Origin of the sequence: Frigoribacterium sp. VKM Ac-2836, assembly GCF_013248995.1 — a bacterium.
GTDB lineage: Bacteria > Actinomycetota > Actinomycetes > Actinomycetales > Microbacteriaceae > Frigoribacterium.
The window spans coordinates 453,046-510,716 of record NZ_JABRPK010000001.1; the positions used below are offsets into that span (position 1 = coordinate 453,046).

Annotated in this window: 48 protein-coding genes (2 of these 48 only partly in view); 26 read left to right on the forward strand and 22 right to left on the reverse strand. The window is 70.0% G+C overall.

Going from position 1 to position 57,671, the window contains the following annotated elements; all coding sequences use genetic code 11:
• The 3 genes in view from HRF36_RS02160 to rfbB are tightly spaced (each overlapping or abutting the next) and all read right to left on the reverse strand, a layout consistent with a single transcriptional unit that may run on beyond the window.
• Positions 1-450, reverse strand: the 5' portion of a protein-coding gene (locus tag HRF36_RS02160) for a glycosyltransferase family 1 protein (RefSeq protein WP_173205515.1). 690 nt of this gene lie to the left of the window's left edge; the window shows 450 of its 1,140 coding nt (coding positions 1-450); its start codon is at positions 448-450; its stop codon lies off the left edge, out of view.
• A complete protein-coding gene (rfbD, locus tag HRF36_RS02165; protein ID WP_173205518.1) occupies positions 425-1,315 on the reverse strand; it encodes a dTDP-4-dehydrorhamnose reductase in 891 nt (296 codons plus the stop codon). Before rfbD ends, HRF36_RS02160 begins: the two co-directional genes overlap by 26 nt.
• Complete coding sequence (rfbB, locus tag HRF36_RS02170) at positions 1,315-2,298, reverse strand: dTDP-glucose 4,6-dehydratase (RefSeq protein ID WP_173205521.1); 984 nt, start codon at positions 2,296-2,298, stop codon at positions 1,315-1,317. The genes rfbD and rfbB overlap by 1 nt, the downstream gene beginning before the upstream one ends.
• 133 nt (positions 2,299-2,431) lie before the next feature.
• Here rfbB and HRF36_RS02175 point away from each other — a divergent pair, with 133 nt between their 5' ends.
• Together HRF36_RS02175 and rfbA are read left to right on the forward strand one after the other, a co-directional pair.
• Complete coding sequence (locus tag HRF36_RS02175; RefSeq protein WP_173205524.1) at positions 2,432-3,043, forward strand: dTDP-4-dehydrorhamnose 3,5-epimerase; 612 nt, start codon at positions 2,432-2,434, stop codon at positions 3,041-3,043.
• Between the two features lies 1 nt (position 3,044).
• The gene (gene rfbA, locus HRF36_RS02180) at positions 3,045-3,908 is read left to right on the forward strand and encodes a glucose-1-phosphate thymidylyltransferase RfbA (RefSeq protein WP_173205527.1); all 864 of its coding nucleotides are present in this window, start codon (positions 3,045-3,047) and stop codon (positions 3,906-3,908) included.
• A gap of 48 nt (positions 3,909-3,956) precedes the next feature.
• Here rfbA and HRF36_RS02185 read toward each other — a convergent pair whose 3' ends face one another.
• The 4 genes from HRF36_RS02185 to HRF36_RS16200 form a co-directional block, all read right to left on the reverse strand.
• Entirely contained in the window at positions 3,957-4,619 is a 663-nt protein-coding gene (locus tag HRF36_RS02185) for a hypothetical protein (RefSeq protein WP_173205530.1), read from the reverse strand.
• Between the two features lie 290 nt (positions 4,620-4,909).
• Positions 4,910-6,028: a glycosyltransferase family 2 protein gene (locus tag HRF36_RS02190; protein ID WP_173205533.1), complete on the reverse strand. Its 1,119-nt coding sequence runs from the start codon at positions 6,026-6,028 to the stop codon at positions 4,910-4,912.
• 40 nt (positions 6,029-6,068) lie between these two features.
• Positions 6,069-6,938: a glycosyltransferase family 2 protein gene (locus HRF36_RS02195; RefSeq protein ID WP_173205536.1), complete on the reverse strand. Its 870-nt coding sequence runs from the start codon at positions 6,936-6,938 to the stop codon at positions 6,069-6,071.
• Between the two features lie 102 nt (positions 6,939-7,040).
• The gene (locus HRF36_RS16200; RefSeq protein ID WP_173205539.1) at positions 7,041-7,721 is read right to left on the reverse strand and encodes an acyl-ACP--UDP-N- acetylglucosamine O-acyltransferase; all 681 of its coding nucleotides are present in this window, start codon (positions 7,719-7,721) and stop codon (positions 7,041-7,043) included.
• 136 nt (positions 7,722-7,857) lie between these two features.
• Here HRF36_RS16200 and HRF36_RS02205 point away from each other — a divergent pair, with 136 nt between their 5' ends.
• From HRF36_RS02205 to HRF36_RS02225, 5 genes are read left to right on the forward strand one after another with little or no spacing between them, the layout of a single operon-like run.
• Positions 7,858-8,973 carry a DegT/DnrJ/EryC1/StrS aminotransferase family protein gene (locus HRF36_RS02205; protein ID WP_173205542.1) on the forward strand — a complete coding sequence of 372 codons (1,116 nt, stop codon included), beginning with the start codon at positions 7,858-7,860 and terminating at the stop codon, positions 8,971-8,973.
• Positions 8,970-9,929 (forward strand): Gfo/Idh/MocA family protein, encoded by a 960-nt coding sequence (locus HRF36_RS02210; protein ID WP_173205544.1) that lies wholly within the window; start codon positions 8,970-8,972, stop codon positions 9,927-9,929. Before HRF36_RS02205 ends, HRF36_RS02210 begins: the two co-directional genes overlap by 4 nt.
• Positions 9,930-9,931: 2 nt before the next feature.
• Entirely contained in the window at positions 9,932-10,408 is a 477-nt protein-coding gene (locus HRF36_RS02215) for a GtrA family protein (protein WP_173205548.1), read from the forward strand.
• On the forward strand, positions 10,408-11,382 hold the full coding sequence (locus HRF36_RS02220; protein WP_173205551.1) for a glycosyltransferase family 2 protein: 975 nt from the start codon (positions 10,408-10,410) through the stop codon (positions 11,380-11,382). Before HRF36_RS02215 ends, HRF36_RS02220 begins: the two co-directional genes overlap by 1 nt.
• Positions 11,379-12,959, forward strand: coding sequence for a DUF2142 domain-containing protein (locus HRF36_RS02225; RefSeq protein WP_173205554.1), 1,581 nt, complete (start codon positions 11,379-11,381; stop codon positions 12,957-12,959). Before HRF36_RS02220 ends, HRF36_RS02225 begins: the two co-directional genes overlap by 4 nt.
• Here the strand turns inward: HRF36_RS02225 and HRF36_RS02230 are convergent.
• The 4 genes from HRF36_RS02230 to HRF36_RS02245 form a co-directional block, all read right to left on the reverse strand.
• On the reverse strand, positions 12,946-14,073 hold the full coding sequence (locus HRF36_RS02230) for a glycosyltransferase family 1 protein (protein WP_254280985.1): 1,128 nt from the start codon (positions 14,071-14,073) through the stop codon (positions 12,946-12,948). The genes HRF36_RS02225 and HRF36_RS02230 overlap by 14 nt on opposite strands.
• A 26-nt stretch (positions 14,074-14,099) precedes the next feature.
• On the reverse strand, positions 14,100-15,341 hold the full coding sequence (locus HRF36_RS02235) for an ABC transporter ATP-binding protein (RefSeq protein ID WP_173205560.1): 1,242 nt from the start codon (positions 15,339-15,341) through the stop codon (positions 14,100-14,102).
• A gap of 19 nt (positions 15,342-15,360) precedes the next feature.
• Complete coding sequence (locus HRF36_RS02240) at positions 15,361-16,287, reverse strand: ABC transporter permease (protein ID WP_254280986.1); 927 nt, start codon at positions 16,285-16,287, stop codon at positions 15,361-15,363.
• Positions 16,288-16,365: 78 nt separating this feature from the next.
• Complete coding sequence (locus tag HRF36_RS02245; RefSeq protein WP_173205563.1) at positions 16,366-18,921, reverse strand: glycosyltransferase; 2,556 nt, start codon at positions 18,919-18,921, stop codon at positions 16,366-16,368.
• Between the two features lie 107 nt (positions 18,922-19,028).
• Here HRF36_RS02245 and HRF36_RS02250 point away from each other — a divergent pair, with 107 nt between their 5' ends.
• The 3 genes from HRF36_RS02250 (at position 19,029) to HRF36_RS02260 (ending at position 23,674) form a co-directional block, all read left to right on the forward strand.
• Positions 19,029-20,057 (forward strand): glycosyltransferase family 2 protein, encoded by a 1,029-nt coding sequence (locus HRF36_RS02250; protein ID WP_173205566.1) that lies wholly within the window; start codon positions 19,029-19,031, stop codon positions 20,055-20,057.
• A 171-nt stretch (positions 20,058-20,228) separates the two neighbouring features.
• Complete coding sequence (locus tag HRF36_RS02255) at positions 20,229-22,292, forward strand: hypothetical protein (RefSeq protein WP_173205569.1); 2,064 nt, start codon at positions 20,229-20,231, stop codon at positions 22,290-22,292.
• The gene (locus HRF36_RS02260) at positions 22,289-23,674 is read left to right on the forward strand and encodes a hypothetical protein (RefSeq protein ID WP_173205572.1); all 1,386 of its coding nucleotides are present in this window, start codon (positions 22,289-22,291) and stop codon (positions 23,672-23,674) included. Before HRF36_RS02255 ends, HRF36_RS02260 begins: the two co-directional genes overlap by 4 nt.
• Before the next feature lie 76 nt (positions 23,675-23,750).
• Here the strand turns inward: HRF36_RS02260 and HRF36_RS02265 are convergent, their stop codons facing one another.
• Positions 23,751-26,477 (reverse strand): GH25 family lysozyme, encoded by a 2,727-nt coding sequence (locus tag HRF36_RS02265; RefSeq protein WP_173205575.1) that lies wholly within the window; start codon positions 26,475-26,477, stop codon positions 23,751-23,753.
• Between the two features lie 261 nt (positions 26,478-26,738).
• Here HRF36_RS02265 and HRF36_RS02270 point away from each other — a divergent pair, with 261 nt between their 5' ends.
• Positions 26,739-27,527 (forward strand): polyprenol monophosphomannose synthase, encoded by a 789-nt coding sequence (locus HRF36_RS02270; RefSeq protein WP_173205577.1) that lies wholly within the window; start codon positions 26,739-26,741, stop codon positions 27,525-27,527.
• Between the two features lie 68 nt (positions 27,528-27,595).
• Here the strand turns inward: HRF36_RS02270 and HRF36_RS02275 are convergent, their stop codons facing one another.
• The 3 genes from HRF36_RS02275 to HRF36_RS02285 all read right to left on the reverse strand — a co-directional run bounded on the left by HRF36_RS02275 (position 27,596) and on the right by HRF36_RS02285 (position 31,499).
• The gene (locus HRF36_RS02275; RefSeq protein WP_173205580.1) at positions 27,596-28,921 is read right to left on the reverse strand and encodes an O-antigen ligase family protein; all 1,326 of its coding nucleotides are present in this window, start codon (positions 28,919-28,921) and stop codon (positions 27,596-27,598) included.
• Positions 28,918-30,237, reverse strand: a complete 1,320-nt coding sequence (locus HRF36_RS02280; RefSeq protein WP_173205583.1) for an O-antigen ligase — start codon at positions 30,235-30,237, stop codon at positions 28,918-28,920. Before HRF36_RS02280 ends, HRF36_RS02275 begins: the two co-directional genes overlap by 4 nt.
• 65 nt (positions 30,238-30,302) lie before the next feature.
• A complete protein-coding gene (locus HRF36_RS02285) occupies positions 30,303-31,499 on the reverse strand; it encodes an acyl-CoA dehydrogenase family protein (protein WP_173205586.1) in 1,197 nt (398 codons plus the stop codon).
• 155 nt (positions 31,500-31,654) lie between these two features.
• On the opposite strand from HRF36_RS02285, the gene manA reads away from it, so the two are divergent.
• The 5 genes from manA (at position 31,655) to HRF36_RS02310 (ending at position 38,787) form a co-directional block, all read left to right on the forward strand.
• Positions 31,655-32,821 (forward strand): mannose-6-phosphate isomerase, class I, encoded by a 1,167-nt coding sequence (manA, locus tag HRF36_RS02290; protein WP_173205589.1) that lies wholly within the window; start codon positions 31,655-31,657, stop codon positions 32,819-32,821.
• A gap of 76 nt (positions 32,822-32,897) precedes the next feature.
• Positions 32,898-33,857, forward strand: coding sequence for a UDP-glucose 4-epimerase GalE (gene galE / locus HRF36_RS02295; RefSeq protein WP_173205592.1), 960 nt, complete (start codon positions 32,898-32,900; stop codon positions 33,855-33,857).
• A gap of 185 nt (positions 33,858-34,042) precedes the next feature.
• On the forward strand, positions 34,043-34,378 hold the full coding sequence (locus HRF36_RS02300; RefSeq protein ID WP_173205595.1) for a WhiB family transcriptional regulator: 336 nt from the start codon (positions 34,043-34,045) through the stop codon (positions 34,376-34,378).
• Between the two features lie 169 nt (positions 34,379-34,547).
• On the forward strand, positions 34,548-37,379 hold the full coding sequence (locus HRF36_RS02305) for a glycosyltransferase (RefSeq protein WP_173205598.1): 2,832 nt from the start codon (positions 34,548-34,550) through the stop codon (positions 37,377-37,379).
• Positions 37,372-38,787 carry a DUF5719 family protein gene (locus tag HRF36_RS02310; protein WP_173205601.1) on the forward strand — a complete coding sequence of 472 codons (1,416 nt, stop codon included), beginning with the start codon at positions 37,372-37,374 and terminating at the stop codon, positions 38,785-38,787. The genes HRF36_RS02305 and HRF36_RS02310 overlap by 8 nt, the downstream gene beginning before the upstream one ends.
• A gap of 17 nt (positions 38,788-38,804) precedes the next feature.
• Here HRF36_RS02310 and HRF36_RS02315 read toward each other — a convergent pair whose 3' ends face one another.
• On the reverse strand, positions 38,805-39,254 hold the full coding sequence (locus HRF36_RS02315; RefSeq protein ID WP_173205604.1) for a metallopeptidase family protein: 450 nt from the start codon (positions 39,252-39,254) through the stop codon (positions 38,805-38,807).
• Between the two features lie 71 nt (positions 39,255-39,325).
• Here HRF36_RS02315 and HRF36_RS02320 point away from each other — a divergent pair, with 71 nt between their 5' ends.
• The 3 genes from HRF36_RS02320 (at position 39,326) to HRF36_RS15680 (ending at position 41,344) form a co-directional block, all read left to right on the forward strand.
• Positions 39,326-39,538 carry a DUF3499 family protein gene (locus HRF36_RS02320; RefSeq protein WP_054146594.1) on the forward strand — a complete coding sequence of 71 codons (213 nt, stop codon included), beginning with the start codon at positions 39,326-39,328 and terminating at the stop codon, positions 39,536-39,538.
• Positions 39,528-40,949, forward strand: coding sequence for a phosphomannomutase/phosphoglucomutase (locus HRF36_RS02325; RefSeq protein ID WP_173205607.1), 1,422 nt, complete (start codon positions 39,528-39,530; stop codon positions 40,947-40,949). The genes HRF36_RS02320 and HRF36_RS02325 overlap by 11 nt, the downstream gene beginning before the upstream one ends.
• Before the next feature lie 104 nt (positions 40,950-41,053).
• On the forward strand, positions 41,054-41,344 hold the full coding sequence (locus tag HRF36_RS15680) for a metal-sensitive transcriptional regulator (RefSeq protein WP_371740045.1): 291 nt from the start codon (positions 41,054-41,056) through the stop codon (positions 41,342-41,344).
• Positions 41,345-41,386: 42 nt separating this feature from the next.
• On the opposite strand, the gene HRF36_RS02335 is transcribed toward HRF36_RS15680, so the two are convergent.
• A complete protein-coding gene (locus HRF36_RS02335; protein WP_173205612.1) occupies positions 41,387-42,271 on the reverse strand; it encodes an RDD family protein in 885 nt (294 codons plus the stop codon).
• An 18-nt stretch (positions 42,272-42,289) separates the two neighbouring features.
• Here HRF36_RS02335 and HRF36_RS02340 point away from each other — a divergent pair, with 18 nt between their 5' ends.
• A complete protein-coding gene (locus HRF36_RS02340) occupies positions 42,290-43,285 on the forward strand; it encodes a stage II sporulation protein M (RefSeq protein WP_173205615.1) in 996 nt (331 codons plus the stop codon).
• Between the two features lie 16 nt (positions 43,286-43,301).
• On the opposite strand, the gene HRF36_RS02345 is transcribed toward HRF36_RS02340, so the two are convergent.
• The 5 genes from HRF36_RS02345 to HRF36_RS02365 form a co-directional block, all read right to left on the reverse strand.
• Positions 43,302-44,594 carry a DUF58 domain-containing protein gene (locus tag HRF36_RS02345; RefSeq protein WP_173205618.1) on the reverse strand — a complete coding sequence of 431 codons (1,293 nt, stop codon included), beginning with the start codon at positions 44,592-44,594 and terminating at the stop codon, positions 43,302-43,304.
• A 2-nt stretch (positions 44,595-44,596) separates the two neighbouring features.
• Positions 44,597-45,550, reverse strand: a complete 954-nt coding sequence (locus HRF36_RS02350; protein ID WP_173205620.1) for a MoxR family ATPase — start codon at positions 45,548-45,550, stop codon at positions 44,597-44,599.
• 70 nt (positions 45,551-45,620) lie between these two features.
• Complete coding sequence (locus HRF36_RS02355) at positions 45,621-46,805, reverse strand: DUF4350 domain-containing protein (RefSeq protein ID WP_173205623.1); 1,185 nt, start codon at positions 46,803-46,805, stop codon at positions 45,621-45,623.
• A complete protein-coding gene (locus HRF36_RS16205) occupies positions 46,802-47,440 on the reverse strand; it encodes a DUF4129 domain-containing protein (protein WP_173205626.1) in 639 nt (212 codons plus the stop codon). The genes HRF36_RS02355 and HRF36_RS16205 overlap by 4 nt, the downstream gene beginning before the upstream one ends.
• Positions 47,437-48,474 (reverse strand): hypothetical protein, encoded by a 1,038-nt coding sequence (locus HRF36_RS02365; protein ID WP_173205628.1) that lies wholly within the window; start codon positions 48,472-48,474, stop codon positions 47,437-47,439. The genes HRF36_RS16205 and HRF36_RS02365 overlap by 4 nt, the downstream gene beginning before the upstream one ends.
• Positions 48,475-48,800: 326 nt before the next feature.
• Here HRF36_RS02365 and mtrA point away from each other — a divergent pair, with 326 nt between their 5' ends.
• The 6 genes from mtrA to secA form a co-directional block, all read left to right on the forward strand.
• A complete protein-coding gene (gene mtrA / locus HRF36_RS02370; protein ID WP_173205631.1) occupies positions 48,801-49,481 on the forward strand; it encodes an MtrAB system response regulator MtrA in 681 nt (226 codons plus the stop codon).
• A 9-nt stretch (positions 49,482-49,490) separates the two neighbouring features.
• Positions 49,491-51,272, forward strand: a complete 1,782-nt coding sequence (mtrB, locus tag HRF36_RS02375; RefSeq protein WP_254280987.1) for an MtrAB system histidine kinase MtrB — start codon at positions 49,491-49,493, stop codon at positions 51,270-51,272.
• Positions 51,265-52,965: an LpqB family beta-propeller domain-containing protein gene (locus HRF36_RS02380; RefSeq protein ID WP_173205636.1), complete on the forward strand. Its 1,701-nt coding sequence runs from the start codon at positions 51,265-51,267 to the stop codon at positions 52,963-52,965. The genes mtrB and HRF36_RS02380 overlap by 8 nt, the downstream gene beginning before the upstream one ends.
• 103 nt (positions 52,966-53,068) lie before the next feature.
• Positions 53,069-53,806 carry a phosphoribosyltransferase family protein gene (locus HRF36_RS02385; RefSeq protein WP_173205639.1) on the forward strand — a complete coding sequence of 246 codons (738 nt, stop codon included), beginning with the start codon at positions 53,069-53,071 and terminating at the stop codon, positions 53,804-53,806.
• A 117-nt stretch (positions 53,807-53,923) separates the two neighbouring features.
• The gene (gene hpf / locus HRF36_RS02390; protein WP_173205642.1) at positions 53,924-54,628 is read left to right on the forward strand and encodes a ribosome hibernation-promoting factor, HPF/YfiA family; all 705 of its coding nucleotides are present in this window, start codon (positions 53,924-53,926) and stop codon (positions 54,626-54,628) included.
• A gap of 200 nt (positions 54,629-54,828) precedes the next feature.
• Positions 54,829-57,671, forward strand: the 5' portion of a protein-coding gene (gene secA, locus HRF36_RS02395; RefSeq protein WP_173205657.1) for a preprotein translocase subunit SecA. The gene runs 4 nt beyond the window's last position; 2,843 of the gene's 2,847 nt are visible here — the first part of the coding sequence; the start codon lies at positions 54,829-54,831; its stop codon lies beyond the right edge, outside the window.

Sequence of the window (57,671 nt, forward strand, 5' to 3'; positions counted from 1 at the left end):
GTCGGCGTGCTTGAAGGCCCGCTTGGTCATGGCCTTGTGCCAGCGGACACCCCGAGGGGTGAGGGTCTCGGGGTGGGTCCACGGCACCGTGTCGTGGATCGTGACGACGGTCTGCGTCCCCGGGTCGAGTGCCCGGTCGTGTCGGTAGAGCGGGGCGAAGAGGCTCGTCGCGTGGACCATGCCGCGGCCGGGTAGACCGAGGAGACCGCCTTGCCACGCCACCGCGAGTTCACGGCGGCCGAGGGGTGATTTGGCCACGTGGGAGAGACCGGGCAAAAGATCGGCCAACCGGTCGTAGTCGGTCTGGGGGTGGGCCGCCACGACCCCCTCGACCTCGCAGCCGCGGGGGGCGGTCTCGACGAGGGCTCGGGTCAGTTCTTCGGTGTATCGCCCGATGCCGCCCGGAATGGGAGCGAGGATCTGATCAACGACTACTCGCAGCGTGGTCATCGGTCTGCAACACTCCCCTGCTCGCGGCTTCGGCCAGCGCTTCTCTCCACGGACGCATGGGCTTCAGCCCGGCGCGTTCCCAGGCGTCGTGGCCGAGGACGCTGTAGCTGGGCCGCGGAGCGGGGCGCACGAACGCCGAGCTGTCCGTCGGCTCGACCCTAGCAGCGTCGAGTCCGGCCTCTTCGAAGACGGCCTGGGCGAACTCGAACCAGCTCGCACGGCCTGAATTCGTCCCGTGGTAGACCCCTGCGGGTGCGTCCGAGTCGAGCAGGGCGACGATCTGCGCCGCGAGGTCGGCCGTCCAGGTCGGCTGACCCAGTTGGTCGTCGACCACCTTGACCGTGTCGTGCGACGCCGCGAGCTTGACCATGGTCTTCGCGAAGTTTCCGCCGTGCGCTCCGTAGAGCCAGGCCGTGCGCACGATGTAGGTGCCCTCGGGGTTCGCGGTCAGAGCCAGCCTCTCGCCCGCTGCCTTCGTACGGCCGTAGGCGCTCACCGGGGCGACCGGGGCGTTTTCGGGGTAGGGCTCGGTCGCGACGCCGTCGAAGACGTAGTCGGTCGAGATCTGCACGAGCTTCGCCCCGACGGAGGCGGTGGCCTCGGCCAGCAGGCCTGCTGCGGTGCCGTTCACGGCCAGTGCGGCCTCTTCGTCGGTCTCGGCGGCGTCGACGGCCGTGTAGGCGGCGGAGTTGATGACGACGTCGTGCCCCTGGACCGCGGAGAAGACGGCGTCTCGATCGGTCACGTCGAGGTCGGCGCGGCCGAGAACGGTCACGTCACGCCCGAAGAGCGCTTCGAGCAGGTCGGTCCCGAGCATGCCCCGGGCGCCGGTGACGAGGTACTTGGTGTTCTGGGCGCCGGCCATCAGAGAGCAGCGCGCTCTTTGAGCGGCTGCCACCACTCGCGGTTGTCGCGGTACCACTGGACCACGTCGGCGAGTCCCTTCTCGAAGGGGACCTGGGGTTCGTAGCCGAGCTCGTCGCGGATCTTCGAGATGTCGACGGAATATCGCAGGTCGTGGCCCAGGCGGTCCTGGACGCGATCGACGTAGCTCCAGTCCTTGCCGGTGGCCTCGAGGAGCATCTCGGTGAGCTCTTTGTTGGTGAGTTCGGTGCCGCCGCCGATGTTGTAGATCTCTCCGGCGCGGCCGTTGACGAGGACCATGGCGATGCCGCGGGTGTGGTCGTCGACGTGCAGCCAGTCGCGGATGTTGTTCCCCTCGCCGTAGAGCGGGACGTGCACGTCGTCGATCAGGTTCGTCACGAAGAGCGGGATGACCTTCTCGGGGAAGTGGTACGGGCCGTAGTTGTTGCTGCAGCGCGTGATCGAGACGTTCAGCCCGTGGGTGCGGTGGTAGCTGCGGGCGAGCAGGTCACTGCCGGCCTTCGAGGCGGAGTAGGGCGAGTTCGGCTCGAGAGGGCGGTCCTCCGCCCACGAACCCTCGGCGATGGAGCCGTAGACCTCGTCGGTCGAGACGTGGACGAAGCGTTTCAGGTCGTTGCGCAGGGCGGCGTCGAGCAGCTGCTGGGTGCCGAGCACGTTGGTCTCGACGAAGATCGACGCGTCACGGACGGAGCGGTCGACGTGCGACTCGGCTGCGAAATGGACGACCGCGTCCACCTCGGGGAAGAGTCTGTCGAGCAGGGCGCCGTCGCGGATGTCGCCCTTGACGAAGGTGTAGCGGGGCGAGTCGGCCACGCTCGAAAGATTGGCCTCGTTGCCCGAGTAGGTCAGCGCGTCGAGGACGACGACCTCGGCCCCCTCGAGGCCCGGGTAGGAGTCTTCGAGCGTACGGCGGACGAAGTTGGAGCCGATGAAGCCGGCTCCGCCGGTGACGAGGATTTTCACAGTGGTCCCTTGGGGTCGATCGCAGGCGGTCGGTCCATGTTAGCGGAGGGCGCCTGCCGCCTCTGCTGACCCGAGGCGCGCCCCGTGGCCGCTCGGAGACGTGCGGAACCGGGCGGGCCGGTAGGATGCCCGGGTGCAGATCCGCGAACTGAAGATCCCAGACAGCTACGAGATCACGCCGAAGCAGTTCGGTGACGACCGGGGAGTGTTCCTCGAGTGGTACCGCTTCGACAAGCTCGCCGAGGTCGTCGGGCACTCGATCGACCTTCGCCAGGCGAACACGTCGGTGTCCAAGCGGGGCGTCGTCCGCGGCATCCACTTCGCCGACGTCCCTCTCGGCCAGGCCAAGTACGTCACCGCGACGCACGGCGCCGTGCTCGACTACGTGGTGGACATCCGCGTCGGGTCTCCGACCTACGGCCAGTGGGACACCGTCCTCCTCGACGACACCGACCGCCGTGCCATCTACATCGCCGAAGGGCTGGGGCACGCCTTCGTCGCCCTCACCGACGACGCGACCGTGAGCTATCTCGTGACCGACACCTTCAATGCCGAGCGCGAGCACGGCATCGACCCGCTGGATGCCCAGATCGGTCTCGTCTTCCCGTCCGAAGCAGGCGAGCCGCTCCTCTCGCCGAAGGACACCGAGGCCCCTTCGCTCGCCGAGGCGGCATCGGCAGGCCTCCTCCCCACGTGGGACGACATGCGGACGTACTACGCGTCCCTCGACGGAAAGGCGATCTGACGTGAAAGGCATCATCCTGGCCGGGGGTTCGGGCACCCGCCTCTGGCCCATCACCAAAGGCATCTCGAAGCAGCTCATGCCGATCTACGACAAGCCGATGGTCTACTACCCCTTGTCGACGTTGATGATGGCAGGCATCCGCGAGGTTCTGGTCATCACGACCCCCGAGTACAACGACCAGTTCCGGGCCCTGCTCGGCGACGGTTCGCATCTCGGAATGAGCATCGAGTACGCGGTCCAGCCGTCACCGGACGGCCTCGCGCAGGCTTTCATCATCGGCGAGGACTTCATCGGCGACGACTCGGTCGCGCTCGTCCTCGGAGACAACATCTTCCACGGCGTGGGACTGGGGTCGAACCTCAAGAAGAACGCTGACGTCCAGGGTGCGACCATCTTCGCCTACCACGTATCGGACCCCAAGGCCTACGGAGTGGTCGAGTTCGACGAGGCCTTCAAAGCGGTCTCCATCGAAGAGAAGCCTGCGGTGCCCAAAAGCAACTACGCCGTGCCGGGGCTCTACTTCTACGACAACCGCATCATCGAGATCGCCAAGACGATCGAGCCCAGCCCCCGTGGTGAGCTCGAGATCTCCACCGTCAACGAGCGCTACCTCGACGCCGGCGACCTCCAGGTCCAGGTGCTGGATCGTGGCACGGCCTGGCTCGACACCGGTACCTTCGAGTCGATGATGCAGGCGTCAGAGTACGTCCGCGTCATCGAGGACCGTCAAGGGCACAAGATCGGCTGCATCGAAGAGATCGCCTGGCGCAACGGCTGGATCGACGACGAGCACCTGGCCGACCTCGCAGCGCCCTTGGCCAAGAGCGGTTACGGCGTCTACCTGCAGAACCTGCTGGCCGTCTGACCGGCACCGGACCTCGCTGACCTCCTCGGTCGGGGAGGTCGCGGTGGGTCAGGCGCCTCGGATGCGGCCACGTCTCCAGCTCGGCCGGACACGCGGTGGGCCCCAGAGTGAGCCGCGTCTCTGCTGCCGCTGCTCGTGGAAGAACTCGTCCTTGAGGGGCTTCAGTCCGTGGTACTGGTTGAGCTCTTCGGACACGAGCTCGATGTGCGTCGACGCCTTGACGACTCGCCAGGATTTCTGGTGTGCCGCGAACGACATCCACTGATCTTCGAGAAACGCGAAGCGTCTCGGTAGCCGGGCGAAGAAGCGGTCGTCCGTCACGAGTTCGGAGTCGTAGACCGTTCCACCCGTTCCGGCATGATCGGCGGCCGTGCCGGGATCGATCTCGGCTCGACGCCAATAGGAACCGTGCTGGCTGAATGCCCACCACGCCACGACCGATCGGGGCTCGTAGTCGGCCAGGAGCTCCTCGATGAAGTCCACCGACACGTCCTGGTCGTCATCCAACATGACGATGGGACCCTGATAGCCGCCGTTGACGGCCAGGCGCGCGGCCACGAATCGTGCAAGCCCTCCGATGTTGACCGGACTGTCGTAGAGATCGATGCTCGCGAGGCTGTCACCGGCACCGTCTCGCGCCACGGCGCGGTAGGTCTCGGCGTCCGCCGGGTTGTTGTTCCAGAGAAGCAGGCGGATCGGACGGTTCGTCACCTGCGCACGAAGCATTCGCGTGACCTCAGCGGCGCGATCCGGCCTGTTCCAGAGGCAGACCACGACAGGAATCGCGTCGTCTCCGGGCCTGGCCCATGACGCCGTGCCGACGACCCGGATGCCCTCCGTGAGGAGCCCGCCGATGACGCGCTGCCACGCGCGTTCCCGAGGGATGGCCTTGATCCGGCGGGCACCGACGAGCGAACGGTCGTAGAGCCCCTCGAGCCGAAGGCCTCTGACGATCCGACGCAGGGATGTCCGAGCCGCTCCGAAGGCGGAGGAACGGCTGGTCACGCCCGCGGCCGCAGTCGACTCGCGAAGGCATCGGTGAGACGGACGACCTTGCGGGCGTTCGTGGCGTCCAGAGTGGACTGGAGGCGTCGTATCTCGGCCGTGAGGTCGGATTGATGGGCGAGCAGGGCCGCCTCCCGTGCCTCGGCTTCGGTCGTGACCCGCTCGAGCTCGGTGCGCATCCCGTCGAGTTCGAGCGCGTTCTCGGCCTGCTGGCGTCCGAACGAGGCGAGTTCGTGGGCACGCTCGTCGCCGAACTCGACGTCGGGGTCGCCCGGGGCGATCGCGTGGGCGGCGAAGAATTCGGGCAGGGTCCGGTCGACCGTGAACGGGCCGCCGTCGAGTTCGTCCCGAAGGGGGTGGCGAGCTGCGTAGAACGGCAGCAGCACACCCTTCTTGAGCCGCGCGTAATCGCGCATGCCGTGGTGGTTGGGACTCGGACGAAGGTGCGGGCTGGCCTCGTAACCGGCCCCGGCCATCTCGACCTTGTGCTCGAACTGGCGCCAGGACCGCCACGGAAGGTGCAGGACCTCGAGGGCCAGCTCCGGCGGCGGAGCACCGTGGCTGGCGATGCTCACGAGGTGGTTGCCCTGGACGACCGTGACGTCCGGGTCGCCGACGTGGACGGCGTTCGTCGTCGGTTGCGCCAGAACGCCGACCGTGCGGAGTTCGTCGTTCGTCCGTTCGTCGCGCCAGACGAGTCGCTCGAAACCGGCACCCGACTCGGCCACCGGGCCGATGAGGTTGACGACGCGCACACCGAACGACCCGAGTCCGGGATCGACGAGCTCGAAGACGTCCCGCAGCGACCGGGAGCGGTCGACCGGCACGATGAACTCGTCGGCATCGGCGTTCACGACCCAGTCCGCCCCGTGTTCGGTGGCTGCCTCACGGGCCATGCGCGTGACGACCTCGCCCTGTTGCTTCTCGTGCCGGTGGTCGTGGTGCAGCACGACCGAGCCCGCGGCCTCGTACGCCTCCAGGATCTCCCTCGTGCCGTCCGTCGAGGCGTTGTCGGTGACGATGATCACGTCCACGCCCTGGGCCAGGTGATAATCGACCCATTGGGTGATGACGTCCGCTTCGTCGCGGACCATGGCGGTCACGGCCAGTTTCATGCTGTCTCCTCGGGCGTGGGACGGTTCGGGTCGTCCGACATCATCGCTGAACTCGGGCGCGAAGGCTCAACCCGACCCGGAGCGCGAGCCGCAACGGCCAGAGCCACCACGCCGCGTACTTCCGGGAGAGGAACCGATAAGCGCTGCGGTGGTGCTCGCGCCGCATCGCGACGGACTCGTTTCGCGTCGAGTGGGCACCCACGTGCGTGACGTCGGCCCGCGGCTGATACACGTTTCGGAGCCCTGCCCGGCTGAGCCGCCAGCCGAGGTCGACGTCCTCGAAGTACATGAAGAACGAGGTGTCGAACCCCCCCAACCGGTCGAAGGCGTCCCGTCGGACGAGGAGGCACGCGCCCGAGAGCCAACCGACGGTCTGGTCGCCCTGGTCGGGACCCGGGCCGTGGTACCGACGGGTCCAGGGGTTGCCGGGCCAGATGTCTGCGAGCACGGCGTGGCCGAGACCTGTCCGAAGGGAGGGAAGGGACCGGGCCGAGGGATAGGCCTCGCCGGTGGGCTCCCAGATCGCCGGCCCGACCGCACCGATCCGCGGGTCGGCGTCGGCCGTCGCGACGAGGACGTCGAGGGCCCCGGCGGCCAGCACCACGTCGGGGTTCGAGACGAGAACGTATCGGACGCTGGGCGGCAGGCCCTCCGTGGCGACGTTCACCGCGCCTCCGTAACCGGCGTTCCGTCCGACTTCGACGAAGCGTGCCCCGGCCGCCTCCGTGGTGAGCCGGGCTGCGTCGGGATCGGCGGAGGCGTTGTCGGCGACGACCGTGAGGACGACGTCGGGGTGCGCGGTCGCTGCGGGCACGGAGGCGAGGAACTCGCCCAGGAATCGACCCGAGTTGTAGCTGACCGTGACGACCGCGACGGTCGGCGCTGGAGGGAGGCTGGGGTCGTTAGTCATGGTTTCTCTGAGGGTCGATGGCGTCTCGTGTGCGCCGGGACGACGCCTGGCTGGAGTGACGGCTCGGGGCACCAGTCTGGCATGGGTGCGCGAGCCGACCGACTATGACGACCAGGACCGGAAGGCCTCGGCCAAGCGCTCGTCTCGGACGAGATCGTCGAGCACGGGTCGGGGGGAGGAGTAGGCCCGCGTGACGAGTTCGACGGCCCCGGGGTCGTACCCCTGGCGCTGCATTCCCACGACGTTGGCACCGTGGAGGCTCGCCGGCGATCCGTATGCCTTCGCGAACGGCGGCACGTCGCGCGTGACCACGGAGGACATCCCCACCATGGCGCCGCGTCCGACGCGACGCCCCTGGTGGACGGTGGTGGCCATGCCGAGGTTGGCGTCGGGCTCGACCACGACGTGGCCGGCGAGCAGGACGCTGGACGCCAGCGTCGCTCGCGAACCCACGTGACAGTCGTGCGCCACGTAGGCCTGGTTCATGACGAAGGCGTCGTCGTCCACCCTCGTCACGGACCTCCACCCGTGATGCACCTGGGCTCCCTCGCGCAGGACGACCCGATCGCCGATGACGACGCCGCCACCCGCAGGATCGTCGTCCGTCCGCGGGTGCGCCCAGGAGCGCACCTCGGGCGGAGCGCCGATCTGGACCCCGGCGCCGAGCCACCCGTCGTCGCCGATCCGGACAGGGCCGGTGACCACCACGAAAGGACCGATCGTCGTGCCTGAGCCGATCGTGACGTCTCCGCGGATCACGGCAGTGGGGTGTATGTCGCTCACGGAGTCCTGTCGTTTCGAGGGTCGGTGTGGGGACCGAGGGGCGGCCCGTCGCCTGCGAACAGACTAAGTCCAAGCTATGTTGGACGGCGGCGTGCACGCACGATCACCCACAACGTCTCAGAGGAAGCCCCATCCCATGATCCCCATCACGAGCGTCGATTTCGGAACCGAGATCGAGGAGTCCGTCCTCGCCGTCCTCCGGTCGGGGATGATCGCGCAGGGGCCGAAGGTGGCGGAGTTCGAGGCGGCCTTCGCCGAGCGGTTCGGTGCTCGTCACGCCGTCGCGGTCAACAACGGCACGACCGCTCTCGTGGCAGCGCTCGAGGTCCTCGACCTCGGTCCCGGTGACGAGGTCATCACGACGCCCTTCACGTTCGTCGCGACCCTCAACGCCATCCTCGCGACCGGGGCGACGGCACGGTTCGCCGACATCCGGGAGGACGACTTCAACCTCGACCCGTCATCCGTCGAGGCGCTCGTCACCGACCGGACCCGTGCCATCATGCCCGTCCACCTGTACGGGCAGATGGCTGACATGGTCGCGATCTCCGACATCGCCACGCGCCACGGTCTGGCCCTCGTCGAGGACTCGGCCCAGTCGCACGGGGCGAAGGTGGGCGATTCGTTCGCCGGGACCTTCGGCATCGGCACCTTCTCGTTCTACGCGACCAAGAACATCGCCACGGGCGAGGGCGGCATGATCACGACGTCCGACGACCGCGTGGCCGATCGTCTCCGTGTCCTTCGCAACCAGGGCATGCGTGCTCGCTACCAGTACGAGTTCCCCGGCAACAACTACCGGCTCACCGACCTCCAGGCCGCCGTGGGGCTGCCGCAGCTCCTGCGGTACGACGAGGTCGTCCGTGCCCGCCAGGCCAACGCCGCCCTCCTGTCGGAGCGACTCGCGGACGTCCCAGGCGTCGTCACGCCTCGAGAGCTGGCCGGTCGTCGTCACGTGTGGCACCAGTACACCGTCCGCATCACGCCTGAGGCGGGAGTCTCGCGGGACGAGATGGCCGCGGGCCTGACCGAAGCCGGTGTCGGTTCCGGGGTCTATTACCCCGCCCTCCTCGGGGACTACGACGCCTACCGGAACCACCCGAGGGTCGCCCAGCACGACGAGACGCCGGTTGCCGCCCGCATCGTGGGTGAGGTCCTCTCGTTGCCGGTCCACCCCAACGTCGGAACAGCGGGAATCGACACGATCGCCACCGCCGTCTCGGCCGTCGTCTCGGCCGGTGCCCGCCGATGAGTCGTCAGCGCATCGCCCTCGTCGGCGCCGGGGTCATGGGCAGTCACCACGCCCGGGTCATCTCACAGTCCCCGTCGGCCGACCTCGTGGCGCTCGTCGACCCGTCGCCCGACACGGGAAGGCTCGTGGCCGAGCGATACGGAGCACGGTGGAGTCCCGAGCTGCCGGACCTCGACGACGTCGACGGGGTGGTCGTCGCCGCCCCGACCGAATACCACCGACGGATCGCCCTGGACGTCCTCGAATCCGGCACTCCGTTGCTCATCGAGAAGCCCGTGGCCGCCGACCTCGGCGTCACCCGTGAGATCCTCGCGGTCGCCGACGGTCGCGACATCCCACTGATGTGCGGGTTCCTCGAGAGGTTCAACCCCGCGGTGTTGACGGCGGCATCCATCGTCGAGGCGCCCGTCCACCTCACGGCGGTGAGGCACTCGCCGTACGCTCCGCGCATCCGGACGGGTGTGGGCTGGGACCTCCTCGTCCACGACGTCGACCTCGCGCTGCGGTTCCTGGGTGACGAGCCGTCGAGGGTCCGGTCGTCCCTCGGGCACTTCCACCCGACCTCCGGGTCCGACTCCGAGGACGTCGCCGAGGCGGTCCTGAGTTACGCCGACGGGGGAGTGGCCCACGTGTCGGCGAGCCGGGTCGGCCAGCGGAAGATCCGGCAGCTGTCCATCTACGAGCTGGATCGGCTCGTCGAGGTCGACCTCCTCCGCCGCGACGTCACCGTCTATCGTCACGTCTCCGAGAACTCCGCGGACGGCGAGGGGCGTGGTTACCGGCAACAGACGGTCATCGAGATCCCCGAGATGCTCACGTCACAAGAGCCGCTCACGGCTCAATTCGAGAAGTTCCTGTCCCTCGCGGCCGGCCAAGGGGATGCCTCCGCGGAGCGCGCCTCCGTCCTGCCCGCGCACGTCGTCGTCGACCAGGTCATCTCCGGCGGGCTCGGGTGACGGTGGCGTCGGACGCTGAGTTGGGGACCGAGGGTGCGCCCGATCCCTCGTCGGGGGCCTGGGATCGCATCCGCTCGTCGCCGGTCGTTCGATACCTCGCGGTCGGCGGGTCCGCCTTCCTCGTCGACCTGGGGTTGCTCGCGCTCTTCCACGAGGCACTCGGATGGACGCTCTGGGTGGCGACCGGCTCGGCCTTCCTCCTGAGCTTCGTCTACACGTACACGTTGCAGCGACTGGCCTTCGGCTCGAAGCTCCCGCACGGGAGCGCCCTCTTCCGGTACACCCTTCTCGTCGCGGCGAACACCGTGGTGACGGCGTTCCTGGTGTCGGTGGCATCTCCGGCCGTCGGCTGGGTGGCGGCGAAGGTCCTGACGACCGCGGTCACGACGGTGTGGAACTTCTTCGCTTACAAACACTGGGTCTTCGCGACCCCGACCACAGGGCGTCGCGCCCTCGACGGCCACGAGGAGGCCCCCTGATGTTCCGAGGTGCCGTGGTGGCCGCTGTGGTCCCCGCCTACAAAGAAGAATCGATGATCGAACGGGTCATCGAGACCATGCCCGACTACGTCGACCACATCGTGATCGTCGACGACTGCAGTCCCGACCGGACGAGTGAGGTCGTCCGCGCCTCGTCCGATCCCCGCGTCGACCTGATCCGTCACGAGGTGAACCAAGGCGTGGGCGGAGCCATCATCACCGGTCACACCCGGGCCATGGACCTCGGCGCGGACGTCAACGTCATCATGGCCGGCGACGCCCAGATGGACCCGGCGTTCCTGCCGGACCTGCTCGACCGGGTCACGGATGGGGGGTACGGGTTCGCCAAGGCCAACCGCTTCTTCTCACCCGAGTCCTTCGAAGGCATGCCGCGCTATCGGGTCCTCGGCAACATCGGGTTGTCCTTCATGACCAAGCTCGCGTCGGGTTACTGGCACCTGTTCGATCCGCAGAACGGCTACACCGCCATCCGTACGAGCGTCCTCAGGCGGTTGCCGCTGCAGAACGTCGCCCGACGCTACTCGTTCGAGAACGACCTGCTCATCCATCTCAACATCCTCCAGGTCCCTGCCGTCGACGTCCCGATCCCCGCGGTCTACGGAGACGAGGTCTCCAGCATCAAACTGAGCAAGGTCGTCCCCGAGCTCGTGAACCTCTTGGGCAAAGGCTTCCTGCGCCGGATCTGGTATCGCTACGTGTTGTGGTCGTTCAGCCCGATCGCACTGCTCCTCGTCCTCGGTGTCGTCCTCTTCGGTTTCGGTGTCGCCATCAGCATCTGGATCGTGTTCCTGTCGGTCACGTCGGTGATCGCGACGGCAGCGACCGTGATGCTCGCAGCGTTGCCTCTCATGATCGGCACGCAACTGCTGATCAGTGCACTCCAACTCGACATCCAGGCGAGTCCGGACACGCCGGACGCGCACCCGTTCGGCCCACAAGAAGACCTCGCGTGAGAGAAGCGGACGGGCGTCGCGGAGGCCGCCTCACCGGAGTCGCCCTGGCGATCATCGCCCCCCTCCTGGCCTTCGTGGCCCTGATGTCGTGGGGGCTGTCCAGCCCGGTCGGCTCCAGTCCGGACGACGACTTCCACCTCGCCAGCATCTGGTGTGCCGCAGGCGACGAGGTCGGGACCTGCGAGCCGTCTCCCACGGCGGACAACCGGGAGATCTCCGAGAAGCTCCTCAGGTCGCACGTCTGCTTCGCCTTCTACCCGGACGCCAGCGCCGCCTGCCAGCCGGGAGATCTGAGCGACGTCCAAGCCCCGCTGATCGATTCCGAGCGCGGTAACTTCGCGGGACTCTATCCGCCCGTCTTCTACGGCACGATGTCGTTGTTCGCGGGCGACAATCTCGAGACGTCGGTCCTCGTCATCAGAGCGGTCAACTCGTTGCTGATGGTCGGGCTGATGACGGCCGTGGTCGTCGTGGCACCGAGACGTCTCAGGATGCCCGCTGTCCTGGGAGTCGTGGGCACCGCCGTTCCCCTGGCCCTGTTCATCGTCCCGTCCACCAACCCCAGCAGTTGGGCCGTCATCTCGGCGGCCACGCTGTGGCCCGCTCTGATGACCTGGTACGCGTCCACCGGTTGGCGACGCGTGGCGTCGGGCGTCCTCGCCACCCTCGCGGTGTTCCTGGGCGGAGGCGCTCGGGCGGACGCAGCTCTCTTCGCGGTCCTCGCGATGGTGGCCGTCGTCGTCCTCTCGGCCGAGCGATCCCGGAGGTTCCTGGTCTCGTCCGTCCTGCCGGTCGCGTTGGCCGTCGTCGCGGGGCTCTTCTTCCTCTCGGGGAGGCAAGGTTCACAGGTGGGCAGCGGCCTGCCCAACGCGGATGGCGACCAGCGCGGGCTCCGATTCCTGATCGGTGAGAACCTCCAACAGGTGCCGTCCCTCTTCGCCGGTATCTTCGGCAACGGCTCGAATCTCGGATGGCTCGATACTCCGGTGCCCGCGGCGACCTGGGTTCTGGGTCTCAGCATCTTCTTCGCCCTCGGTTTCGTGGGCATCGGCGTCGTCGACCGACGGAAGACCGTCGTCGTCGCCGCCGCCTTCGCGGGACTCTGGCTGATCCCCACGGTGCTCCTCGTGCAGACCAGGGCTCTCGCGGGGTCGCAGGTGCAGCCCCGCTATGTGCTCCCGATCGCCGTGATCCTGCTCGGCCTCACCCTGGTCGCGACCCGATCCGGACGGCCGCGGCTCGGCCGCGCTCAGATGGTCTTCGTGATCGCGGGACTGAGCCTGGCCAATGCGCTCGCTCTGCACGGCAACATGCGACGGTACGTCACCGGGCTCGACGTCGACGGATGGAACCTCGACGCCGGCCTGGAGTGGTGGTGGCCCGCGGCCCCGTCACCCTCACTCGTGTGGGTGGCCGGATCGGCGGCGTTCACGCTGTGTCTCGTGGCTCTGGCGGCGGTGCTCGAACGCTCCGACGAGCGAGATGCGTCGGCGAGAGCAGACGTGCCGGGCCACGACCGTGACGGAGCGGTCGATCAGGACGACGAGAGGACTCGGCCGACCGTCAACGTCGTGTGACGGACGAGACGTCCGAGTAAGCGCTCAGATGGGCCTCGGCGCAGTGGCCCCAGGTGAACTCTCGCGCCCGTCGGCCGGCTGCGCGCGCGAGGTCCTGTCGGCCCTCAGGATCGTCGAGCAGTCGCCCCAGGACCTCGGTGATGCTCCCGACCTCGGGTTCGCAGTAGGCCACGGCGTCACCGCCGACTTCGGGCAGGGCGAGCCGCCGTGTCGTGAGGACGGCTGCCCCGCACGACATCGCCTCGAGGACGGGTAGACCGAATCCTTCGCCGGTGCTGGGGTAGACCACGACCGTGGCTCCACCCAGGAAGGCCGACAGGTGGTCCAGGGGAAGGTAGCCGAGGTGTCGAAGGGGCGCACCCTCGACGTCGCCGGCGGCTTCCAGTCGCTCTCGCGCCAGGGCATCCCATCCGAGACCTCCTGCGACGAGGAGAGGGGGGACGTCCGGGGAACCCGCCCTGAGACGCTCGTGGGCTTCGACCAGGGCGGGGACGCTCTTGCGGGGTTCTACCGTGCCGAGGAACGCGATCCAGCCGAGCTGGGGATCGAGTCCGTGGTCGCGGGCGAAGGCGGCCGTCGCTGCAGCGGTGGGCGGGCCGAAGACGGCCGGGTCGACTCCGTGCAGGGCGACGGTCACCGGGCCGGATGGCGGTCCCGCGAAGTGGGCGATCTCGGAGGCGGTGGCTCTGCTGGGGGCGACGGTACCGGCGGCCATGCGCCTACCCAGCCGGATCCAGGTGGTGAAGAAGGTTCGCTTGAGGAACGAGTGCTCGTGTGGCGAGCTGAAGAAGGTGGCGTCGTGCACGGTGACGATGCTGTGGCGCCCCGCCAGCAACGAGAACGTGTAATGGGGAGAGTGGATCACGCGGACACGTCGGCGTCGAGCCACGAGGGGGAGCCCGATCTGCTCCCAGAGGAGACGCAGGGGACGAACGCCTACCAGTCGTGGTGCCGCCACGTAGTGATGATGCGGAGCCTGCGCGGCGAGCCAGGGGAGGTCTGTGGCCTTGACGACGACGTCGATGCTCGTCCCCTGCTCGGTGAGGCCGCGCAGCAAGCCGGCGATGTAACGCGCGACCCCTCCCTTGTTGGGAGGCAGTGACGTGGCGTCCAAGAGGACGGGGGTGCGCGTCGGCGCCATCAGGCGGTGAGGGCCCGTGCCGCCGCCTTGATGCGGATGACACCGCTCGCCTCGTCGTCGTCCGCGACGACGAAACGCGCCGCTTGTCGCTGGATGGCGATGTGCGCCCCGTTGGGCTGGGCGAGGAAGGTGTGGACGAAGTACGGCCCCCCGCCGAGCTGGACGTCGCTCAGGCGGTACTCGACGGCTGCGGTTCCCCGGAGAGGCTCGTGAGCGAGCCCGAGCATCCTGCTGTCGGTGCCGTAGACCTGGGTTCCTAGATTCGTCTCGATCTTGAACCCGCTGTGCCAACGGTCGAGAGGAGTCGTGTGGCTGAACTCGATGCGGACGAGGAGGGTGTCACCAGGCTGCACCTCGGCCCCGGGCTCGCGGCCTTCGACGATCACCTCGGTCTTGGTCACGGCACCGGGGTTGGCGTCCTCTTCGGGCTCCGCGGCCTCGGCCTCGGCGATGCGACGCCCCTCGAGGATGTCACGGAAGTTCTTGACGGCGTCGGCGGCGGACCCTTGGAACTTGACTTCTCCACGCGACAACACGACGGCCTGGTCGCACAGCTCCTGCACCTGTCCGAGGGAGTGGCTCACGAGGATGATGGTCCGACCCTGTTGCTGGAATTCTCGGATCTTGTCGAGGCACTTGCGTTGGAACGCCTCGTCCCCGACCGCGAGCACCTCGTCCACGAGCAGGACGTCGGGATCGGTGTGGATGGCGACGGCGAAGGCGAGACGAACGTACATGCCCGACGAATAGAACTTGACCTGGGTGTCGATGAAGTCGCCGATGCCGGAGAACGTCAGGATGTCGTCGAACTTGTCCTCGGTCTCGGCCTGGGACAGGCCGAGGATGGATGCGTTGAGGAAGACGTTCTCGCGTCCGGTGAGGTCGGGGTGGAAGCCCGCCCCCAGCTCGAGCAGGGCAGCCAGCCGGCCCCGTCGCGTGATGGTGCCCTTCGTGGGCTCGATGATGCCGCCGATGGCTTTGAGCAACGTGCTCTTGCCGGAGCCGTTGGGGCCCAGGAGCCCGATCGTGGACCCCGCGGGGATGTCCAGTGAGACGTCTTTGAGAGCCCAGAACTCTTCGCTGTGCCGACGGCCGGCTCGGCCGAGCGTCACCAGACGCTCCTTGAGCGAATTGTCCTTCCGGATGACGAACTTCTTGGACACGTTCGAGATCGACACGACGGTCGGTCGGTCGTCGGTGCCGTCGAGTCGGCCCGGGGCGTTGTCTTGCGTGATGCTCATGGTGTGGCGTCCTGTGTCTCTAGAGTTCCTGGGCGAAGTTGCCCTGCAACCTCGCGAAGACGCGGTGGAAGGCATAGACGAGGACGAGGCCTATGAGCGTCGCGATGCCCATCCGGAGCAGGAGTTCGTCGGGGTACGGGGTGTCGGCGCCACCTATCCAGAAGGCGCGGTGGAAGCCGAGGACGGCGAGTGTGATCGGGTTGTCCGTGTAGAGCTGCAACAACCAGCCGTGGCTGGCGGCAAGGCGATCGGAGACCATGCTCCAGGAGTAGACGATGGGGGACGCCCACATGGCCAGCATCAGCAGGACCTCGACGAGGTACTGCATGTCTCGCAGGTACACGTTCAGTGCGGCGAGCAGGAGGCCGAAGGCCACGCCGTAGACCAGGACCAGCAGCACGGACGGGAAGAAGTACAGGATGTCCCAGTGCCAGGGGATGGCGCCGGTGACGATCGTCGCGCCGACCAGGACGACGAGCTGGATGCCGAAGTTGAACAGCGCCGATCCGATGCTCGCGAGCGGATAGATCTCGCGGGGCGTGTAGACCTTCTTGATCAGGCCGCCGTTGCTGACGATGGACGAGGTCGACCCCGCGATCATCTCGCTGAACAGACCGTAGATCGTGAGCCCCGAGAAGATGTAGACCGCGAACTCGGGAATGCTCCGAGCGGCTCCGAGGATCTGCCCCATCACGAAGTAGTAGATGATCAGCTGCGTGATCGGACGGATCAGGGTCCAGACGAAGCCGAGCGCGCTGTCCTTGTACCGGGACTTGAGGTCGCGGCGAATCAGGAGGTCGAGCAGTTGCCGGTGCGCGAAGATCTCACGCACGATGCCGAAGGTGCCACCGAACACCTTGGAAGGCTGCCCGGCCACCACCATGGGTTCACTGTCGAGTCGAGCGAACCTCTCGCCGGGGGCCGTACTGGGTGTGGTCGTTGCCATGGGTCGAGACCCCTTCTACGTCAGAACTGAAGCACTCTACCCCGCCGCGTGTGGACACTCGGCGGGGCACGGAACGGATCACAGGCCGTTTTTGCTCGCCCGTACGGTCGCCAAGCGGTTGCGCACCTTGCCGCGAAGCACCTCGATGCCTCCACCCTCGGTGACGTAGTGCTTCGCGAGCGCGAGATCCCGGCCGAGGCCGTGCCGTCGGTTCGCGATCTCGTGGAACTTCTCTTCGCTGCTCTTGGCGACCTTGCCCTTCATGGTCTTGATGCGAATGACGGGGGTGCTCTCGAGCGCCCGGTCAGGGGCCACGTGCGGGTCGCGGCAGAACTCGACCAGGGGGGCGAGAGCCTTCTCCCAGGTGAAGTCCTCTCGCACCCGGGCGACGGACTCGCGAGCCGCGGCGGCTGCCTCGGCGTCGTAGAGGACGAGCTCGAGCGCGTCGGCGAGGGCCTCGACGTCGCGCTCGGGGACGGCGACGCCCATGCCTTCGGCACCCACGAGGTCACCGAAGCTGTCGCCACGGGTCGTGACGATCGGCAGGTTCGCCCACATGTAGTCGAGGATGCGCGTGCGGAACGAGAAGGTCGTCTCGATGTGGTCGTAGTGGGTGCTGACGCCGGCATCCGCCTCGAGGAGGTAGTTGGCCCGGTCGTCGAGGGCGACCCACTGCTCGTTGAAGAAGACGTTCTTGCCCGCCACGCCGAGCTCAGCGGCCAGCTGTCGGGTCTTCGCCACGATGGCCATCTCGGGCACGTCGGGATTGGGGTGGGCGACGCCGAGGAAGAACAGCCTCACGTCGGGCCGAGTCTCGGCCAGACGAGCGACGGCACGGATGAGGGTCATCGTGTCGAACCAGTTGTAGATGCCCCCGCCCCAGATGATGACCTTGTCGTCTTCCGAGATGCCCGGGACCACCCCGCGGATGGCCTTGCGGACGTGCTGGGGCGGCGCGCTGTCCATGCCGAAGGGGGCGATCGCGATGAGCTTCTCGAGGTTTTCGTCGGCGGCGTAGTTCTCGGGGTTGATCCGGCCGAGCCCGGCGAGTTGCCCGAGCCAGAACAGTCGTTGACGCTCGGAGGCGCAGAGGAAGAAGTCGGCCCGCAGCAACTGCTCGTTGAGGACGTCCGTCGCCGAGGCGACCTGGTTCTTCCACTGGGCGAGACCCCACTCGCGCCCCTGCTCCAGTTGCTCGAGGTGCATGGGGTCGTACAGGTCGGCGACCATGATCTTCTGTGACTTCTTCAACGTCGTGAAGTGGTGCAGGGCATGACCCTGGAACACGATGACGTCGGCCCATTCCTCGTGCTGCTTCATCTCGTGTTCGTTCTGCAGCCGGACCCGCGTCACGTCGAAGGCGTCGGAGCGACGGTTGGCCACGTTCCAGGTGAGCAGACGGACGTCGCTGTGCTCGGAGAGCGCCTCGCTGATCTTCCAGGCGCGCATCGCCGGGCCGGCCATCTTGTCGCCGATGGCGTCACCGGTGATGACCAGCACCTTCGAACGCTCGGTGTGCTCTCTGATGTCGAAGGCGTCGACGATCGACCGGAAGCCTTCGAGGTAGTAAGGGTCACCGAAGAGGGGCTTGAAGATGTCACCGAAGAGACGGAAGACGTCAGCGTCGGTCTTCGTGCGTCGGGCTTGGAGGTCGTCCCTGGTCGTCTGGAGCTCGGGAAGCTCTTTCACGAACTGGTCGAGCGCGAACAAGCCGGCCACGGTGTCCTTCGACACCGGCGTCTCGGGGTCGAATTCGTCGTCGGCCCCGACGAAACGCCGGATGTCGAACATCTCGGAGTCGAGCCCGCTCTTCGCGACGGCCCGACGGGCCAACAGGGCGAGCGCCCCGGGCAGGAACTTCGCGAGGCTCTCGTCGGAGAGGTTCTTGAACAGCAGCATCAGGGCGTTGCGCTCGAGGAGGTACATCTCGCGGTACTCGCCGAAGCTCTTCATCGAGCCGTGGTGCTTGTGGTAGACGATCGACTCGGGGGCGAACCGCACGCGGTAGCCGAGGATGTTCAGACGCCAGCCGAGGTCGACGTCGTCGTAGAACATGAAGAGGCGCTCGTCGAAACCGCCCACCTCGTCGAAGACCGCTTTTCGGACGAACAAAGCCGACCCCGTGCCGAAGAGGAGGTCCTTCGGGGTCCCGAACGAACCGTCGTCGACCTCGGTGACGCGGTCCTTGTAGCCCATGCCGAACCACGTGAGACTGCCTTGGACGAAGTCGATGGCTCGTCCGTCCCAGTCGAGGACCTTGCTGCCCACGGCCGCCACACGAGGGCTCACGTTGAACTGTTCGAGCGCCTTCGAGATCCATTGCGGTCCGGGCTTGGCGTCGTTGTTGAGGAAGGCGACGTACTCGCCCTTGGCTCGGGACGCGCCGAGGTTGCTGCCGCCCGTGAAGCCGAGGTTCTCCTTGGACTGGACGATCGTCACGTTCGATTGTCCGCCGAGGGCGGCCTTGAGGCGCTCGGGGCTGTCGTCGCCCGAGCCGTTCTCGACGACGATGATCTCGAGCTGGGCGCTCGGCCACTCGACGTCGTTGAGGCGGGCCACGCACTCGAGCGTGTCGTCGGTTCCTCTGAAGTTGACGATGACGACCGAGACGACAGTGGACGAAGAAACTGGCAAGACACGGACTCCAAGACGTCGGAAACACGGGGGCGAGCCCTCTCCGGGCGATCCAACTATAGCCGCGGCCTTCCGGGGCACGATCGGGAGACTGCTTAGATGGCGTCGTGGATGCCTCTGTTGTCGTCGTCAACTGGCGACGTCCCGACCTGACCGCAGCGTGCCTCCGGAGCCTGCTCGTCCAGCGGACCGAGAGGTCGTTCGAGATCGTCCTGGTCGAGAACGAGGCGGAAGAGGGCGCGGCACGGAGCTGGCGCGAGGAGTTCCCCTCGATAGTCGTCGTCGCGGTCTCTCACAACGCGGGCTTCGCCGGGGGAGTCACCAGGGGGCTGAGGGCGGCCGGCGGTGAGGTCGTCGTCCTCGTCAACAACGACGCGTCGGTGGACGAGGGGTTCCTCGAGGCCGGACTCGCCTGTCTCGAACGAGGAGGGGCGGATCTGGCCGGCGTCGCCGCTCGCGTCCAACTCGAGGGCCGGTTCGTCCGCGTCGCGGGTGGGCCGTCCGATGAGGACGCCGTCGGCATCGACGGCACCCGCTGGCGTCGGGCCACCGGCGGCGGTGTCGAGCTCGTCAACGGGACGGGAACCCTCTTGACGAAGGACGGGAACGGCCAGGACCGTGACTGGCTCCGCCCGGTGGCCGAGCTCGAGGAGCACGCCGACGACCCGTTCGGCTTCTCCGGGGGCGCCGCGTTCGTCCGGCGGCACCGGCTCGACGCCGTCGGTGGCTTCGACGAGACGATCTTCATGTACTACGAAGACCTCGACCTCTGCTGGCGCCTCCGCCTGGCGGGAGACCGCATCGGCTACGCCGGAGAGGCCCTGGTGGTCCACCGGCACGGTGGCAGCTCGTCCAGTTCGAGCGTCCTCGTACGCGAACAGAGCATGCGCAACAGGCTCGTGGTCGTGGCGGCCAACGGCAGCCGGGGCATGCTCCTGCGCGTCGTGGCACGGACGGCCGGGCGGTTCGTCCGGGACGCCGTCCGCCCGGGTCGGGCGCACCTCCCGCTCTCGGCATGGCGGCGCATCATCCGCTGGCTGCCCAGGGCACTGCTGGCGTCTGCCCGTCGACGCAGGGCGAGCGGTGTCTCCGAGCGGGACCGCCGAAGGCTCGAGGCGGCGTTCCTCTCGCGGTAGCCCCGACTCGCCCCGCGGGTGGCGTCAGGGCCGCGCGTGGCCCGACCGGGGGGTGCCGGAATGCCGTCTAATGCTGCCTCACCGCGTTAGTGTGTCTCGACGCTTGCGCGGCCCTTCGACCAGAAGGATGGTCGGCCCACCACGTCCTCGCACCAGGCTCCAGGAGGCCCCGTGACCCGCACACCGTTCTCGATCGCTGCCGTTCTGGCAGTCGTCACGACACTCTTGGTGGGACTCGTCTCGTTCTTCCCCGGTACGGCGGCCGTGGCCGTCTCCGGGGCCGACTTCGACGCCGGCAACATCATCAGCGACGAGGTCTATTACAACGCCTCGGCCATGACCGAGACCCAGATCCAGACGTTCCTCGACACCAAGGTGGGCACCTGTTCCAACGCCAACTGCCTGAACGTCGTGAAGATCGACACCGCGAGCCGCGCCGCCGATGCGGTCTGCCGTTCTTACCAGGGAGCCGCTCGCGAGCCGGTGTCGCGCGTGATCGCCAAGGTGTCGCAGGCCTGCGGCATCAATCCGCAGGTGCTGCTCGTCACCCTGCAGAAAGAGCAGAGCCTCGTCGAAGGGACGACGGCGCGGGCCCCCTCGGCGGCCCGTCTCGAACGGGCGATGGGCTACGCCTGCCCCGATACGGCGCAGGGAGGCTGTGACCCGTCGTTCGCCGGTGTCTACAACCAGCTCTACAAGTCGGCGTGGCAGTTCAAGCGGTACTCGAACCCGCCCGGGACCTCGGCGTACTTCACCTGGTTCGCCCCGGGCAAGACCGTGGACGTCCAGTACAACCCCAATGTCAGCTGCGGGACCAAGCGGGTGACGATCGCCAATCAGGCCACCGCTGCGCTCTACTACTACACGCCCTACACGCCGAACGCCGCGGCTCTGTCCGCTCTCAACGGAGTCGGGGATTCGTGCTCCGCCTACGGCAACCGCAACTTCTGGGTCTACTTCACGACCTGGTTCGGGTCGACGAAGCCCGTCGGTCAGACGGTCGGGAACGTGGACGCGGCGGCGGGTGGCTTCGGCTCCGTGACGGTGTCCGGATGGGCCCTCGACAAGACCACCAGCGCCTCGATCCCGGTCCACGTCTACGTCGGTGGCAAGGGCAGCGCTGTCACGGCGTCGACGTCGCGTCCGGACGTCGCGCGTCACTATCCCGCGGCCGGGCCGCTGCACGGGTTCTCGACCACGGTCTCGGCCGCCCCCGGGACGCACGACGTGTGTGTGTACGCCATCGGCGTGGCGTCGACCGACCTCGTCTCGTGCACGACGGTCACGGTGCGGGACCCGTCACCAGTGGGGTCGTTGGACGTCGTCAGCGTGGGTCCGGGTGGCGTTCAGGTCGCCGGCTGGGCTCTCGACCCGGAGACCGCCGATCCCATCTCGGTGCACGTCTACGTGGGCGGCGTGGGGCGCGCGATCCGTGCGGACGGGATGCGACCGGACATCGCCCGGGCCTACCCGGACTCAGGACCGGCCCACGGGTTCACGACGACCGTCGCCGCATCGCCGGGACCGCAGCAGGTCTGTGCCTACGCCATCAACGTGAGGGCCGGCGCCACCACCGTGCTCGGCTGTCGGACGGTCCAGGCCTTGGGGTCCGACCCTCTGGGGAGCCTCGACTCCGTGACCCCCGGCAGCCGGTCGCTCACCGTGTCGGGTTGGGCCCTCGACCCGGATTCCGCAGGAGCCGTCCCCGTCCACGTCTACGTCGACGGAGTGGGACGAGCGGTCACGGCCGACCGGGGTCGCAGCGACATCGCGCGGGTGTTCCCGGCCTTCGGCCCCGACCACGGGTTCTCGGTGCGGCTGGACGCGACCCCCGGCGACCACCAGGTCTGTGTGTACGCGATCAACGTCGGACCAGGGTCGACGTCGACCCTGGGATGCCGCACCGTGTCCGTGACGGCCACGTCACCGGTCGGGTCCAGCGACGTCGTCCGAGGCGTGGTCGGTGGAGTGCAACTGAGCGGCTGGGCGCTCCACCCCCAGGCGCCGACCGAGATCGTCCCCGTCCACGTGTACGTCGACGGAGTCGGCACGGCGTTGCGGACCGGTCGACCGCGTCCTGATGTGGCGCGAGCATGGCCCGGCGCCGGCAACGACCAGGGATACGAGGCAGTCGTGGCTGCACGGCCGGGCGCACACGACGTGTGCGTGTACGCCATCGACACGCGCGGCGGAGTCAACACGCTCCTCTCGTGCTCGACCGTGGTGGCACGATGACGCAGGCTTCAGGGCAGCCCGTCCGGACGCAGGTCTCGGGCGACACGCAGGACGGCGGAGCGCCACGGCCCTCCGACGTCCGCCCCCGTGCCCGACTCGAGGTCACCTTCACGGTGGCGGTACTCGTCGGCGTGGCGCTGGTCTCCTGGTTCCGGCTGCCGGTCACGACGCGGGGCACGCTGTGGGCCGAGGACGCGGCGCTCTTCCTCCAGCAACGACTCGACCTGGGGCCCTGGAAGACCCTCGGCACACAGTACGACGGGTACCAGCACCTGCTCGCGCGGCTGCTCACCGACGTGGCGGTCCTCGCACCCGCCGACGACTACGCCGTCGTCCTGACGACACTCACTTGCGTGGTGGTGGGCAGCGTGGCGGCCCTCGTGTTCTTCTTCACACGGGGTGCGGTCGCATCCCCGGCCACGCGGGTCGTTCTCGCCTTCATCCCGGCGCTGGTGCCCCTCGGGCCCATCGAAGTCTCCGGGAACCTCGCGAACCTCCACTGGTACCTGCTCTACCTGGCACCCTTCGCGCTGCTCTGGCGTCCTCGGACGGTCAAGGGCAGCGCGGCCGTCGCGGTGCTCCTCGCCGTCGTCGCGCTCTCCGAGATCCAGGCTGTCGTGTTCGCTCCGCTCGTCCTCCTCGCCCTGAGGCACCGTCGTTCGTGGCCGGGTATGTTCGCCTTCGCCGGGGGACTGGTCGTCCAGGTCGTGACGAGCCTCACGAACCCTCGCGTCCGCCCGGACCTGCCGGCCTCCGATCCGGTCGACGTCGTCGTCGGGTTCCTGACTCAGCCCGTCCTGGGTACCTGGGCGCCCGTGCCCGACACGAACGCGGCCCTCATGGTCTTCCACGGCGGGGTGCCCCTTGCGATCGCCGCCTTCGTGCCCTTCGTCGTCGCGCTGGTCGTCGCCCTCGCCACCCGCTGGAGAGCCCGGAGCGTCCTCGTGGTGACGCTGGCGCTGGGATCGGTGCTCGTGTGGACGCTCGACGTCACGCTGAACCGCACCGACCTGATCGACTTCGGCATGCGGGGGCCGAGCATCGTGGCCCAGGTCGGCTACCTTCGCTACGCGGTGGTGCCGTCCATGTTCTTGCTGGCCGTGCTGGCCCTCGGCTGCGACCGTCTCATCGCGTCGAGTCGGGCCGTCCTGCGGGTGCCGGGCTGGGTCGTCCTCGTCGCGGTCGTGGTCACGCAACTGATCTGGTTCGTCCCGTTCAACACGGTTCGGTCAGCCGGGCCCGAATGGGATGACGGAGTCACCGGGGCCGTCGTCGAGTGCGAGGCCGGAGCGGACGAGGCGCGCATCCCCGCCGCTCCCGGCGGGTGGGGCACGACGGTCGACTGCGAGGGCCTCGACGACGCGAACGCCCCCTTGCCGTGACGGCGTCCGCGGGATGACGAGACGGCGCCGACGGACGAGGTCCGTCGGCGCCGTCTCTGCTCGTCGGCTGTGCGGGTCAGTCGAAGACGTTCCAGCCGGACCCGACGACGGCGTAGGCCGCCAGCCCGGTCTTGGCGGTGCCCGTCCGACCCGTGGCCGGGTAGTACCAGAGCGTGCCGTCGTTCCGGACGGCGAGGACGTCGCCGCCCCGGCCGGCAGTCGTGTCGCCCGTTCCACCGACGACGGGGAAGGTCGTCCAACCGCTGCCGACCGTCAGGGGTGAATCGGCGACGGGAGCGGCCCCGGACGACGACCCCGTACCCCGGAAGGCCACGAGCGATCCGTCGGTCTTCGTGGTGAGCACGTCGGCTCGACCGTCCCCGGTGCGGTCGCCCGTCGAGACCGGAGTGTGCTGGCCCCTGTTCAGGACCGGCACGGTCACTGCGGGACCGAACCACACCGTCGATCCCGCGGCCCGCGGCAGACCGGGGAGGACCACGTTGCGGCCGTCGTTCAGCGTGACGAGGAGATCCCGTCGGGAGTCCCCGGTCAGTTCTGCGACGCGGAGCTGACGGATGGCGGCCCCGTCGATGCCCGTGACCCGGGTGGGGGCCCCGTAGGACACCTTCGAGCCCGTGCCAGTGCCCGGGTAGATCCACACCGAGCCATCGGTGCGCTTGCCGATGAGGTCGCCCTTGCCGTCACCCGTCAGATCGGCCGCGGCGACGGTCTGGAAGCCCTCCCAGCCCGACCCGATGACCGAGCCCGCCGAATAGCCGCGGTTGGTCCCGCCTCCGTTGCCCTTGCCGGGGTAGGACCACAGGCGTCCGTCCCGGCCGATGGCCACGACGTCCGCTGACCCGTCGGTCGTCAGGTCACCCGCTCCGATGACGAGGCGGAACGTGTCCCAACCGGTCCCCACGCGTTGGCCGCCGCCGAACGCGTCCAGCTGCACGCTCGTGCCCGCGAAGAAGTTGAGGGCGCCGGTCTGGGTCTTCGTGAACAGGTCTGCTCGTCCGTCCTGGTCCGCGTCGCCTCCCGCCACGAGGAGGTCCGAGGCGGACATGCCCGCGTTCGACAGGGCGTCTCCGCCCACGTAGGAGGTCCCTTGCCCGCGGTAGAGCGCGAGGGCGCCGGTCGCCCTCTTCGCCACGAGATCGTCCCGTCCGTCACCGTCCATGTCGCCCACGCCGACGACCTGCGCGAAAGCGTTCCAGCCCGATCCGATCTGTGTGCCGGCCCGGAAGGTCTCGTGACCGGAACCCGCACGGCCGGTCCCGGCGTAGAGCCACAGGGTGCCGTCCGCCTTGCGAGCGACCAGGTCGGTGCGTCCGTCGCCGTCGGTGTCGCCTGCGGCGATGACATCCGTGAAGATCGACCAGCCCGATCCGATCTGGATGCCCTTGCCGACGCCGGCGCCGGTGGTGGGGCTGGCACCGGTGCCCGGGTAGAGCCAGAGCGTGCCGTCCGGGCGCCGGGTGACGATGTCGTCCTTGTCGTCACCGTTGAGGTCTCCGGTGAGGAGGATCTGGTTGAAGACGCCCCAGCCCGTGCCGATGCGGGTGCCAGCGGCGAATCCGACGCCCGCTCCCTTCGGACCGTCCGTGGCGTAGAACCAGAGCGTGCCGTCCGGTTTGCGGGCGACCAGATCGGGACGCCCGTCGCCGTTGAGGTCGGCGTTGCCCACGACGGACCTCGTGAGAGGGACACCGGTCAGGGCGAGCTGCTGCAGGCCTGCCAGGGTGCCGTTGAAGACGTCCGAGTCGCCGGGGAAGGGGCCGGTGCTGGAGTACTGCCACATCGTGTAAGCGGACCAGCCGGAGGGAAGGGCCCCGGCTCCCGACGCGAGGTTGGCGGGGTACCGGGCGATGAACAACGGATTGAGGCTGAAGCCGGCGTTGTTGCCCGTGCAGCGTGTCCACCAGTCGGTCGTCGTGTAGATCGCCGGTCGTGCACCCGTCAGGTTCTGGATGCGTTGCGAGAACTCGGCGATCCAGGAGACCATGGCGGCCTGGCTCAGGCCGTAGCAGACGTCGGTCCCGTCGCTGGCGGCATAGGGGTTGTACTCGATGTCGAGCAGCGGGGGGAGGGTTCGGCTGTCACCTGCCCAACCGCCACCATTGGCGACGAAGTAGTCCGCCTGGGCCGTGGCCGACGAGCGGTTGGGCACGGCGAAGTGGTACGCGCCGCGGATCATTCCCACGTCGTACGCGCCTCCGTACTGCGACGCGAAGCGGCTGCTCTTGTAAGTGAGGCCCTCGGTCGCTTTGACATAGGCGAATCGCGCACCCTGGTTGTAGACGGAGGCCCAGTCGACGTTCTCCTGCCAGGCGCTGACGTCCAGACCCGGTATTCCCGGCGGGGTGACGGCTGCAGCCCGCGACGACGACCCCGTCGCTTCGGGAGTCTGCGCCTCCGCGGTGGAACGACGTTGTGACGATGCGGCGCCGGAGTCGGACGGCGTCGCCACGGTGGGGTCGAGCTCCCTCACGGTCGAGCCCATGGTGTGGTCACCGGCCGCCGTCATCTCGTCGAGGGTCGGGTCGGCGGTGGACAGGTACCCGGCGTCACCCGGTCCGGCGGCCGCCGCGTCGGTCTCCGTTCCGGACGCATCCTGCTCGGGTCGTTCCGCCTCCGATGGCGGGGCCGTCGCCGGGGCCGACGGCGGGGCCGTGGCCGGGGCCGTCGGCGTCGGTGTGGACCGAGGGTCGGACGCTGCCACGGCAGTCGTCGTTCCCGCGCTCCAGGTCACTGCCACGAGCAGGGCAGCGAGAGCTGCCGAGGTCTTCGTTCTACGCGTCACGCACGTCTCCCTGATGATGTGTGATCTGCAGGGCTCGATCGTCGACGAACGGCCCCCCGTCCTTGGAGCGTACAGGTCGGTCCTCCTCCCTCTCGAGCCCTGGGACGCATGGTGACGACAGCAGAGCACGCGTGGACACGACGGTCGCGGGTACGCCAGGGGCGATCCCTGCGGTCATCGCGCTCGGGGACACCGATAGAGTCGGTTCGTCCCGATCGAGCAGACGGGGCGGCCCAGCATCACGGAACGGAATCTCGTCGCATGACCTCCTCCCACACCGGCGCAGGCGCACTCGTCGTCGTCCCCACCTACAACGAGTCGGAGAACCTCCCGCTCATCCTGGGGCGCCTCTTCGCCGCGGCTCCGGCGATCGACGTGCTCGTGGTCGACGACGGCAGCCCCGACGGCACGGGCGAGCTGGCCGAGTCGATGGCCGCCACGGACCCTCGCATCCACGTGATGCACCGCACCGGCAAGCTCGGGCTGGGCTCCGCCTACGTGATGGGCTTCGGCTGGGGGCTCGAGCGAGGCTACGACGTCGTCGTCGAGATGGACGCCGACGGATCCCACCCGCCCGAGAAGCTGCCCGAGATGATCGCCCTGGTCAGCGCGTCCGGCCCTGCGGCTCCGAGCCTCGCCATCGGCTCGCGGTGGGTGCCCGGCGGTTCCGTCGTCAACTGGCCGGTGTCTCGGCAGATCCTGAGCCGCGGGGGCAATCTCTACGCCCGCCTCGCGCTCGGTCTGCAACTCAAGGACGTCACGGCAGGGTTCCGTGCCTACACCCGCCAGGCCCTCGAGGCGATGGACCTCACGGGCATCGACTCGAAGGGGTACTGCTTCCAGGTCGACATGACCCTTCGCGTCCTCGACGGCGGGGGCACGGTCGTCGAGGTGCCCATCGAGTTCCGTGAACGCGAACTCGGCGAGTCCAAGATGAGCCAGGCGATCGTCGTCGAAGCCATGCTCCGAGTGACGAAGTGGGGCGTGCAGCGGCGCGTGCAGACCCTCCTCGGACACCGCCCCGGGCCTCGCTGGGTCGTCGAGGACTGAGTCCACCTCCAGAGGCAGCGGGTTCCGTCCGGGTTCGGCGGCAGGGTGCACGACCCGACCCGCGCCTCCTATCTGCCGGTCGCCTGCGGCAACCGTGACCGCCACGACCGCTTCCGGGCGGCGATCGTCGCGATGGCGACGAAGGTCATGAGGGTGCCCTCGAACAGGACGAAGCTCTCGGCGAAGGCGGTCACGCCGATGAGCACCAGCACGAGGGCCGGCCACACGTAGGCCACGATCGGGTGGCCGGACGCCGTGATCCAGCTGCGGACGAAGGCCAGCGTGCCGGCCACGACGAGCAACAGCCCTCCGACGAGGCCCAGCTGCAGCCAGATGTCGAAGAATGCGTTCAGGCCCGTCTCGTGGGGTCGACCGCTCGGAGCGATGATCGTCGAGTACGGGAAGATCTCGGTGGGCCACTGCCCGACGAACCCCCAGCCGATGATGTCGTGCACCCCGGCCAGCTCGCGGATGCGGGCCCAGAGCACCGACCGCACCGACAGGTCGTTGGTCGCGTCCACGGCATCGAGGAGGCGCGAGCGGCCCGCGTAGGCGAGCCCGCCCCCCAGCACCACGATCACCGCGAAGACCGACTGCATCAGGGACCGTCTCGACTCGGGCGCCCTCCGCAACGCGTCGAGCGCCACGCCCGCCACGACGAGGACGATGACCGCGACCGCCGTCGCGGGGGAGCGGGCGAAGACGAGGGCCGTCAGGGCGAGCACGCCAGAGGCCACGGCTTGTCGCCGGGGCACGGACCGGGTGAGGAACTCGACGGCGAAGGTGATCACGGCGAGCGTAGCCAGGAACCCGAGGTAGTTCCGGGTGCCCGAGATGCCCTGGATCGGCCCGCCCTCGGCGAGGTTGCCCTGGATGCCGAGGAACGAGATGGGCTGGTCGATCAGCAGGCCGCTCAGCACCTCGAGCGACAGCGAGACGACGAGCAGGATGCGCAGGGCGTCACCGAAGGCCCGGACCACCTGCACGAGGTCGCGTCCGAGGGCCAGGTACAGCCCCAGGGCGCCGAACCCGACGGCGTAGGCGACCCCGCCGACCGTCGCCCAGGTGTAGTCGCTCCAGAAGACGCTGAGACCCATGAATCCGAACAGGGCGATGAGGGAGACGGGCAGGATGCCGTGCCACTCGATGTGGTGGCGACCCCCGATCAGCGAGAGCGTCGCGAGCACGACCAGCGTGCCGAGGACGGCGAGCGAGCCCGGCCACCCCATCAGGGCGCGAACCGACTGGGTCGAGAACGCGTAGAGCACGATCGCGACCGACAGGGCCTGTGAGAAGTGCCCACCGGCCGAGAAGCCGACCCAGGCCGACAGGTACCGGCGCAGGGGGTCCCTGCTGCGGTCGAGCCCGTGGCCGTCGCCGTGGCCGGAGGTCACCGGTCGTGACCCGTCCAGCCGAAGGGATCACGGCGCGTCACGAGCACGACGACCACGAACGTGGCCCAGCCCCATTCGACGATCAGCCGGGACTCGGTCAACCCGTGGACCAGCAGGGCCGTCACGAGCAGCAGGGGCAACAGGTCGAGGGCCGACCACGGGGCCGCGACCTCGCGCGCGAGCATGCGGCGGTCGACGGCCCACCACCACGATCTCAGGACGACACCGACGATCGTCAGCCCGAACAGCACCAGCCCGACCCAGCCCAGTTGGAACCAGACGTCGAGGTACGCGTCGTGTGCCTGGAGGTAGACGACGCCGTTGCGTTCGGCGAGGTCGGTGAACGGCTCGACGAACGGGAACCAGTAGCTGACCCAACCCCAGCCGACGACGGGGTGCTGGACGCCGAGGTCGTAGACGGCCGACCAGATGTCGGTGCGGCCCGTCAGGTCGCCGCTCTTCCCGAGCAGCGCGAGCAGCGGGCCGCGGGCGAGGACGGCCACCGCGACGGCCGCCACCACGACGAGCGCCGCCACGCCGAAGACGGGCCCCCGGCGGCCGGGCTCGCGGCGGCGGGTCGCCACGACCAGCAGCGACACGAGGCCGACGGCTACCGCGACCACCGCGACGGTCGCGGACCGGGTCAGGGCGAGCGCCAGCAGCGAGGCGACGAGACCGACGACCGCCGTGCCGCGACCGATGGACCGGTCCGCCGCCTGGACCGCCGTGACGATCAGGGCGAGCAGGGCGATGATCGCGAGGATGTTGCTGTTGCCCTGCAGCCCCTGGATGCGACCGCCCTCGAAGAGCACGTCGCGCGACCAGAACCACGCCGCCGGCCGACCCGTGCAGTCCAGGTACACCGGGCAGACCGGTTGGCGGACGAACAGGCCGACGACGATCTCGAAGAGCAGAGAGGCCACGACATGGATGCGCAACGCCCGTCCGAGGGCGGTCACGATGGCCGGCCACGAGGCGACCACGGTGACCGCCAGGGCGCCCACGCTCGTCATCAGCGTGAGGACGATGCCGATCGCTGATCCGGCGGGGTACTGCGACCACGCGATCGACACGACGGCGAAGACCAGGAACAGGACGAGGAGGCGCGGGAGGGTCCGTACCCGGGGCGGATGCCGCACGACGAGGACGACCGCTGTGACGACCATCGCCACGCAGGCCACCCCCCAGCCCCACCAACCGGTGCCGTTGCGAAGGACGTCACCGCCGAAGAGCACGAGGAACGCCAGCGTCGCGAACGTCGTGGCCCCGCGGGCCGGCGCCGTTCGGACAGGCCGGGCGGGCAACGTCGAGGTCATGGGCACCAGGCTAGACGACGGGGGAGGCGCGGCGGGGCGTCGTGAGGACGGCCCCGCCCGCGGGCTCAGACGAAGGCGGCCTGGCCGGTGATGCTCCGACCGACGATGAGGGTGTTCATCTCTCGTGTGCCCTCGTAGCTGTACAGCGCCTCGGCGTCGGCGAAGAAGCGCGCGACGTCGTAGTCGAGCACGATGCCGTTGCCGCCCATGACCTCGCGGGCGTACCCGACCGTCTCGCGCATGCGCGCCGTGGTGAACGCCTTGGCGAGCGAGGCGTGCTCGTCACGCTGGGTGCCTTCGTCGAGCATCTGCGAACAGCGCACCACCATGCCGATCGAGGCGGTGATGTTGCCGATGCACTTGACCAGCAGGTCTTGGATCAGCTGGTGCTTCGCGATCGGCTTGCCGAACTGCACGCGCTCGTTGGCGTAAGCCAGTGCGGCCTCGTAGGCGCCGATGGAGTTGCCGACGGCCGCCCAGGCGACCTCGGCCCGGGTCAGGCGCAGCACGGCCGCCGTGCTGCGGAACGAATCGGCCTGCTGAAGCCGGTGGCTCTCGGGCACGCGGACGTTCTCGAGCGTGATGTCGGCGTTCTGGACGATGCGGAGGCTCTGCTTGTCCTCGATCTTCGTCGCCGTGTAGCCCTCGGTGTCGGTCGGGACGATGAAGCCCTTGACCTGTCCGTCCTCGGCGCTCTTGGCCCAGATGATCGTGATGTCGCTGAAGGTGGCGTTGCCGATCCAACGCTTCGAGCCGTTCAGCACCCAGCCGTCACCGTCGCGGGTGGCGATGGTCCGCAGCCCCTGAGCGGAGTCGGACCCCGACAGCGGCTCGGTCAGGCCGAAGGCGCCGACCAGGTCTCCGCTCGCCATGCGGGGCAGCCACTCGGCGCGCTGCTCCGGGGATCCTCCGACGCCGATCGAGCCCATGGCCAGGCCGTTCTGCACCCCGACGAAGGTCGCGACGGAGGCATCGACGCGGGCCAGCTCGAGTGCGACCCAGCCGCGGAAGACCGCCGAGTTCTCGAACGGGCGGGTTTCTTCCCAGGGCATGCCGAACAGGCCGAGGCCGGCCAGGCCCTTGACGATCTCGTGCGGGAAGGTCGCGTCGGCCCAGTGGCGGTTGACGCCGGGCTTGACCTCGGTCTCGAGGTACCGACGCAGGTCGGCCAGGACACCCTTCTCACGGTCGGAGAGCAGGTCTTCGTATCCGTAGAAGTCGCTGACGAGAGAGGTGAACGAGGTGAGGGTCGCTGATGACATCCGTGCTCCATTGCTTCGTGTCGGGACGACAGGAGCCTAGGCAGCAGCCCGGCCGTGGCCAAGGGGTTGGTAGCTTTGATCAACGCCCCGGCGTCGTCGACCGCACGGCTTTGTAGGGGGCGACCAAGCACGACCTTCGACAAGCAGGTAAAGCAATGTTCCTCGCCATCACCAACACGCCCCGCGACTACGCCTGGGGCTCGACGACCGCCATCGCCGACCTGCTCGGTCGTCGACCCAGCGGCCGCCCCGAGGCCGAGCTCTGGCTCGGGGCACACCCGGGCTCGCCGAGCGTCGTCGTGGCGCCCGCGGTGGTGGGCGGCGCCGACACCCTCGCCGATTGGTTCGCCGCCGAGCCGGCCCGGGCCCTCGGTCGTGACCGGGACCACCTGCCGTTCCTGCTCAAGTTGCTCGCGGCCGACGGCCCGCTGTCGATCCAGGCCCACCCGACCCCCGAGCAGGCCAGAGAGGGGTTCGCGCGCGAGGACGCCGCCGGCATCCCGCTCGACGCCCCGGAGCGCAACTACAAGGACGCCTCCGCCAAGCCCGAGATCATCGTGGCCCTGAGCGACACCTTCGACGCCCTCTGCGGGTTCCGCGAGGTGTCCGCGACCCTCGCCGACCTCGACCTGCTCGACGACGGCTCGGGCCGTCTCGACCGGCTCCGCGCGCACCTGGGTGAGTCCTTGCGGTCGACCCTCGCCTTCCTCTTCCAGGCGGACGACGAGTCGGCGGCGACCATCGCGGCGGTCAGTGAGCTCGCCGCCGCCCACCGGTCCGAGGGGGCGGGCATCGCCACGGTCGTCGACCTGGCCGAGCGCTACCCGGGCGACCCCGGCGTGGTCCTCTCTCTGCTGCTCAACCGCGTGACGCTGCGTGCCGGAGAAGCCCTGTTCCTGCCCGCCGGCAACGTGCACGCGTACCTGGGTGGCTTCGGCGTCGAGCTCATGGCCCCCTCCGACAACGTGCTGCGCGGCGGGCTGACGCCGAAGCACGTCGACGTCCCCGAGCTGGTGCAGGTCCTCGATTTCGAGCCGCTGCCCGTGCCCCGGCTCGAGCCCAGCACGGTCGCCCGCGGTGTGGAGCGCTTCGCCCCCGTCGGCACGGGTTTCGCCCTGCTGCGGGTCGACGCGACGGGTTCGGGGGCCGTGGTCGAGATCGGCGGTCCGAGCATCGTCCTGGTCACCGAAGGCGAGGTCCACGTCAAGGGTCAGGACGGCACCATCCGCCTCGGTCGTGGCGAGTCCGCGTTCGTGACGCCCGACGAGGTCCGCCTCGCGATGACGGGCGGCGGCACCGCGTACGTGGCCACACCGGCCTGAGTCGGACCGGCGACGGCGGCCGCCGACCGGGCTCCGTCGGCCCCCGCCACCCGCCGGGCACCGATAGGTTGGGCCCATGTCATGGTTGGTCACCGGCGGTGCCGGGTACATCGGTTCTCATGTCGTCCGCGAGTTCACGGGGGCGGGCATCGACGCGGTGGTGCTGGACGACCTGTCGTCCGGCTTCGAGCGTTTCGTGCCCGACGACGTGCCCCTCGTCCAGGGCTCGATCCTCGACCGTGAGCTGATCGAACGGACGATCGACCGACACGGCGTCACGGGCGTCGTCCACGTCGCGGGCTACAAGTACGCGGGTGTCTCGGTGCAGCGTCCGTTGCACACCTACGACCAGAACGTCACGGGGACCGCTCGCCTTCTCGAGGCCATGTCGAGCCGAGGCGTCGACCGCATCGTCTTCTCCTCGAGCGCGGCCGTCTACGGCACCCCGCCGACGGAACTCGTCACCGAGGACACTCCCAAGGCCCCGGCGTCGCCCTACGGCGAGAGCAAGTTGATCGGCGAGTGGCTGCTGCGTGACCAGGCCGTGGCCGAGGGCCTGCGCCACACGAGCCTGCGCTACTTCAACGTCGTGGGCTCGGGGCGACCCGACCTCTGGGACGCGAGTCCGCACAACCTCTTCCCGCTCGTGTTCGCAGCGCTGGTCGAGAGACGCGTCCCTCGCATCAACGGGGACGACTACGACACCCCCGACGGCACCTGCGTCCGCGACTACGTCCACGTCGCCGACCTGGCGGTCTCGCACGTCGCGGCGGCTCGGCGTCTGGATGCGGGCGAGCGGGTCGAGCCCGCCTACAACCTCGGCTCCGGTGGGGGCGTCTCGGTCGCCGAGATCATGGCCGCGATGCGCGAGGGCACCGGCGTCGACTTCACGCCCGAGATCGCGCCGCGTCGCCCGGGTGACCCCGACCGCATCGTCGCGGACGGCAGCCTGGCGGCCCGCGACCTCGACTGGAAGATGCGGCACACGCTCCTCGAGATGGTCACGAGCGCCTGGCAGGCCGCCCCCCGGGCCTGACGGACGGCTCCATGCGCAAGGTCACCCGTTCTGCGTGAAACGTCCCCCGACACGCCGAGGCTCTCTTGCCCCTGATCGGGGGGTGAAGGGTTTATTGGCCCTCGACTTGACGGATGGGTAATGACACCGGTGTAATTACCTTGTCGCGTACATTCACGGGCGATCGACACGAGGGGAGATGCGCTGTGGGCATCCACGAGAACCGCGCCGGCGTCCCGGACGACTGGCACGTCGACCCGATCCAGCTGGGCGTCCCCGGCGTGGGGTCGTCAGCGTCCCGCACGGCCGTCGCCGACGACGAGAACCAACTGGCCTGGCAGGCGGACTCGCTCTGCGCCCAGACCGACCCCGAGGCGTTCTTCCCCGAGAAGGGCGGCTCCACCCGGGACGCCAAGAAGATCTGCGCCTCCTGCGACGTCCGGGCACAGTGCCTCGAGTACGCCCTGCAGAACGACGAGCGCTTCGGCATCTGGGGCGGACTGTCCGAGCGCGAGCGTCGCAAGCTCCGCAAGCGGGCCTGACCCGCGCCTCCTCGGCTTTCGACGGCATCGACCCCCCTCCGGGTCGGTGCCGTTCCGTCGTCAGGGGCGGAGGCAGGGGCCACGAGGAGGCGCGGGTCGTCGGGTCTCGCTCGTCACCTCGGCGCGCCGAGCCGGTGGCCACGCCGGTGCGATCTAGGCTTCACGAGTCATGCAGCCGAGAGTCACAGCGATCCTCGTCGCCCCTGGTGGTGCGACCTACCTCGACCGAACCCTCGACGGGCTGTCGCGTCAGACGCGGCCCCCGGAGGCGCTGGTGGTGGTCGACACGGGCGGCAAGGACTCGGCCGCGGGGCGCCTGTCGCTCAGCGGTGCCGCCCAGCTCGCCTCCCTGCCCGAGGCGAAGACCTTCGGTGTCGCCGCCGCGCACGGCGCGCGGCTCTCCGACCCGGGTGACGGCCACCCCGACGAGTGGGTCTGGCTGCTCGGTCACGACAACGCGCCCGCGCCCGAGGCGCTCGAGCACCTGATGACCACCGTCGAGGTGTCGCCCTCGGTGGCGGTCGCCGGCCCCAAGCTGATGCGCTGGGGTCAGCCCGGTGTCATCGCCGAGTTCGGTGAGACCGTCACCCGGTTCGGCGCCTCGATCGCCCGCGTCGAGAACGAGCTCGACCAGGGCCAGCACGACGTCACCGACGACGTCCTCGGTGTCGCGGCCGGTGGCATGCTCGTCCGTCGCACCGTCTGGGCCGAGCTCGGGGGCTTCGATCCCGCCCTGCCGCACGTGGACGCGGCGCTCGACTTCTCGATCCGGGCCCGGCTGGCAGGGCACCGCGTGGTGGTCGTCCCCGACGCGAAGGTCGACAGCGCCGGCCCACCCGAGGAGTTCGGGACGGGGCCCGTCGGGCACGCCCGCCGGGCCCGCCTGCACCGTGCGGCCCAGCTCCACCGGCGCCTGGTCTATTCGGCGGCCGTCCTGCTGCCGCTGCACTGGTTGAGTCTCGTGCCACTGGCCGTCCTGCGGAGCGTCTGGCACCTGCTCACGAAGAACCCCGGGGCCGTGGTGGGCGAGTTCGCCACCGCGTTCCAGGCCGCCTTCGGTGGCTCGCACGTCCGGTCGGCCCGCCGCGCCCTCGCCCGGAACAGGCGCGTCGGCTGGGGCTCGGTCGAACCGCTGCGGGCCTCGCGTGCGCTCCTGCACGAACGCCGCGTCACCGAACGGGACGCGCAGGTCGCCGTCGTCGAGGACGCGCCCGATCCGAAGGCCAGCTTCGTCCACTCAGGCGGCCTCTGGGTCGTGTTGGTCGCGGCCGTCGTCGGTGTGGTCGCGTTCCTGCCCCTGCTCGGGAACCCGGCCGTGACAGGGGGCGGACTCCTGCCCCTGAGCACCTCGGTGGGCCAGCTGTGGTCGTCGGTCGGCTTCGGCTGGCGCGAGATCGGCACCGGGTTCCTCGGCCCCTCGGACCCCTTCGCCGCCCTCGTCGCGGTTCTCGGCAGCCTGACGCCCTGGTCGCCCTCGACTGCGGTCGTGGGGGTCTACGTCGTGGCCCTGCCGCTCTCGGCGCTGGGAGCCTGGTTCGCGACCCGCCGCGTGACGCGCCGCACCTGGGTGCCCGCCGTCGCCGCCGCGCTCTACGCCCTGTCGTCGCCGTTGCTCTCGGGTCTGCAGTCCGGACACCTCGGTGCCGTCCTCGCCCATGTGGCGCTGCCGTTCCTGGTCTGGGCCATGATCGGGGCCGCGCGGTCCTGGACGGCCGGAGCCACCGCCTCCTTGCTCTTCGCGGTGGTCGCCGCCGCCGCTCCGTCGCTCGTCCCGGCCCTGCTCGTCGGCTGGCTCGGGTCGATCGTCAGCCGCCCCCGGGGCACCCATCGCCTCGTCGCCGTGCCGCTGCCCGCGCTGGCCCTCTTCGCGCCGCTCGTCGTCGCCCAGCTGCAGCGGGGCACCTGGTGGGCCGTGTTCGCCGACCCCGGGGTCCCGACGAGATCGGACCCGGCGTCGCCGCTGCAGCTGCTGCTCACGTCGCCCGAGACGGGCCTGAACGGCTGGACGGCACTGATCGCTGGGACGGGCTTCTCGTCCGCCACGCTCGCCGTGCTGGTCGCGGTCGCCGTCGCCCCGCTGGCGGTGCTCGCCGTGGCCTCGCCTTTCGTGGGCTCGCAACGCCGCGCGGTCCCCGTCCTCGCCCTCGCCCTGCTCGGCTACCTCACCGCGGTCGCCGCCACCCACGTGTCCGTCACGGGCGTCGGCAGCGACACGACCACGATCTGGGCGGGCAGCGGATTGAGCCTCTACCTGCTCGGCCTCGTCGGCGCCGCGGCCGTGACCCTCGACCGACTGCCGAGGGTCGCGCCTCCGGCGGGCACCCTGGTCGCCGTGCTCGCGGTCGCGGCCGCGGCCCCCACCGTCCTCGCGTCGTTCGGCCCCGTGGCCGACGTCCGCCCGAGTTCGGGTCGCATCCTGTCGGCCTACGTCACGGCCGAGGCCGAGGCCACGCCCGACGTCGGGACACTCGTGCTCACGCCGCAACCGGACGGCTCGCTGGCCGTGTCGCTCGAGCACGGTCAAGGAGCGACGCTCGACGACCAGTCGACGCTGGACTCGACCGCGCCACGCTTGTCCTCGGTCAACGAGGACCTCACTGTCCTGGCCGGCAACCTGGTGAGTCGCAGTGGTTTCGACCCCACCGACGACCTGCGTCGCCTCGGCGTCGGGTTCGTGCTGTTGACCGCCACCGACGACGACGGCGACGCCGACCGGCTCGGCCAGCGCGCGGGCGAGGCGCTCGACGCCGACGCCGACTTCCTGCCGGTCGGGGACACGTCCAACGGGCTCCTCTGGCGCTACGTGGAGGCGCAGGACGAGCGCGAGGCGCGTCCCGCGGCCGGACCACTGCGTCCGATCGTCCTGATCAGCTGGGGACTCGTCTTCGGTTCCGCCCTGTTGCTGGCCATTCCGACGTCGCCGCGACGACGTCGCTCCCGGGCCGGGACGCCCGAGGCCGAGCAACCCGCCACGACCTTCGACGAGGAGCGAGATGAATAAGCGATCGGTCTTCTCCACGACGGGACGCGTGGCGGTCGGTGTCGTCGGCCTCGCCGTCGCCGCCGCGGTCGTCGGGGGCGCTGCGGTCGTGCGCCTGCCCTCGTTCGAGACGGTGCCTGCGGGTCAGCTCGTGACCCCCGTGCCCGTGGACCAGCAACGGGTGTGCCCCGGGTCCCTGCTGCAGCTCTCGGACGCCGAGGGGCAGCAGGCCACGACCGCGAGTTCGGTCGGCCGGGCCGACGTGGAACGACAGTCGAGCGAGGGCGACGTCGACGTCGACGAGCTCGCCGGGGCCGACGGGAGCGACTCGCGGCCGTCCGTGGTCACCGCGCCCGTCGAGGGCGCCGACGTGCCGCTCGTCGCGGCTGCCCAGAGCCAGTCGGTCGACGGCGGCGACCTGCGCGGCTTCGCCTCGGCACCCTGCACCGAGCCCACCAGCTCGACGTGGTTGATCGGCGGCTCGACCGAGACGGGGCGCGTCTCGCTCATCAGCCTCGTGAACGCCAGTGACGTGAACGCCACCGTCGACCTCGACATCCGGTCCGAGACCGGCGAGGTGCAGGGCCCCGGCATCGACGGGATCGTCGTGGCTCCCCGCAGCCAGAAGGTGGTGCCGCTCTCGGGCTTCGCGACCGGTCTCGTCTCACCGGCCGTCCACGTGTCGAGTCGTGGCGGGCAGATCGTCGCCACCCTCCAGCAGAGTGTCGTCCGCACCCTCGAACCCGGCGGGGTGGACATCGTCACGGGCTCCGCCGCCCCCTCCCGCGAATCGGTCGTCACGGGCATCGTCGTGCGGGACTCCGGCAACCTCGAAGGCGCCCTGGCCGACCCGTCGTCCTCCGACCTCCAATCGGTGCTGCGGGTCCTCGTCCCGGGCCAGGACCCTTCGCAACTGAGCGTCTCGTTGGCCACCGACGACGGCACGGGCACCACGTTCGAGACCCGGGTCGAGGGGGGACGCGTCACCGACGTGCCCATCGACGGCCTTGAAGACGGCGTCTACACCGCCACCGTGCGATCGTCCACGGCCGTTGCCGTGGCCGCCCGGACGTCCACCGTCGCAGCCGACGCGGGAGGCGTGGACCTCAGCTGGGCCGCCTCGTCGCCTCGGCTCTCGGGAGACACCGAGGCCGTCGTGCCCGCCGGTGACGGCGGACGCCTCTGGCTCGCCAACCCGGGCCAGGACGCCGTGACGGCCAGGGTCACGGTGGGCGACGGCGACGAGCAGGACGTCGAGGTGCCCGGCGGGTCGACGGTCGGCGTCGACGTGGGCCCGGGCGACGCCGTCCGGTTCGAGGACGCCGACGGCCTGCGGGCGGGCGTCAGTTTCTCTGCGCCGGCGGCGATCGCCGCCTGGCCGGTGACCTCACCGTTCCCGGCGTCGACGCCCGTGACCGTCTACCCCTGACGGTCCACCGGCACCGATCAGCCGTCGCGCCAGCGATCCGGCGCGAGTTCCCAGGGGTCTTTGCCGAGCAGGTCGGCCACGGCGCGGAACACGTAACCCTCGACGAGCACGCGGTGGTTCCATTCGTCCTCGGCGGCACCCCGTCGGTCGTGCGACGGTGCGAGCCGTTCGATGGGCAGGCGGTACAGGACGACCCGGCCGGCGGCACGGTCGACGCTCCAGCGCTCGACGCGGGTACGGTCCGGTTCGGCGGGCAGGCCGGCGACCTCGAACGACGTGTCGGCCAGTTCGTCGGGCCACGCCTCGCGAAGGTAGTCGGCGGTCGCGGCGACGATGTCGTCGAAGAGGTCGACACGCGTGCGCAAGAAGGGCAGGTGGGGGCCCGCGGCGGACGACCGCAACCCACGCCCGTGGCGGTCGCGCCGACGCGACCGGTCGGTGACTCGTGCGCGGCGGGCCCTGCTCATCCGTCCATCGTAGGCCTGCCGAGGAGGCGCGGGTCGGCCCTCGGGGGACCTCGCGATAGTCTGTCCGGCAGATGAACGGTCGCCCCTGCAGCAAGGTGACGTGCCACGACGAGGCCGTCGCCACGCTGACGTACGTGTACGCCGACTCGATGGTCGTGGTCGGGCCGCTGAGCGACCGGGTCGAGCCCCACGGCTACGACCTCTGCGCCCGCCACGCGGGCTCGTTGTCGGTGCCTCAGGGCTGGCAGGTCCTGCGCCGGGTAGTTTTAGGCCATGACCTCTGAGAACACCCCCGTCGACCTGACCGCCTTCGTCAAGACGTACGACGTCCGCGGGCTGGTCGGCAGCCAGCTCACCGACGAGGTGGTCGAGGCGTTCGGCGCGGCCTTCGCGGACGAGATCGACGGTGCGGGCCGCGATCTCGTCGTCGGCCACGACATGCGTGACTCCTCGCCGGCCTTCGCCGACGCCTTCGCCCGGGGAGCCCGCGCCCGGGGTGCGAACGTCGTCGCTCTCGGGCTGTGCTCGACCGACGAGTCGTACTTCGCCTCGGGCTCGCTGGACGCCCCGGCGGCCATGTTCACCGCGAGCCACAACCCGGCCACCTACAACGGCATCAAGATGAGCCGGGCCGGTGCCCAGGGCATCAGCCTCGACACCGGGCTGTCCTCGATCCGAGACCGCGCCTCCTCGTTCCTGGCCGACGGTATCGAGGCCGTCGACGAGCCCGGCGCCCTGCGCGAGCACGACGTGCTGCCCGACTACGCGGCCTACCTGCGCGGTCTCGTCGACCTGTCCGGCATCCGGCCGATCACGGTGGTGGTCGACGCGGGCAACGGCATGGGCGGGCTCACCGTCCCGGCGGTGCTGGGCGAGGCCGCGGGTCTGTCGAAGCTGCCCATCGAGATCATCCCGTTGTACTTCGAGCTCGACGGCACCTTCCCCAACCACGAGGCCAACCCCCTCGACCCGGCCAACCTCGTCGACCTGCAGAAGGCCGTCCTCGAGCACAAGGCCGACCTGGGCCTCGCGTTCGACGGCGACGCCGACCGCTGCTTCGTGGTCGACGAGAAGGGCGACGCCGTCACCCCGTCGGCCGTGGCCGCGATCGTGGCCGTCCGCGAGATCGCCCGCGTCCGTGCCGCCGAGCCCGACGCCGAGATCTCGGTGATCCACAACCTGATCACCTCGCGTGCCGTCCCCGAGGCCATCGAGACGGCCGGCGCGACGCCCGTGCGCACGCGCGTCGGCCACTCGCTCATCAAGGACGAGATGCGGGTCACCGGTGCGATCTTCGGCGGCGAGCACTCGGCCCACTACTACTTCCGCGATTTCTGGAGCGCCGACAACGGCATGCTGGCGGCGATGCACGTCCTGGCCGAGTTCGGAGCGCAGTCCGAGCCCCTCTCGGTCCTGACGGACCGCTACACGCCGTACGCGGCGAGCGGTGAGATCAACTCGACGGTCACCGACGTGCCGGCGGCGTACGCGCGCATCGTCGAGGCCTACGCCGGCGTCGGCGACTTCGACGAGCTCGACGGACTCACGGTGAAGGGCTCGTCCGACGACGGGTTCTGGTGGTTCAACGTCCGGCCCTCGAACACCGAACCGTTGCTGCGTCTGAACGCCGAGGCGGCCACGCCCGGTGGCATGGAGCGCGTCCGTGACGACGTCCTCGGTCTGATCCGCGGCTGAACGTCCGGCGAGACGGTGGTCTGCTCGTTACCCCCTGGGGGTATCCTGACCGAACGGGACGACACAGGCAGGAGGCGCGAGTGGCGAACCAGCGGGAACAGCCGGTGACGCCGCAGGTCGGCTACAGCGGCGACAAGGCGCAGATCGTCAAGCGACTGCGCCGGGCCGAGGGGCAGGTCCGGGGCATCCAGCGCATGGTCGAGGACGACACGTACTGCATCGATGTGTTGACCCAGGTCAGCGCGGCGACCCGGGCCCTCGAGACCGTGGCTCTCCAACTGCTCGAGGACCACCTGGCGCATTGCGTGGCCCAGGCCGCACGCGAGGGCGGCGACGTCGCGGACGCCAAGGTGCGCGAGGCCTCCGCCGCGATCGCGAGACTCATCCGGTCGTGACGTGCCCTCGGAGGCGTCCGGACTCGTCGGTGTCGACGAGGATCAGCGCCGAGGAAACCCCGGCACCGTCTCGGTGAGGGCCGGGGTGAGGCGATCGAGCAAGGCGGATTCGCGAGCCAGCGCGGCGGCCTCGCGCTGACGACGCAGGGCGGAGATCCCGGCCAGGAGGAACTCGGGTTCGCCGGACGGTACCGGCGAGACGTACGGTGCCGCCTCGGCCGCCAACTCGTCGGCGACCCGTCGGCGACTGGCAGGGGAGAGCTGAGGCGCTTGTCGCAGGAACGACGCGATGCGACGGGCCAAGCCGTCGGGTAGGCGCGCGACGTCGGCGACCTCGGCCCATCCCCGCAGGTGTTCCGGTACGCCGTAGATCACGTGCGTGGCCCTCGGAACGCGCTCGTTGCGACTGTAGGTTCCGGCCATGAGGTCGCCGAGGCGGCGAGACGACCCGTTCAACAGGGCGACGACGACGGCCAGGCCGCCACTCGTGAAGACGATCTCGAGGAGTCCCACCAGAGCGCGGGTGAGGGCGTGACGCAAGCCGATCGCCCCTCCGTCGGTGCGGACGACGCGGGCACCGACGGCGAGCTTGCCCAGGGATCGACCATGACTCGCCGTCTCGACCACCGTCGGCACGACGATGAAGCAGATCGCGATCGACGCGACCAGGAACGCCTGCGACAGGGCGTCGTCGAGCACCCCGCCCTCGTTCAACAGCGAGACCAGCAGCAGGGCACCGATCAGCAGCAGTGTGTAGGCCAGGTAGTCGATCAGCACACCGGCTGCTCGGAGCACGAAGCTCGTCGGCCGGAGGTCGAGGGCCACGGCCTCGCCCGTGACGAGCTCGTCACCGCCGGCCGTGAAGGCCTCGACCGGGTCGGGGCGCAACACCACCGGGGAGGCGCCTCGTGCCTTCGTGCGGGACATGCCTAGTATCTAAGCAGAATGGACATCGACGCCTACGCCGCCGCCCACGGTCACGACTGGGCCGAGCTCGACCGCCTCGCCCGACGGAGGCGCCTCAGCGGTCCAGAAGCCGACGAACTCGTGAGCCTGTACCAGTCCGGGGCCGGACAGCTGTCGGCGCTCAAGACCGCGACCGGCGAGTCCGTGGCGGCCGACCGGCTGTCGATGTCCCTGTCGCGGGCCCGCCTCCGGTTCACGGGGGCCGGCCGCAACCTGTTCAGCCAGCTGCCCACCTTCTTCGTCGCGCAGTTGCCGGCCGCGCTCTACCGGGTGCGTCGGCTGTCGCTCGTCCTGACGCTCGTCACGATCGTCGTCGCGGCGGTGTTCGCCACGTGGGCGGCAGGCACGCCGGCTCTGCTGGCCTCGTTCGGCAGCGAAGAGTTCCGCCGTCAGTTCGCCGAACAGGACTTCGTCAACTACTACTCGGAGAGCGCGTCGACCTCGTTCACCGGTCAGGTGTGGACGAACAACGCCTACATCGCGGCCCAGTGCGTGGCCTTCGGCATCACCGGTGTCTGGGTGCCCTACGCGATCCTGAGCAACGCCATGAACGTCGGCATCTCGGCCGGGTTGATGGCCGACCAGGGGAGGCTCGACCAGTTCTTCCTGTACATCGCGCCGCACGGTCAACTCGAGCTCTACAGCATCTTCGTCGCGGGGGCGGCCGGGCTGATGATCTTCTGGTCGTGGGTGGCGCCCGGGGCCCGGACCCGGGCCCAGGCCTTGGCGCAGGACGGACGCGCGCTCGTGACCATCGCCGTCGGTTTGATGCTCTCGTTGCTCGTCTCGGGCGTCATCGAGGGGTTCGTCACCCGGCAGGCCTGGCCGTGGCCCGTCAAGATCGGCATCGGCACCGTGGCTCTGCTCGGGTTCCTCGCGTACCAGTGGCTGCTGGGTGGGCGTGCCCATCGGGCGGGGCAGACCGGTGACCTCGACGAGTTCGAGGCAGGGGCGACGCAGCTGGTCGCCGACTGAACGCCCCGCGCCTCCGTCAGAGGCGGCCCGCCGCCTTGAGGACGAGGTAGCGGTCGGCGAGTGCCGGGGGCAGGTCGGCCGGCGCGCCCGTCACCACGTCCGCCCCGACCTGACGAAGGGCGGCGGCGACACGGCCCCGGTCGAGACGGGCCCGTTCGGCCGCCGCCGCCCGGTAGACCTCGTCGCGCGTGCCGCGTCGCAGGACCGTCTCGTCGAGGGCCGGATCGGTGACCGACGCCACGACCACCACGTGCCGTCGCGTGAGCTGGGGGATCGCGGCGAGCAGCGACCGGGAGGCACCGGGACTGTCGACCGTCGTCGCGAGCACGACCAGTGCCCGTCGTGACGTGACCGAGCGGACCAGGGCGGGCACGGCTGCCCAGTCGGTCTCGACGAGCTCCGGTTCGACGGGAGCCATCGTCTCGACCATCGACGAGAGCAGGGCTGGTCCGGTGGCACCCTGGACGCGACCCCGGACGCGACGGTCGAAGAGGACGACGTCGACCCGGTCGCCCGCTCTCGAGGCCAACGCCCCGAGCAACAGGGTCGACTCGAAGGCCGTGTCGAGTCGGGGCTCGTCGTCGATACGCGCCGCCGAGGTGCGCCCGGTGTCGACCACGACGACCACCCGACGGTCTCGTTCCGGTCGCCAGGTGCGCACGACGAGGTCGTCGCGGCGTGCGGTCGCACGCCAGTCGATGGAACGCACGTCGTCGCCCCGGACGTAGTCGCGGAGGCTGTCGAACTCGGTGCCCTGACCACGGATCATCACGCTCGTCCGTCCGTCGAGCTCGCGCAGCCGGGCGAGACGGGAGGGCAGGTGTTTCCGCGAGGAGAACCGAGGCAGCACGCGCACGGCGCCGGGCAGGTCGTGCGTCGCCTGACGCCCGGCGAGCCTCAACGGGCCGATGGTGCGGACGGTCACCCCGCCGGCGCGGCGTTCGCCCCGGCGGAAGGGGGTGAGCGTCACGGTGAGGGTCGCGGCCCCTCCCGGTCGCAGCGACAGTCGGCGTCGCGTCGCTTCGGCACCGGCGGACGGCTGCCACGCGTCGCGCACCAGTCCCCGGAGCATGCGTCGTCCGTCGTTGATCACGGTGAGCCGGGCGGGCGCGCTCTCGCCGAGACGGATGGCTCCGGGCACCTCGCGCCGCAGCGTGAGCGAGCGAGGCGACGCCGCGAGGGTCACGTCGACCACGGTCAGCACGGTGACGACACCGAGCCAGGCCAGGATCGACCACCCGCTGCCGGTCACGACGACGGGCACGACGCCGAGGGCGACGAGCGCCACGAACCACCCGGTGATCGCCATGGTCAGAGCGGCACCCGGACCTGCTGCAGCACCGAGCGGACGATGCCGTCGGCGTGGACGCCCTCGAGCTCCGCCTCGGGGCGCAGCTGCAGGCGGTGCCTCAGCACGGGCAGGGCCATGGCCTGGACGTGGTCCGGGGTGACGTGGTCGAAGCCGGTCAGCCACGCCCACGCCTTCGACGCGGCGAGCAGGGCCGTCGACCCGCGGGGGCTCACGCCTATCGTGACCGAGGGGCTCTCGCGCGTGGCCCGGGCCAGATCGACCATGTAGGCGAGGACGTCGGGGGAGGCGCCGACGCGAGCCACCTCGGCCTGGGCTCGGGCGAGGTCGTCCGGCCCGAGCACCGGGGTGACCCCGGCGGCCCGCAGGTCACGGGGCGAGAAGCCCGCGGCATGGCGACCCAGCACCTCGACCTCGGCCTCTCGCGGGGGCAGGTCGAGGGTGAGCTTCATCAGGAAGCGGTCGAGCTGTGCCTCGGGAAGCGTGTAGGTGCCCTCGTACTCGACGGGGTTCATCGTCGCTGCGACGAGGAACGGCTGGGGCAACGGGCGCGAGACGCCGTCGACCGACACCTGGCGCTCCTCCATGGCCTCGAGCAGGGCCGACTGCGTCTTCGGCGGCGTGCGGTTGATCTCGTCGGCGAGCAGGACGTTGGTGAAGACCGGTCCTGCCCGGAACTCGAATTCACCCGACTTCGCGTCGTACACGAGTGACCCGGTGATGTCGCCGGGCATCAGGTCGGGCGTGAACTGCACACGCGCGGTGTCGAGCGACAGCGAATGGCTGAGGGCGCGGACGAGCAACGTCTTGGCGACGCCGGGGACACCCTCGAGCAGGGCGTGCCCCTGAGCCAGCAGGGTGACGATCAGGCCCGTCACGGCACCGTCCTGGGCCACGACGGCCTTGCCCACCTCGGTGCGGACTCGGGCGAAGGTCTGCTGCAGTTCTGAGCTCATCTGGTGGTCTTCTCCGGGGTGGTGGACGGTTCGGGGGCGAACGGACGAGGGGTGGGAGGGGCGGGCCGGTTCACGAGGGGGTCACCGCCCGGCGGACCGCGCGCTCGAGGTCGAGCAGGCTGTCGCTCAGCGAGACGAGTTCGCGGTCGTCGGCCGGCTCCGCGTCGACGAGGACGTGCCGGAGACCCCGTGGGTCGGCCGCGGTGAGTGCGGCGACCCGGCCGACGACGTCGTCGACCGAGGCGGTCGAGGACAGACCCGTCGCCCGCGCGAGGCGGCCGAGCGTGCCGATGCGGAGCTGGTCGAGGGCGTGTCGGCGCTGCCCGGACCGCTCGTAGAGGCGTGCGCGACCCTCGGTGGTCTCGGACGCCTTGACGGTGACCGGCAGTCGTTCGACGACGAGGGCACCGAGGCGTCGTCCCCGCCACACCATGGCGGCCACGCCTGTCAGGAGCAGCACCACCAGCGACGGTGTCACCCACGGGGGCGTCAGCGTCGCGAGCGTGCCCTGGCCCTCGGGCAGGTCTCCGGCCGACGGCAGGTACCAGGTCAGCTCACGGGACCCGCCGAGCAGGGCGAGCGCGAAGGCGGCGTCGTCGTCCGTGGCGATCGAGTCGTTGGTCAGGGCGCCGGTCGCGCCCAGGACGGACACCCTCGTGTCGCCGTCGTCGAGCTCGACGAGTCCGTAACCGTCGTCGGTCGGCAGGCAGCGGACGGCGCCCGGCGCGTCGACCTCGTACGCGACTCCCGTCACGTCGACCCGCGACGCCTGCCGCAGGGCCGGCGACGAGCACGACGGCGAGGCCGTGCCCTCCGTCACCTGGGCGCTCGCCTGGACGCCCGGAGCCACGTCGGCCAGTGCGGTCGGTCCGGGGGAGACCAGGACGAGGTGGGAGGCGGCCGCCGCCAGGCGACCCCACTGGTCGGCGACGAGGAACCCGTCGGCGTCGTCGACCAGGAGCGTGCCGTCCTCGCCCTGCCCGAGACGGTCGAGGGTCTCGTCGAGGCCGGTCGTCACGGTCACGTCGACACCCTGTCGGCCGAGGACCTCGACGAGTGCCTTGGCCCCACCGGGGGCGGCGTTCGCGGGGCCGAGGGCTCGTCCCTCACCCGAGCCCGAGCCGACGGCGAGTGCCGCCGCCACCCCGAGTGCCAGCACGAGGGCGAGCACGGCCCAGAACCGGGCCCGGCGCAGCGATGCCCGGAGGGTGGGGGTCGAGACCGTGCCCGGCGCATCCTGGGCCGCGATGGTCATGCGTCGACCCGCCGGGTCGACGTCACGCGCCGGTCGAGGTCCACGACGGCCCGATACGCCTCGTCGGTCCCGGGGCGGTCGAGGTAGCGGACACCGTCGAAGGCCGACGCGGCGTCGGCGAACTCGGCTCGGAGGTCGGGGAAGACGTCCCCCGCCCTCCGGGCCGCGTCGTGTGCCGTGGTACCGGGGGAGACCGCCACGTCACCCCGTTCGGCGAGCGAGCGCGCGACGGCTCGGAAGGCCTCGGCGACCGCGAGCGTCAGGTCTCCCCGCGAGGCGGCGGCCCGGGCGGCGGCACGCATGGCCTCGCTGTCGCGGACGTCGTCGTCGCCGAAGAGGGCGGCGTCGCGCGTGGATCGACGGTTGAGCCGGGGCACCCCGTAGACGAGCAGCACGACCACGACGACGATCACGACGACCGCGAGCAGCACGATCAGGGCGACCGCCGGTGCCCCTTCGGCACCCCCGAAACGGATCGAGCCGAGCCAGTCCCAGAACGCCTGCGCGGCGCGATCGAGCCAGGACGGCCGGGCCGCGACGTACTCGGGTTTCGTGAGCTCGCGCAGGACCTCGCGCCGAGCGTCGTCGGCGTCGGGGGTCAGCGGGGGCCCGGCGGCGAGGGGCGAGGGACTCACCAGCGGGGCGCTCCCTGGTAGGTCGTCGGGCCGACCGGAGTCTCGGGCGTGCGGAACGGGTCGGGTTGGCCCTCGACCGACCGCCCACCGCGTTCGACGTACCTCACGAGTTCGAGGTCGAGGCCCTCGGTGCGGATGCGGCGGTCGACGTAGACGAGACCCGCGGAGGCGGCCTGGAGCACGGACCCGATCGCCCCGATGACCGCCGTGATGCCCAGGGTCACCGCGTAGGTGCCCGCCGTCAGGGCGAGGAAGGTCGGGTCGGTCACGTCGCCCGTGGGCGCGAGCGTGCCGGTCAGGACGCTGAACAGTACCGAGAAGGGCGTCGCGACGACCTGCGAGGCCACCTGGATCATCAGGAACACCAACGCGATGACGCCGAAGGTCCGCCAGAAGGAGGCACGGGTCAGGGACCACGAGCGCCTCACCGCGGCGCCGAGCGTCATCCGCTCGAGCATGATCGCGCTGGGCACGAGGCAGGTCTTCACGGTCACCCAGGCCCCCAGCACGAGCAGGCCCAGCCCGAGGAGGACCGCGACTCCGATGCCCACGGCGAGACTCGGGCCCGAGCCGACGGCCACGCCGATGACGACGACCCCGGCCACGAGTGCCAGTGCCACCACGTAGGCGGCGGTGAGCAGAGCGGACCATGCGACGAGAGTGCCGAGTCGCCCCTTGGCCAGGGCCCAGAGGCCGCCGAGTCGCAGCCTCTCGCCGAGGGTCTGACGGGCGGTCTCGAGCACGAAGAGTCCTTGGAGCAGGGCCGTGACGATCACCTGCAGGGCGATCGGCACGAGGGCCGACGCGGCCACGATGGCGACGGCGCCGGCGAGCACCGCGTCGCGGTCACGGGGGAGGGCCTGTTCGACCCGCCCGAAGGCGAGGAAGGCGCTGCCGCCGGTGATCACGACGGTCACCACGAGAAGGACGACCTGCGAGAGCAGGGCCGTGCCGAAAGTGGTGCGGGGATTGCGGCGGAAGACCTGGAACGACGCGCCCAGGATCTCACCGAAGGTCAGGGGGCGCAGTGGCACGAGGCCCGGTTTCGGGGGCGGGACCCAACCGGCGGCCGGTGGGGTGGACCCGACAGGGGACGTTCCCTGCCCGGGCCCGGCGGGGACGGAGGCCGCGGCGGGCGGCCCGACTCGTTCGCCCCACCGAGGGGGCGGGGTGTCGCCGCCCGGTGCGCTCCAACCGTTCGGATCGCTCATGGTCCCCCTGGTCGTCCTGACCGTGAGGTCGTCCTCACGAGTGTGTTCATGTTTCCACACCGGACCGGACGCTGCCAGCCGATGCGCGCCTCCTGCACTAATCTGTCCTGACGTGCCGCCTCCCGAGCGGCCCAGCCCAGACGGAGAACATGAACCCGCGCATCCTCGTGGTCGACGACGACCCGGCGCTCGCCGAGATGATCGGCATCGTCCTTCGCGCCGACGAGTTCGACCCCTATTTCTGCGGTGACGGCAGCGGCGCCCTCGACGCCTTCCACGAGGCCTCGCCCGACCTCGTGCTGCTCGACCTGATGCTGCCCGGCCTGGACGGCATCGAGGTGTGTCGCCTCATCCGCGCCGAGAGCGGCGTCCCGATCATCATGCTGACCGCCAAGGGCGACACGGCCGACGTGGTTCGCGGTCTCGAGAGCGGTGCCGACGACTACGTGGTCAAGCCGTTCAACCCGAAAGAGCTGGTCGCTCGTATCAGGACCCGGTTGCGTCCGGCCACCGAGCCGACCAACGACGTCCTCACGGTGGGCGACCTGCGTCTCGACGTCGCTGCCCACGAGGTGCGCCGCGGTGACACGCCGATCGCCCTGACCCCGCTCGAGTTCGAGCTGCTGCTCGCCCTCGCCTCGAAGCCTCAACAGGTCTTCACCCGCGAGATGCTGCTCGAGCAGGTCTGGGGCTACCACTACAAGGCCGACACCCGTCTCGTGAACGTCCACGTCCAACGACTGCGTGCGAAGGTCGAGCACGACCCCGACGCGCCCCGCATCGTCACGACCGTGCGTGGCGTCGGGTACCGCGCCGGCGCGGGTTCGTAGCCCGGCCGGATGGCGCTCGTGTCCACGATGGCGGGGCCCGGCCGGGGTGGCCCGGCCCGGTCGCGCGGCCCGTCGTCGTGGCGGGCCCCGGCGTGGCGCACGTGGCCGACGCGCGTGGTCGACTTCTGGCGATCGTCGTTGTCGTTCCGCACCGTCGCTCTCACGGTGGTGTTGTCGACCGTCGCCGTCACGGTCATCGGCACGCTCATCTCGGTCACGATCGGAACGAGCCTCTACGACCAGCGCCGGGAGCAGGTCGAGGCCGAGAGCGTCCGGGCGACGCTTCTGGCGCAGAACATCTTCGACTCGGCCACGGCCACCGAGGACGCCAACCAGGTCGAGCTCGACGCGCTGCAGAACGAGGCACAGACCGCGATCCTCGGTTCGACCTCGAGCCCGGGGGGTACGAGCATCGCGATCCTCCGCACCCCGGGGCAGAACACCCCTCAGACCATCCAGAACATCGCCAGCCCCGACTTCCCCGACTCGGTGATCTCTCCGGCGCTCCGCGAGGCGGTCGCGGCGGCCGACGGTCGTCTCTCGATGCAGTCGGTGGCGCTGCCCCCGACGTCGCAGGGCGGAGGCTCGCCGGGCATCGCGGTCGGCTCGACCCTGCAGGTGCCCACCGCGGGTCAGTACGAGCTCTACCTCGTCTACGACCTGAGCGACGCGCAGGCCACCCTCGATCTGATGCAGCGGACGCTCGGCATCGGGTCACTCGCTCTCGTGCTGCTGATCGGCGGGATCACCTACCTCGTCGTCCGCCTCGTCGTGGCGCCCATCCGCACGGCGGCCGAGACGAGCCAGAAGATCGCGGCCGGCCACCTCGAGGAGCGCATCCCCGAGAAGGGGCAGGACGTGGTGGCCACGCTCGGACGCTCGTTCAACGGTATGGCGGACGCCATGCAGCGGCAGATCTCGCAACTGGCCGAGCTGTCGCGCGTCCAACAACGGTTCGTGAGCGACGTCTCGCACGAGCTGCGCACGCCGTTGACCACGATCCGTCTCGCCGGTGACGTCCTCTACGACCAGCGCACGTCGTTCACGCCCTCGGCCGCCCGGACCGCCGAGCTGCTGCACACCCAGGTCGACCGGTTCGAGCTGCTGCTCGCCGACCTGCTCGAGATCTCCCGTTTCGACGCCGGTGCCGTCGAACTCGAGACCGAGCCCGTCACGGTCGTGCGTCTCGTCGAGGACGGTGTCGACGAGTTCGGTCCGCTCGCAGCCGAATCCGGCAGCGTGGTGTCGGTCGTCGCCCGGGGCGGCTACTTCGAGGCCGAGATCGACCCACGGCGGCTGCGTCGGATCTTGCGCAACCTGCTGGGCAATGCCATCGAACACGGTGAGGGCCGGCCGATCGAGGTCGAGGTCGACAGCGACGCCACGGCCGTGGCGGTGGCCGTGCGTGACAACGGCGTGGGCATGAGCCCCGCCGACGCCGCGCGGGTGTTCGACCGGTTCTGGCGGGCCGACCCCTCGAGGAAGCGCACCATCGGTGGCACCGGCCTCGGTCTGGCGATCAGCCTCGAGGACGCCGCTCTGCACGGCGGCCGGCTCGAGGTCTGGTCCGAGCCGGGCTCGGGCAGCCGGTTCGTCGTCACCCTGCCCCGGGTGGCCGGCGGTCACGTCGAGGGGTCACCCTTGCCGGTCGTGCCCCCGGATCGCCGGGGCGAGACGACCGTCCCGGTGACCGGTGAACCGTGGTCGGGCTCGGTCCCGACCATCGACCCGTCGGGTGCGCCGACCGGGTCCGTCCAGTCGTCGGCACCGAGGGGAGCCGACGATGTCTGAGCGGCGACGGAACGACCGGCGGGGTGTCCGGTCGGTCGTCCTGGCGACCCTCGTGACCGCCGCGCTCGCGCTGACCGGGTGCGTGGGCATCCCCGACAGCGGTCAGGTGCAGCGCGGCGACACCGTGAGTGACGACGTGGTGAGCGACTTCGTGTTCCGGCCCAACGGTCCGGTCGCCGGGAGCTCGCAAGAACGGCTGCTCCGGGACTTCCTCTCGGCGGGCACGGGGTCCCAGGACAACTACGGGGTCGCCCGGCAGTTCCTCAGCGCCGGTTTCGCCGGCGAGTGGGACCCCCGGGCCAGCGTCACCATCCGCCCCGGTGTCGGGTCGACCGCGCGCGTGGGGGAGTCCACGCTCGACTACGCGTTCGTGAGCTCGGCGACGGTCGACTCGGCGGGGCACTACACCCCGGCCACGTCCTCCACGACGACCTCCCTCGCCTTCTCGTTCGTCCGCGAGGGCGGCGAGTGGCGCATCAGCGACGCGCCGGACGGCATCGTCCTCTCGCCTGCCACCTTCGACTCGGTCTTCCGATCGCACGCCGCCTACTTCTACGACCCCACCTTCACCTATCTCGTGCCCGACCAACGTTGGTTCCTCGCCCGCTCGTCGACGAGCACGCGGCTCGCGACGGCGTTGCTCGAGGGGCCGTCGGACTGGTTGCAGGGCGCCGTCGTCTCGGCCTTCCCCGAAGGCACGCAGCTCTCGCTGACGGCCATCACGGTCGACGACGGGACGGCTCGCGTCGACCTGACCGCCGACGCCCTCGAGGCGACGCCCGACGCCCGGGCCCGCATGCAGGCGCAGCTGCTGGCGAGCTTCTCCACCCTCGCGACCGTGACCGCCGTCGAGCTCAGCGTCGAGGGTGCCCCGTTGTCGGTGCCCGCGATGCAGCAGCCCGTACCGGTACGTGACCCCGCCGTCGACGCCCGGCCCCTCGTCCTCGCCGACGGCGTGCTGGGCTTCGCCACGACGAGTGCCACGAGTGAGATCCTCGGGCTCTCGGACGCGGTCGAGGCCCTCCGGCCCCGGTCGGTCGAACTGTCGGCCGACCAGACGACCGCCGCCGTCGGGACGTCCACGGGCGCGTACGCCGTCACGGCCTCGGGTGGAGCCCGGCTGGTCGACGGCCGGACGGGACTGGTGGCGCCCTCGCTCGACGACCGGGGCTTCGTCTGGTCGCTCGTCGCCGACGATCCGTCCAGTCTCGTCGCCCATGCTCTCGACGGCACGTCCCACCCGGTGGTGACGTCCCTCCCGGCCGGCGCGAGCGTCACGTCGTTCCGCATCTCGCGCGACGGTACCCGCGCCCTGCTCCTGCTCGACGACCAGGGTGCGTCGCGCCTCCTCGTCGCGGCGGTCGTGCGAGATGCCGAGGGCGTCCCGCTCCGGCTGGGGCCACCCCTCGAGCTGTCCGCTCCGGACGGCGCCCCCGTCGATGCGACCTGGGCCGACCAGGTGACCGTGGCGGTCCTCACGGCCGTGGGCGAGTCGTCCCGGGTGACGATGTCCGAGGTCGGCGGTGACTCGTCGAGTGCCGGTCGTCCGTCGGGCGAGGCGGTCGCCGTCGTCGGCGGGAACGGCTTCGACCGCCTGCTGCTGCTGGGGGCCGACGGTGACGTGCTCGAGCCCCGAGGCAGCAGCTGGCAGTCCACGGGACTGACGGCCGATCTGGTGGCGACCCAGCGCTGAGCCTCGGGCGTCGACTCCTCACCAGGTAGTGCCCGGCAGGTCGGTCCCCTCACGGACGACGGAGGCGCGGCACACGGCCCCCGGCTCGGGGCAAGCTGTCGAGATGCCACGGTCCTCGCGCCCTCGACCTCCGCTCCTGACTCGGGAGGCCCTCGCCGCAGCCGCCCGAGAGGCCCTCTCGGTCGTGTCGCCCGTCTCGTGCGCCGGGTGCGGCGGGCCCGACGTGGCCCTCTGCGAGGGCTGCCGACGTCGGCTCGTCCCCGAGGTCGTGCGGGTCGACCTGCCGGGCGGGCTGCCGGTCTTCGCCGGCCTCGTCTACGCGTTCGAGGCCCGAGGTGTCGTCCTGGCGTTCAAGAACGCTGGCCGGGTGCGGTTGGCCGAGACGCTCGCGCCGGCCCTCGCGGCCGCGCTCGAGTCCTGCGCCCACCACGCCACGACCGACGCCGCGTCGGCCGGCGACGGGTTCTCGGCCGACGGGTCGCTGCTGGTCGTCCCGGTGCCCGCGTCACGACGGGGGCGGCGTCGGCGGGGCTACGACCCGGTCGAGCTCGTGCTGCGCCGCCTCGGTCTCGTGGTCGGCGTGCCCGTGCTCGTTCCGACGGTGCGGGCCGGTGGGGGCCAGAAAGGCCGCGACCGGCAACAGCGCCTGCGGGGACGCGAGGGCAGCCTGCGCGCCACTCGCGATCTCCAGGGATCGCACGTCGTCCTCGTCGACGACGTCGTGACGACGGGCGCGACCCTGCAGGAGGCGCGGCGGGCGGTGGTGGCCCGGGGCGCGGTCGTGGTCGGTGCGGCCTGTCTCGCGGCCACTCCGCTGCGGTCGGCCACCGGCAGCCCCTGAGTGAACGGTGAACGACGCGTGACACGGGGGTGTCCGGATGGCTACGGTGGGGCGAAAGGCGTGAAAGGACATCCGCCTGGCTGACAGGCGGCACGTCGATAGCCACAGGAGGTCGTCATGGAAATTTCCGTCACGGGTCGAAACGTCGGCATCACCGATCGTTTCCGCGAGTACGCCACCGAGAAGGCAGACAAGGTCGCCGCACTGGCCACGAAGGCGCTGGCCCTCGAGGTCAAGGTGTCGCGGCACCACGAGAAGTCCGGTGGGCAGGCGGGCGACGACCGGGTGGAGATCACCTTGATCGGCTCCGGCCCCCTCGTGCGGGCCGAGTCCACGGCCGCCGACAAGTACGCGGCGTTCGACCTGGCGATCGGTCGACTCCTCGAACGGGTGCGACGAGCGAAGGACCGGCAGAAGATCCATCGTGGGCAACACCGGCCGACGTCCCTGCGTGAGGCGGCCACCGCCGACTTCAGCGGTGTGGGCGTGACCCCCGCGGCGGCCGAGACGCTCGACCAGGTCCGCACCGGCGCCGTGACGGTGGTGGGCGACGAGGCCCCCGCCGACGAGGTCGACGAGGAGTACTGCCCCGTCGTCATCCGCGAGAAGGTGTTCGCCTCGACGCCCATGTCGGTCGACGACGCGCTCTACTACATGGAACTGGTCGGTCACGACTTCTACCTCTTCATCGACGCCGAGACCGAGCGCCCGAGCGTCGTGTACCGGCGCAAGGGGTGGGACTACGGCGTGATCGGCCTCGACCAGAACTCGCCCGACCTGCAAGAGACGGCGACGGCCCTGCGGGCGGGTCTGGCGAACTGACCTTCTGAACCGTCCGGTGGCCGACACCCCGGGAGGCGCGGGCACGTCCCTGACGCCTCCCAGGGGGTCGGCCACTACGCTTGCTAAGATCGTGGGCCGGTCCAGGACGGACCGGCGACACCCCGGTGCTCCGATGCGGATCACCTCAGCGAGACCGCGGAGCGTTCCGCGGGTTCGACCGAACACATGGGAGCACACCAGTGGCCAACGTCCTCGAGAAGGTCCTCCGCGTCGGCGAGGGCCGCACGCTGCGCAAGCTGAAGGCCTACGCCAAGGCGGTCAACGAGCTCGAGGACGACTTCACGACCCTCACCGACGACGAGCTGCGCAACGAGACGGTCGAGCTCCGTGAGCGCTACGCGTCGGGCGAGTCGCTCGACGACCTGCTGCCCGAGGCGTTCGCCGCCGTCCGCGAGGCGTCCAAGCGCACCTTGGGGCTGCGGCACTTCGACGTCCAGCTGATGGGTGGTGCGGCCCTGCACCTCGGCAACATCGCCGAGATGAAGACCGGTGAGGGCAAGACCCTCGTCGCGACCACGGCTGCGTACCTCAACGCCATCGCCTCCCGAGGCGTCCACGTGATCACGGTCAACGACTTCCTCGCGAGCTACCAGTCCGAGCTGATGGGGCGTGTCTTCCGCGCCCTCGGCATGACGACCGGCTGCATCCTGTCGGGTCAGACCCCGGCGGAGCGTCGCGAGATGTACGCCGCCGACATCACCTACGGGACGAACAACGAGTTCGGCTTCGACTACCTGCGCGACAACATGGCCTGGCAGGCGCAAGACATGGTGCAGCGCGGCCACTTCTTCGCGATCGTCGACGAGGTCGACTCGATCCTCATCGACGAGGCCCGCACACCGCTCATCATCTCCGGGCCGTCGTCCGGCGAGGCGAACCGGTGGTTCACCGAGTTCGCCACCATCGCCCGGCGACTGGTCGCGGGCACCGACTACGAGGTGGACGAGAAGAAGCGCACCGTGGGTGTCCTCGAGCCAGGCATCGAGAAGGTCGAGGACTACCTCGGCATCGACAACCTGTACGAGTCCGCGAACACCCCGCTCATCTCGTTCCTCAACAACGCGATCAAGGCCGACGCGCTCTTCAAACGCGACAAGGACTACGTCGTCATCAACGGCGAGGTGCTGATCGTCGACGAGCACACCGGTCGCATCCTCAGCGGTCGCCGGTACAACGAGGGCATCCACCAGGCCATCGAGGCGAAAGAGGGCGTGTCGGTCAAGGCCGAGAACCAGACCCTCGCCACGGTCACCCTGCAGAACTACTTCCGCCTCTACAAGAAGCTCTCCGGCATGACCGGTACGGCCGAGACCGAGGCCGCCGAGTTCATGAGCACCTACAAGCTCGGGGTCGTGCCCATCCCGACCAACAGGCCGATGCAGCGCATCGACCAGACCGACCTCGTCTACAAGAACGAGACGAGCAAGTTCGACCAGGTCGTCGAGGACATCGTCGAGCGGCACGAGAAGGGTCAGCCCGTCCTGGTCGGTACGACCAGTGTCGAGAAGAGCGAGTACCTGTCGCGCCTGCTCGCGAAGAAGGGCGTCAAGCACGAGGTGCTCAACGCGAAGAACCATGCTCGCGAGGCGGCCATCGTCGCTCAGGCCGGTCGCGCCGGGGCCGTGACCGTCGCCACGAACATGGCCGGTCGCGGTACCGACATCATGCTGGGCGGCAACGCCGAGTTCCTCGCCGTCGCCGAGATGAACGCCAAGGGCCTCAGCCCGGTCGACACCCCCGACGAGTACGAGGCCGCGTGGGACGACGTCTTCGCCGCGCAGAAGGACGCCGTCCAAGAAGAGGCGGAGAAGGTCATCGAGGCCGGCGGGCTGTACGTGCTCGGCACCGAGCGTCACGAGTCCCGCCGGATCGACAACCAGCTGCGCGGTCGATCGGGCCGGCAGGGCGACCCCGGTGAGAGCCGCTTCTACCTCTCGTTGACCGACGACCTGATGCGCCTGTTCAACTCGGGCGCCGCCGAGTCGCTCATGGGTCGCGGCAACGTGCCGGACGACCTGGCCATCGAGAACAAGATCGTCGGGCGGGCCATCCGTTCGGCCCAGTCGCAGGTCGAGTCCCGCAACGCCGAGATCCGCAAGAACGTCCTCAAGTACGACGACGTCCTCAACCGCCAGCGCGAGGCCATCTACGGCGACCGTCGGCACATCCTCGAGGGCGACGACCTCAAGGACCGCAGCCAGAAGTTCCTCGAGGACGTCGTCAACGAGGTCATCGACCAGCACACGGGTGACGGCAGCCCCGACGACTGGGATCTCGACGCCCTGTGGACCGAGTTGGGCACCCTGTACCCGATCTCGATCACCATCGACGAAGTCATCACCGAGGCCGGCTCGAAGGGCAAGGCGACCCGGGCCTTCCTGGGGCAAGAGATCCTCTCCGACGCCAAGGTCGCCTACGAGGCCCGCACCGAGACCCTCGGCGAGCCCGCGATGCGCGAGCTGGAGCGTCGAGTCGTCCTCTCGGTCATCGACCGCCGTTGGCGTGACCACCTCTACGAGATGGACTACCTGAAGGACGGCATCGGTCTGCGGGCCATGGCCCAGCGTGATCCGCTCGTCGAGTACCAGCGCGAGGGCTACGCGCTCTTCCAGAGCATGATGGGTCAGATCCGCGAAGAGACCGTGGGCTTCCTCTTCAACCTCGAGGTCGAGGTCCAGGGTCAGGTCGGGGCCGCCGACTCGCCGGTCATCGCCGCCAAGGGGCTCGAGGCCGAGAAGCAGCCGCAGGCACAGCTGGCCTACTCGGCACCGAACATCGACGGCGAGGTCGAGGTACGCAACCAACGCGGTCAGCTCGAGAAGGGTGCGACGGCAAAGGCTCAGAAAGCACAGGACGAGGCAGAGCGTTCCGAGTCGCCCGAGATCGCCGCCGCCCGGGCCTCCGGCGGCCCCACGGCCCGTCAGGCCGAGGACGGCAAGGTCGGCGCCTTCGGCCAGAAGACCGGTGGCGGCGACGCTCCGCTCAACCGGGCCGACCGTCGAGCGACGGGCAAGAAGACGCG

What these genes read in the sequence shown, in the direction of transcription:
- rfbD (WP_173205518.1), bottom strand. Translation starts at nt 1,315, where the DNA reads ATGGCCGGCGCCCAGAACACCAAGTACCTCGTCACCGGCGCCCGGGGC.
- HRF36_RS02190 (WP_173205533.1), bottom strand. Translation starts at nt 6,028, where the DNA reads ATGAAACTGGCCGTGACCGCCATGGTCCGCGACGAAGCGGACGTCATC.
- HRF36_RS02195 (WP_173205536.1), bottom strand. Translation starts at nt 6,938, where the DNA reads ATGACTAACGACCCCAGCCTCCCTCCAGCGCCGACCGTCGCGGTCGTC.
- HRF36_RS02205 (WP_173205542.1), top strand. Translation starts at nt 7,858, where the DNA reads ATGATCCCCATCACGAGCGTCGATTTCGGAACCGAGATCGAGGAGTCC.
- HRF36_RS02210 (WP_173205544.1), top strand. Translation starts at nt 8,970, where the DNA reads ATGAGTCGTCAGCGCATCGCCCTCGTCGGCGCCGGGGTCATGGGCAGT.
- HRF36_RS02220 (WP_173205551.1), top strand. Translation starts at nt 10,408, where the DNA reads ATGTTCCGAGGTGCCGTGGTGGCCGCTGTGGTCCCCGCCTACAAAGAA.
- HRF36_RS02235 (WP_173205560.1), bottom strand. Translation starts at nt 15,341, where the DNA reads ATGAGCATCACGCAAGACAACGCCCCGGGCCGACTCGACGGCACCGAC.
- HRF36_RS02240 (WP_254280986.1), bottom strand. Translation starts at nt 16,287, where the DNA reads ATGGCAACGACCACACCCAGTACGGCCCCCGGCGAGAGGTTCGCTCGA.
- HRF36_RS02260 (WP_173205572.1), top strand. Translation starts at nt 22,289, where the DNA reads ATGACGCAGGCTTCAGGGCAGCCCGTCCGGACGCAGGTCTCGGGCGAC.
- HRF36_RS02270 (WP_173205577.1), top strand. Translation starts at nt 26,739, where the DNA reads ATGACCTCCTCCCACACCGGCGCAGGCGCACTCGTCGTCGTCCCCACC.
- HRF36_RS02280 (WP_173205583.1), bottom strand. Translation starts at nt 30,237, where the DNA reads ATGACCTCGACGTTGCCCGCCCGGCCTGTCCGAACGGCGCCGGCCCGC.
- HRF36_RS02285 (WP_173205586.1), bottom strand. Translation starts at nt 31,499, where the DNA reads ATGTCATCAGCGACCCTCACCTCGTTCACCTCTCTCGTCAGCGACTTC.
- manA (WP_173205589.1), top strand. Translation starts at nt 31,655, where the DNA reads ATGTTCCTCGCCATCACCAACACGCCCCGCGACTACGCCTGGGGCTCG.
- galE (WP_173205592.1), top strand. Translation starts at nt 32,898, where the DNA reads ATGTCATGGTTGGTCACCGGCGGTGCCGGGTACATCGGTTCTCATGTC.
- HRF36_RS02305 (WP_173205598.1), top strand. Translation starts at nt 34,548, where the DNA reads ATGCAGCCGAGAGTCACAGCGATCCTCGTCGCCCCTGGTGGTGCGACC.
- HRF36_RS02310 (WP_173205601.1), top strand. Translation starts at nt 37,372, where the DNA reads ATGAATAAGCGATCGGTCTTCTCCACGACGGGACGCGTGGCGGTCGGT.
- HRF36_RS02315 (WP_173205604.1), bottom strand. Translation starts at nt 39,254, where the DNA reads ATGAGCAGGGCCCGCCGCGCACGAGTCACCGACCGGTCGCGTCGGCGC.
- HRF36_RS02320 (WP_054146594.1), top strand. Translation starts at nt 39,326, where the DNA reads ATGAACGGTCGCCCCTGCAGCAAGGTGACGTGCCACGACGAGGCCGTC.
- HRF36_RS02325 (WP_173205607.1), top strand. Translation starts at nt 39,528, where the DNA reads ATGACCTCTGAGAACACCCCCGTCGACCTGACCGCCTTCGTCAAGACG.
- HRF36_RS02335 (WP_173205612.1), bottom strand. Translation starts at nt 42,271, where the DNA reads ATGTCCCGCACGAAGGCACGAGGCGCCTCCCCGGTGGTGTTGCGCCCC.
- HRF36_RS02340 (WP_173205615.1), top strand. Translation starts at nt 42,290, where the DNA reads ATGGACATCGACGCCTACGCCGCCGCCCACGGTCACGACTGGGCCGAG.
- HRF36_RS02345 (WP_173205618.1), bottom strand. Translation starts at nt 44,594, where the DNA reads ATGGCGATCACCGGGTGGTTCGTGGCGCTCGTCGCCCTCGGCGTCGTG.
- HRF36_RS02350 (WP_173205620.1), bottom strand. Translation starts at nt 45,550, where the DNA reads ATGAGCTCAGAACTGCAGCAGACCTTCGCCCGAGTCCGCACCGAGGTG.
- HRF36_RS02355 (WP_173205623.1), bottom strand. Translation starts at nt 46,805, where the DNA reads ATGACCATCGCGGCCCAGGATGCGCCGGGCACGGTCTCGACCCCCACC.
- mtrA (WP_173205631.1), top strand. Translation starts at nt 48,801, where the DNA reads ATGAACCCGCGCATCCTCGTGGTCGACGACGACCCGGCGCTCGCCGAG.
- mtrB (WP_254280987.1), top strand. Translation starts at nt 49,491, where the DNA reads ATGGCGCTCGTGTCCACGATGGCGGGGCCCGGCCGGGGTGGCCCGGCC.
- HRF36_RS02380 (WP_173205636.1), top strand. Translation starts at nt 51,265, where the DNA reads ATGTCTGAGCGGCGACGGAACGACCGGCGGGGTGTCCGGTCGGTCGTC.
- HRF36_RS02385 (WP_173205639.1), top strand. Translation starts at nt 53,069, where the DNA reads ATGCCACGGTCCTCGCGCCCTCGACCTCCGCTCCTGACTCGGGAGGCC.
- hpf (WP_173205642.1), top strand. Translation starts at nt 53,924, where the DNA reads ATGGAAATTTCCGTCACGGGTCGAAACGTCGGCATCACCGATCGTTTC.